Genomic DNA, 42646 nt, shown 5'->3' on the forward strand with positions numbered 1-42646 from the left:
TCCTCCCGGGCCGGTGCTGCGGCGGACGTTCGCCCGACTCCTTGCCGAACCCAGGCCGTGGGCCGGCGACGACCTCGGCGACCTGCTCGAGTCCGTCATCCGCCTGCACCGGGTCGCTACGGCTGATGTCTCAAGGCCGGAGCGTCGCCGCACCGCATCGGCTGGCGTCGCGCCGGCGCCCGTCGAGCTGCTCGTCAGCAGCGCCATCCAGGAGGCGTACCGGACGCTCACCGACCTGCTCCAGCACGTTGGTGGATCGGCGTTCGCAGCGACGGCGGTTCCTGCCTGAGGAGACGGCACACCGTCCACCATATGAGACTCACATAACGGATACCGCCGTCAATCGCGCCATCTCGTGCCGATACTCAGAGCACAGGAAGCTGGGCGGCGGGAGACAGGTATGACGGTCGGTGGCTCCGTGGAGCTGACACGAGTCCTTGTGGTGGACGACCACAGCACGTTCGCCGAGATGCTGGCCACGGTGCTGAACCGGGAGCCGGACCTCGTGAGCGTCGGCCATGCGACGTCGGGCCAGGCGGCGGTCGCCCTGTATGAGGACCTGCGGCCGGATCTGGTCACCATGGACCTCGAGCTCAGCGGTTCGGCCGGCGGTGGCCTCGAGGCCACCCGGGCCATTCTGGCCATCGACCCGTCAGCCAGGGTGGTGGTCCTGACCGCCCATGCCACGGCGACGTTCGTCGGGCGGGCCATGGACGCCGGCGCCTGTGGGTTCGTCGCCAAGGACGGCCACCTCGCCCAGATGCTCTGTGCCCTGCGGGCGGTGCGATCGGGCCAGGTGCAGGTCTATCCGGGCCTGATGTCCGAGCTCCTCGCGCTGCAGCGGGAGGAGTCCGTGATGCTCACGATCAGGGAGCGAGACGTGCTGCGCCTCATGGGCCACGGCATGGACGTCCACTCGATCGCCAAGGAGCTGGGGATCAGCGTCCACACGTGTCGTGACCACGTCAAGGAAGTGCTGGCCAAGCTCGGGGCGCACTCCCAGCTCGAGGCTGTCGTGATTGCTGTCCGCAGGGGGATTCTCGAGATGGAGCGGAGCTGACCGTGGGGGGCGGCCACGCCCTTCGTGTCCCTCGCGCCGGTGACCGACCGCCAGCGAATGAGCGACTGCCTGTCGGGGAGCACCTTCCAACGGGTGAGCACCTTCCGGCCGCTGAGGGGCGTTCGGTCGCTGACCGGTCTCGGCTGGGTCACCTGAGGCTCACCGGGCTGGCCGAGCGCTCCGAGGTGCGGGCGGCGGTGCTGAGGTTCCTCGTGATGGGGCTCCTCTCGGTGGGCGTTGTCGCGGTCCCGACCCTGTGGTACATGCAGGGTGTCGCCGAGCAACATGCCCTCGCCGTCGCCGTCACCGCGGCGGACCACATCGCCAGCCGGCTCATCGCCCCCGTCCTGAGCACCCGGGCCCTGTCCGGCGACCGGGAGGCTCTCGCGGCGATCGACGCGGTGGTGTGGCCTCGGCTGCGGGACGGGTCGGTCAAGCACATCAAGGTCTGGGACACGGCCGGCACCGTGCTCTACTCGGACGAGAGCCCGCTCATCGGGCGCCGCTTCCCCGTCCCCGACTGGTTCGCCGACGTGGTCTCCACTGGCCGCGCCCAGGCCTCCCTGAGTGAGCCCGACAAGGTGGAGAACCAGCTCGAGGCAACGGAGGGCACGGAGGTCGAGGTCTACACGGCCTTCCGGGCAGCGACGGGGGAGCAGCTGGTCTTCGAGTCCTACTTCCCCCCGGAGGCGGTCACGCGCGAGGAGCACGAACTGCTCGTGCAGCTCCTGCCCGCGGCGTTCGTCGCGCTCGTCGCCCTGCATGTCACGCAGCTGCCGGGGGCGGTGCGCCTGGCGCGCCGGGTGCAGCGGGGTCAGCGGGAGCGGGGGCACCTGCTGGCCCACGTCGCGGCGTCGACGGACATGGAGCGGCGCCGGCTGGCCCGAGGACTGCACGACGACGTCATCCAGGACCTGGCCGGCGTCACCTACCTGCTGGAGTCGGTGGCCGACGACGTCGGGACCGCCGTCCGCCCGGCGGTGCGGACCGCAGCGGAGACGGTCCGTCGGGATGTGGCCATCCTGCGGGGCATGCTCGTGAACCTCTATCCCGTCGATCTCGCGGCGATCGGTCTGCCGGCTGCGCTCGAGAGCCTCGCCGCCCCGTTGCGAGGCAGCGGGGTGCAGGTCGAGACCCGGATCGACCCCGACCTCAAGGTTGACCTGACGTTGGCCACCCTCGTGCACCGCGTCACCCGGGAGGCGTTGGCGAACATCCGCAGGCACGCCGGTGCGGCCCGCGTGACCATCGACGTGCACCGCACGCCGGAGGCGGTCACGCTGACGATCACCGATGACGGGTGCGGGTTCGAGGTGGGCTCACCCTCGGAGCCGGGCCATCTTGGCCTGCCCCTCGCCCGCGACGCGGTGGTCCAGGCCGGGGGCACGTTGGACCTCGGCTCCGCCCCGGGTCAGGGCTCGACGCTGACGGCGAGCCTTCCCACGGACTGGGGACCCTCTCCGGCTCGCCGGAAACCGCGACGACCTCAAGGTCACCCGTAGGTCTCCGCCCGACGATGGGCAGTGCGCCCACGCAAGTGTGTGCCGACCGTGCCCTTCCCCGAGCACGGTTTCGCGGGTGACTCCCACAGGTCACCCGGGAGGGCCCCCGTCCTGAGCCCCCGGGACGGGGGCCGTCCCACAGCGTGGTGGCCGCGGGCGAGGGTGCCGCACTCCGGCGCCGACCAAGGTATGCCGCACCGGCTCGCGGCACGCGCAGAGCGTGGCCTGTTGTGGTGGACGTCGTGGCCTGTTGCGGTGGATGCCGACGGCTCCGCCCGGCTCAGCGCCGGCGGGGGAGGCGTTCGACGTTGTCGTCGATCCAGCGCCCCGGAGCCCCGAGGACCCGGGTGACGAAGCCGCCCCACCACCGGACGCCGTCCCCGGGGAGCAGGAACGCGGTGACCCGCCGTCGGCGGGACCGGCCCACGGCGGCAGCGTGGGTGACCCGCCTGATCTCGTCGTGGAGGGTGACGGGGTGGGCGTCCGGCCGGGCGTAGCGGGTGCGTTCGAGGGTGGCCACGACGTGGCCCATCGCTGCCTCGGCGTCTTCGTCGAGGTAGGCCTCACGGACATAGTGCGAACGCCACTGCCGCAGGGTGCCGCCGGTCGGAGGGGACACCCCGAGGTCCCGCAGGCGGGAGACCAGCTCCTGCCACTGGGCCTCGGCCAGCTCTGCGCGGTTGGCGGCGCCCATCCGGCGACGCCGGTTGACGAGGTGGGCGGTGAGGGGCAGCACCAGAGTGGCGAGCAGGCCGAGGACCACGGCGAGCAGGGCCAGGTGTGAGCCGTCCTGCAGCCACAGCGCGGCCCGGTCCCAGAGCCCGAGCGTGCTCGCGGTGGTCGTCGTCGTGTCCTGGACGCCCCCGTTGTCCCGGGCGCCGGCGCTGGGTGCGTCGGTCGGGGTGGCCCCGGCGTCGGGGCTGCGGTCCTTGGGGAGGGTGCTCGCGCCCGCCGCCGCGGTGGTGTAGGCCGGCGCCGAGCCGGTGCGGGAGGCCGGGGTCGGCTCGAAGCGCAGCCACCCCGCACCGGGGAAGTAGAGCTCGGGCCACGCGTGTGCGTCGGCGGCCCGCACGGTGTAGACGCCGTTCGAGGAACTGCCCGGCAGGAACCCGATGGCCATCCGGGCGGAGATCCCCGCGGCTCGGGCCATCATCACCATGGCGGACGCGAACTGGACGCAGTAGCCCTGCTTGCTCACCAGGAACGCGGAGAGCGGGTTGGTGACCGCGGCGCCGTTGGCGTCGACGACGGGGCTGATCAGCTGCAGCGAGTAGGTGAAGCCACCGCTGCTGCGCAGCCATTCCTGGATGGCGGCGGCCCTGGCGTAGGCGGTGGTGGCCCTGGCCTCGGTTGCGACCTGGCTGATCAGCCGGGACACCAGCTCCGCGGAGCCGGGGTCGAGCGACTGGGAGGCGACCACCTCGGGGTCGCCCGCACCCGAGCTGCCGCCCGGTATGCCGTCCTGCAGCTGGGTGGGCGCCACGTTGACCTCGCGATAGGTCACGGTGTAGCGGTCCGGGCGCGAGGGGACGTAGAGGTCGCTCGTGCGCGGGTCGGCCCCCCACCCGGTGCCGCCGAAGTCGGCGGAGATGGCCGGTTGGGGGGCGGCGACGTGCGGGGGGTCGAGCAGGTTCTGCTCCACCGACATCGTCCGGTCGGTCGTCAGCACGTCGCTCGAGATGAGGGCGGTGGCCGGGAGGTCCTGCGTCCGGGGTGCGCCGCTCGGGCGGGTGCGCCATTCACCGCTGACGTAGTCGGAGGTCACGACGACCCGCAGCGGCGGGGGAGTGCCGGGCGCGGACGTGCGGTAGGTCAGGACCGGGTTGAGGGAGCCGTCCTGCAGGCTGCGGGTCAGGTCGAGGGTCGAGGTGAAGCCGACCCGGCCACCTCGGCCCTCGGCCGTGTCGCTGCGCCCGAGGCCGTCGAGGATGAAGCGGGTCGGCAGGTGCGGGACGAGCGCCGGGATGGCGAGGGCGCTGACGAGCGCCACGACGCCGAGCGCCCGGGCCGACGAGCCGTATCCGCCGAGGGCCTCGCCCTCGCTGTCGACGGCGTTCGTCGGCGTCCGGGGACTGGCGACCGTCGTCGACCACCGACGCACGGACCAGCGGCCCTGTCTGGAGATCAGCACGAGCCACGCGAACGCGGCGACGAGGAAGTAGCCGGGGGCGAGCGACGACCCGCTGTTGGCTGCCGCGGTGAGGAAGGCCACCAGCAGCGGCAGGCCCGCGGCGGCGGGCGCACCGAGGGTCACGGCGAGGTAGTCCACGAGCAGCGCCAGAGCGGTGACCGCCAGGACGATGACCAGCTCGACCCCGCGCGTGGTCGGGATCGGCGCGGCATACCGTTGCATGACGTCTGCGGACTCCCGCAGCAGCTCACCGAGCCGGCCCATGGCGTCCGGCCCGGGCAGACCCCACCAGAGCCGGTCGCCGGCGAACACGACGCAGACCAGCCAGCCGACGAGCAGGACCTGACCGGGCAGGACGAGAGCGCCCCGGGTCGTCAGCCGGCGCAGCCCGATCCCGGTCACGGCCACCGCAAGGCAGGTCCAGACGGCCGTGCCCACCCAGCCGGCGGTGACGGTCAGGGTCGTGATCCCGAGGACGGCCGCGAGCGTCGCCGCGAGGGCGACGAAGGCATCACTGGGACGGGACCTCATCGCGAGAGCACCCCTTTGCTCGTGAGGGCTGCCCAGACGTCGCCGACCCGGCTCCCGGAGGACACCGTCGTGGCGGACCAGCCGGCCAGACGCAGCACGTCGGCGTAGGCCGCGGCGGGCCCGGGCGGACCGGCCCGGCCGCCCTGGGTGAAGCTCGCCGTGTCGAGCACCATGGCGAGTCCGGTCCCTCCGGGCTGGCGCAACGAGGCGACCTGGCGCAGGACCTCCTCGTCCCGGTCCGCGAGGACGGCCACGACGAGGCCACCGGACGCCGTCACCTGGTGTGCGGCGTGGACGAGCTCCTCGAGCTCGTGCGGAGGACCGGTGACCGCCTCGGCGAGGATGTCGAGTGCCTCGTCCGTCCCGGTCTTCGTGGCCGCCTGCCCGTCGTGGACGGTGGCCGAGCTGATCAGGTGGACGGCATAGCCGGAGGCCGAGAGGTGGGCGACCGTCGACGCGACGGCGGTGACCGCCCACTCGAACGAGCTGGCGGTGCCGGTCCCTCGGTGGCCGTCGGCCCGGGGGTCGAGCAGGACGACGGCGCGCCGGCGGGCCGGGCGGTCCTCCTGACGCACCATGAGGTCGCCGGTCCGTGCCGAGGCGGGCCAATGGATGCGCCGCAGGTCGTCACCGTCGCGATACTCCCGGACCGACTGGTCGTCCTCCCCGTGCAGGGCGACGACGTGGGGGATCTCGCCCTCGGCGCCGACCCCGCTCCCGGGCGGTCGCCCCTCGGCGAGGGACTCGGTGCGGGGCAGGACGACGACGTCGCTGGTGTCCCCGACCTGGGCGAAGCGTGCCGTCAGACCGAAGGGGTCGCGCAGCTGCACGGTGAGCGGTCCGAGCGAGTGGCGGCCGCGCAGGTGGCTGCGCACGGCATACTCCACCTGCCGTTTCTCGCCGGGGGCCATCCGGCCGAGGAGGAACCGCGGCCGGTCGCCCAGGACGTAGTCGAGCCGCTCCTCGACGAGCAGCAAGGGGGTGCGCCGGGTCCCGGTGTTCTCCATGAGGACGACCACCGTTGCGGGCTGGTCGACGCTGACCCGGCGCGGGGCGAGGCGTCGATCGACCCGCACCGACGCCCGCTGTTGACGCGCCAGCACTCCGGTCACGACCGGCAGCGCGAGGAGCAGGACCCCGACCCGGCTGATGTCGGGGAAGCCGAGCGCCCACCCCGAGAGGCTGAGGGTGATCCCCGCAGCCACGAAGGCGCGACCGCGGGCGGTGAGGACGTCCGTGACCTGTCCCATCGTGGCGATCTCCCCAGTCCGTCGTCGGTCAGCGGGCCATGGGCGAGACCGGCACCCGGCGCAGGATCTCGCGCAGGACGTCCTCGGCGGTGCGCCGGGCCAGCTGGGACTCCCCCGAGAGGATGAGCCGGTGGGCGAGCACCGGGAGGGCGATCGTCTGGACGTCGTCGGGCAGGACGTGGTCGCGACCCTCGAGGGCAGCGACGGACCGGGCGGCGCGCAACATGTGGAGGGTGGCTCGCGGCGAGGCACCCAGACGCAGGGCCGAGCTCGCGCGGGTCGCGGTGCTGATGTCGACGACGTACTGGCGGATCGCCGGGCTGGCCCAGATGTCCCGGATGACCGTGATCAGCCGCGCCACGGTGGCCGCGTCGGTCATCGGCCGCAGGGCCGCGAGCGGCGACGCCCCACCATGGGTGTCGAGCATGGCGAACTCGGCGCTCGGCGACGGGTAGCCCATCGAGATCCGTGCCATGAACCGGTCGCGCTGCGCCTCGGGCAGGGGGTAGGTCCCCTCCATCTCGATGGGGTTCTGGGTGGCCATCACGATGAACGGCTTGTGCAGCTCGTAGGTCTGCCCGTCCACCGTGACCTGGCCCTCCTCCATGCTCTCGAGCAGGGCGGACTGGGTCTTGGGGGAGGCGCGGTTGATCTCGTCCCCGACGACGACGTTGGCGAAGATCGCCCCCGGCCGAAACTCGAAGTCGCGCACGTCCTGGTTGAAGACACTGACGCCGGTGATGTCGCTGGGCAGCAGGTCGGGGGTGAACTGGATCCGCCGGACCGTGCAGTCGATCGAGCGGGCGAGCGTCTTGGCGAGCATCGTCTTGCCCACCCCCGGCACGTCCTCGATCAGCAGGTGGCCCTCCGCGAGGAGGACCGTGATGGCCGTCCGCACGACGTCGTCCTTGCCCTCGATGATCGAGGTCATGGCGTCCGAGATCCGGCTAGCGACCTCGCGCACCTCATCCAGCGCCTCGGGGTTGCTCAGTGCCCCGCCCTCGCTGGCATGCTCCGCCACGTTCGTCACGCTTCCTCCCGCCCCTCGGCCCGCTGTCCGTAGATCTTCCCCCACTTCCCTCCACCGGGGGTAGGGGTTGCGTGAGGTCGGGGGGTCACCCAGCTCTCGGCACAACGCCCGCGCTCCCGTCATCGTGCCGCGACCGACCGTTCCGGTGTCACGAGGGGCCTCGCACAAGGTGGCCCGGTGACCTATGCCTCCACTTCCCTCCATCTCGGCTGACCTGCGCTGATGTCGCAAATGGGACACGACACGTCGCGATTCCGGGGTCGGTGTGGGGGAAAGTGGAGTACGGTGGGGCAACACGGAGCGCGGTGGACGCTGCCGGGTCGACCGACAGGAGGTGGCGCCAGATGTTCCTCGGGACGCACACCCCCCGTCTGGACGACAAGGGCCGCCTGTTCCTCCCCGCGAAGTTCCGGGACCGCCTTGCCGACGGGTTGGTCATGACCAAGGGCCAGGAGCACTGCCTCTACGTCTTCCCCGCCGACGGATTCGCGGCCCTCGCGGAGGACCTGCAGAAGGGGCCGACCTCCTCCAAGGCGGTGCGTGACTACGTCCGGGTCTTCCTCTCGGGAGCGTTCGACGAGGTCCCCGACAAACAGGGCCGGGTGACCATCCCCGCGACCTTGCGCGACTACGCCAACCTCTCGCGCGACTGCACGGTCATCGGCACCGGCAACCGCGTCGAGGTCTGGGACACCCCGGCGTGGGACGCCTACCTCGTGCGAAGCGAGCAGGCCTTCTCCGAGCAGTCCGAGGAGGTCATCCCCGGACTCTTCTGAGCGACCCGACGGGTCCTGGCATCCGGCCTCCAGCCGCTCGCCGTCCCGGGACGACTTCCCCCGTCCCGGGCCGAATGGGGAGAGACAACCCCGAGCGGATGGGGACCAGACCGCAGGACCCACCCGTCAGCACGACAGCACCCGCACCCGAAGCACCACCAGACGGTCCCCCCGGCCGGAGAGGCACTGCCCATGTCGACACGCGGGAACCCGCAGGACCGGCACCTGCCCGTCCTGCGCGACCGGGTCGTCGAGCTCCTCGGGCCGGCGCTGGCGCACCCCGGGGCCGTCTACGTCGACGGCACGCTCGGGATGGGCGGGCATGCCCTCGCGGTGCTTGAGGCTTTCCCGCAGGTGCGCCTCGTCGGCATCGACCGCGACACCGAGGCGCTCGACCTCGCGCGCGAGCGACTGGCGGCCCACGCCGACCGGCTGACCCTCGTGCACGCCGTCTACGACGAGCTCGCCTCCGTCCTGGACTCGCTCGGACTGCGCACCGTCGATGCCGCACTGTTCGACCTCGGTGTCTCCTCCCTCCAGCTCGACGAGGAGGACCGGGGCTTCGCCTACCGTGTCGACGCCCCGCTCGACATGCGGATGGACCAGGGCGACGGCGTCACGGCCGCTGAGGTGCTCAACACGTACGAGCCGGCCGACCTCGAGCGGATCCTGCGGGACTACGGCGAGGAGCGGTTCGCCAAGCGGATCGTGGGGGCGGTCGTGCGAGAGCGTGCCGCGCAGCCGTTCACCACGTCGGCGCGCCTCGTCGAGCTGCTCAAGGCGGTGGTCCCGGCCGCGTCGCAGAAGAGCGGGGGCCACCCCGGCAAGCGCACCTTCCAGGCGCTGCGCATCGAGGTCAACGCCGAGCTGTCGGCCTGGCAGTCCGCCCTGCCCGCGGCCATCGACGCCCTCCGCGTCGGCGGTCGGGTCGCCGTCCTCAGCTATCACTCCCTCGAGGACCGGATCACCAAGCGCACCCTCGCCGCCGGCGCGACCTCGAGCTCCCCGGCCGGCCTGCCGGTCGAGCTCCCCGAGCACGCGGCATACCTCACGCTGCTCACCCGCGGCGCCGAGGAGCCCGACCGGGCCGAGGTCGCCACCAACCCCCGCGCCGCCTCCGCCCGGTTGCGTGCTGCCGAACGCGTCCGACGCACGAAGGGATCCACTCCATGAGCCAGACCACGGGCCACGCCCGCCTCGCCCCTAGGCCGGCGGCGCGTAGAGCGCCGTCGGCTCCGCTGCGGGTTGTCCCGACGGCGATCCAGGAGACGGGCAACGGCGTCTTCGCCGTCCTGTGCATGGCGCTCCTGGGCGCCGGGCTCGTCGCCCTCCTCATGCTCAACACGGCGTTGGCCCAGGGGTCCTTCCAGGCCACCAGGCTCCAGGCGCAGTCGAGCGTGCTCACCGACACGCAGGAGCAGCTGAGCCAGACGCTGGACGACCTGCGCTCGCCCCGGACGCTCGCCGCCCGGGCGCAGGGGATGGGCATGGTGCCCGCCAAGAGCATGGCCTTCATCAAGCTCAGCGACGGGTCGGTCATCGGCGTGGCGGCCCCGGCCAAGGCGGAGCAGCGACTTAACGTGGTCACGACGCCAGCCGCACCCCCCCAGGCCCCGGCGGCGTCGACCGCACCGGCGGCGCCCGCCGCACCGGCTGGACCCGCCGCACCGGCTGCGCACCCCGCACCCCTTGCGCCGGCCCCGCCGGCAGCTCCCGCAACTGCATCGAGGTGAACGCGTGACGCCACCCCAGGGCCCCGGCGGTCGCGGCGGCGGCAGTGGCTCGGCGCATCCGCCACGCGCGCCCGAGGCCCGGCGCGCCGGGGAGGCGCACAGGACCCCGCCACCGCGCCGAACCGCGCCACCGCGCCGAACCCCGCCACCGCGCCGAACCCCGCCACCGCGGGGTGCCGCTCCCTCGCCCCGTGCCGCCGTCTCCCGGTCCGGGGGACCGCGCAGCCCCCGTGCTGCGCGCCGCCGCCGAGCCGTCGTCGGCGTGGCCAACCCCCGGCGCCGGATCCGGGCCATGCTCGTCGCCGCGATCTTCGTCTTCAGCATCTTCGGGGCCCAGCTGCTGCGGGTTCAGGCGTTCGACGCCGCCACGGTCCAGGCCGCCGCGCTCGGCAAGCGCCTCGAGACCAAGACCATCCCGGCACTGCGCGGGCGGGTGCTCGACACGGCCGGGGTCGTCCTCGCGTCGAGCATCGAGCGCAGGACGGTGACGGTGAACCAGACCGCCGTGCCCTCCTACCAGAAGACGATCGACAAGAAGCTGACAAGGGTGGGCGTCGCCGGTGCAGCCCAGGACCTCGCGCCGCTGCTCGGCACCACTGCGGAGGCCCTCGTCGCCCAGCTGAGCGGCACCGCCGGCTACCGGGTCATCGCCAAGGAGGTCACGCCGCTGGCCTGGCGCCAGATCGCCGCCCTCGGCATCCCCGGGATTCTCAGCGAGACGACGACGAGCCGCGTCTACCCCGCGAACCTGTCAGCGGCCCCCCTGGTCGGGTTCGTGCAGGCCGACGGCACCGCGGGCGGGGGTCTCGAGGTCATGCAGGACAAGGTCCTGCAGGGCTCACCTGGCAAGCAGGTCTACGAGCAGGCGCAGGACGGCACGATGATCCCGTGGGCCCAGCGCGAGGACGTGCCGGCCACCAACGGCAAGGACGTCAACCTCACCATCGACGCCGACCTGCAGTGGTATGCCCAGAACGCCATTGCCAACAAGGTCATCGAGAGCCAGGCGCTCTCGGGCTACGTCGTCGTCATGGAGGTCAGGACGGGCAAGCTGCGGGCCGTCGCGTCCTACCCGACCTTCGACCCGAACGCCCCCGGCAAGGCCGCCGCGGGGTCGCTGGAGAACCATGCGTTCCAGGACGTCTACGAGCCCGGGTCGACGGGCAAGGTCATGTCGATGGCCGCGGCGATCGAGGAGAAGGTCGTCCAGCCCACGACCTCGCTCATCGTGCCGAACCGGCTGCCCCGGGCCGGCACGTCCTTCAAGGACGACGTGGACCACCCGACGCTCAACCTCACCGTCGCCGGGGCCCTGGCGATGTCGAGCAACATCGGCACGATGCTCGCCACCGAGAAGGTCGCCCCGCCGACGATGGAGAGCTACTTCCGCAAGTTCGGGATCGGCCAGCCGACGGGGGTCGCCTTCCCCGGCGAGTCCCCGGGCCTCTTCGCCAAGTCCGGCGACTGGAGCGGGTCCCAGCGCTACACCACGCTCTTCGGGCAGGGCTACTCCCTGAATGCGGTCCAGGCGGCCGGTGTCTACCAGACGATCGCCAACGGCGGCGTGCGTGTGCCCCCCAGCCTGATCGAGAGCACCACGGGCGTGGACGGCATCGTGACCCCGTCTGCGCAGCCCCAGGGCCAGAAGGTCGTCTCCCCGGACACCGCGACCAAGGTCAGCACGATGCTCGAGGAGGTCGTCGGGCCGAAGGGCACCGCCCCCAAGGCGAAGATCGACGGCTACCGCGTCGCCGGCAAGACCGGCACGGCCAACCGGTACGACCCCGAGGTCGGCAGCTACAACGGCTACACCGCGTCGTTCATCGGCTACGCGCCGGCCGACGACCCGAAGTTCGTCGTCGCGGTCACGCTCCAGCGGCCGGTCAGCGGCCACTTCGGCGGTCAGCTGGGTGGCCCGGTCTTCAAGGACGTCATGACCTACGCCCTCCAGAAGTACGCGGTCGCGCCCACCGGCACCGTGGCCCCTGTCATCCCGCTCAGCTCCGACGGTGCGGCGTGGGACCCCAACGACCCCGCGGTCCTCAACGGCGAGAAGCGCTGACCGGTACCCTCGTCGCCGTGCCATCGCCGCGCCCCGCCTCCGTGCAGCCCGTCCTCCTCGCCGACCTGGCGGCCGGGGCGGCCCGGGCGTCGACCCCGCCGGCGGTGCCGCTCGGGGACGTGTCGGTGAGCGGCGTGACGCTCGACTCGCGGAGCGTGCGCCCGGGTGACCTGTATGCCGCGCTGGCGGGCTTCAACGTCCACGGCGCCGCCTTCGCCGCCGCCGCCGCCGCGTCTGGTGCCACGGCAGTCCTCACCGACGCGGCGGGGGAGGCGATCATCGCCGCCGCCGGTGACGTCACCGTGCCCGTCCTCGTCACCGAGGACCCCCGCGCGGTCCTCGGACCGGTGGCCGCCGCCATCTACGGCGCCCCCGCGGAGTCGCTGACGCTCTACGGGATCACCGGCACCAACGGGAAGACGACGGTGGCCTACCTGCTCGAGTCGGCCCTGCGCGCGCTGGGGACGAGCACCGGGCTGATCGGCACAGTCGAGACCCGGATCGGCTCGACCATGCTGCAGTCGGTGCGGACGACGCCCGAGGCGACCGACCTGCACGCGATCTTCGCGATGATGCGGGAGGCCGGCACCGAGGCCGTGGTCATGGAGGTCTCCAGCCATGCCCTCAGCCAGCACCGGGTGGACGGCGCCGTCTACGACGTGGCCCTCTTCACCAACCTCTCGCAGGACCACCTCGACTTCCACCCCACGATGGACGCCTACTTCGCCGCGAAGGCGCAGCTCTTCACCCCCGAACGCGCTCGCGCGGGGGTCGTCTGCATCGACGACGAGTGGGGGCGGCGCCTCGCCGCGACCGCCGGGATCCCCCTGACGACGGTGACGTCGTCACGGCGCCGCACGGCCGACTGGGTCGTCGAACCCGGCCCCTGGCCCGAGTTCAGGGTGAGCGGCGCGGCGGGCGTCCTCGACCTGCACTGTCACCTGCCCGGTGAGTTCAACATCGTCAACACGGCGATGGCGGCGGTCGCGCTCGTTGTCGCCGGCCACTCGCTGGCGGCCGTCCGGGCTGCGCTGGCCGAGGAGCCCGTGGTGCCCGGCCGGATGGAGCGGGTCACCCGCGACGACGACGACCCGCGTCCCGGGAGCGGGTCGGGCGACCCCCGGTGCATCGTCGACTACGCGCACACGCCCGACGCCGTCGAAGCCGCCCTGAAGGCCCTGCGGCCCACCACCGCCGGGCGGCTCGTCGTCGTCCTCGGCGCGGGCGGCGACCGCGACCGCGGCAAGCGGCGGGGCATGGGAGCCGCAGCGGCCCGGCACGCCGACGACGTCATCGTCACCGACGACAACCCCCGCTCGGAGGACCCCGCCACGATCCGGGCCGCAGTCCTCGAGGGGGCCCGTCAGGTCGTCGGCAGGGGAGGCGTGGGGCCGAGCGTCCACGGCGCACGCGAGGGGCGGGGAGCCGCCATCTGCGAGGCCGTCGAGCTCGCGAGGGCGGTCGGTGACCCGAGCGGCAACACCGTGCTCGTGCTCGGCAAGGGCCACGAGATCGGGCAGGACATCGGTGGCACCATCCACCCCTTCGACGACCGTGACGCCATCCGCGCCGCCCTGAACGGCACCACCTACCGACCGGAAGCACCCGAATGATCCCGTTGTCCCTGCGCGACGTCGCGACCCTCACCGGCGGATCGCTCCACCCCGACGAGCCCGGCACGGCCGGCATCGTCGTCACCGGCCCGGTGGTCACCGACTCCCGCGAGGTTCGGCCGGGCAGCCTCTACGTCGCCCGGGTCGGCGAGCACACCGACGGGCACCGTTTCGTCGGGGCGGCCGGTGACGGCGGCGCGGTCGCTGCCCTGACCTCCCACCCGGTGGACGAGCTCCCGTGCGTCGTCGTCGACGACGTGCAGGCGGCGTTCGGCCGCGTTGCCCGCGGCGTCCTCGACCGTCGTCAGGACCTGCGGGTCGTGGCCGTCACCGGCTCCTCCGGCAAGACCAGCACCAAGGACCTGCTCGCGCAGGTCCTCGGCGCGGCCGGGGAGACCATCGCCCCCGTCGACTCCCTCAACGGTGAGATCGGGGTGCCCCTGACCGTCTGTCGGGTGAGTGTCGCGACCCGCTTCCTCGTCGTCGAGATGGGCGCGCGGGGGATCGGCCACCTGACCTACCTCACCTCCATCGCCCCTCCGGACGTCTCGATCGTCCTCAACGTCGGCTCGGCCCACGTCGGGGAGTTCGGGTCGCGCGCCAACATCGCCACGGCCAAGGCCGAGCTCGTCGAGGCCCTCGGGGAGGACGGGGTCGCCATCCTCAACGCCGACGACCCGGCCGTCGCGGCGATGGCGAACCGCACCGCGGCGCGGGTCGTCACCGTCGGCGTGACCGAGCCGGCCGACGTGACGGCAGCCGACGTCGAGCTCGATGCCCTGGGCCGGGCATCGTTCACCCTCAACGGTTTCGGCCACTCGCTGCCCGTGCGACTGCGGGTCTCCGGCGCCCACCAGATCAGCAACGCCCTGGCCGTCGTGGCCGCGGCCGTCGAGTGCGGCATGAGCCCGCAGGACGCCGTGGCGGCTCTCGACGCCGCCGGCCCGACGAGCCGGTGGCGGATGGAGGTCACCGAGCGCGCGGACGGAGTCACCGTCGTCAACGACGCCTACAACGCCAACCCCGACTCGATGCGGGCGGCCCTGGCCGCCCTCCGGGCCATCGCCGACGCGGCCCCACCGCCTCGCCGCACCTGGGCCGTGCTCGGCGAGATGCTCGAGCTCGGCGGGGAATCCCGCGCCGAGCACGAGTCGCTCGGGCGGCTCACGGTCGCCCTCGGCATCGACCGCCTCGTCGCCGTGGGCGAGGGCGCCCGTCCCGTGGCCGACGCGGCTGCGGCAGCGGCGGCCGTGGCCACGAGGTCGACGCCGGCCGGGCAGTCGCCGGGACCGGACGACGGCGGGAGCGTCTGGGTGCCTGACGCCGACACGGCATACGCGCTCCTCACGGACACACTCTGCCGGGGCGACGTCGTGTTGCTCAAGTCGAGCCGCGACGCGGGTCTACGGTGGCTCGGGGATCGTCTCGTCGGGCTGGAGGTGCCGCAGTGAAGGGCATACTCGTGGGTGCGGCGCTCTCCCTGCTGTTCGCCCTGCTCGGCACCCCGATGTTCATCAGGTTCCTGGTCCGGCGCGGCTACGGGCAGTTCATCCGCGACGACGGCCCGACGTCGCACCACACCAAGCGCGGCACGCCGACCATGGGCGGCGCGGTCATCCTCGGCTCGGTCCTGCTGGCCTACGCCAGCGCCCACCTGTTCACCCTCACCATGCCCAGTGCCAGCGGTCTGCTCGTCCTGTTCCTCATGAGCGGGCTCGGGGTCGTGGGATTCCTCGACGACTTCATCAAGATCACCCGGCAGCGCAGCCTCGGCCTGCGCTCGAGCCAGAAGCTCGCCGGCCAGGGGCTCGTCGGCGTCCTCTTCGCGATCCTGGCGCTGCAGTTCCCCAACGACATGAACCGCACGCCGGCGGTCCCCTTCATCTCCTTCTTGCGCGACACGCATGTCAACCTGGCCTTCGCCGGCACGATCAGCGGAGTCATCCTCTTCATCATCTGGGCCAACATCATGATCGCCGGCACGTCCAACGGCGTGAACCTCACCGACGGCCTCGACGGGCTGGCGACCGGCGCCTCGACGATGGTCTTCGGGGCCTACGTGCTGATCTCGCTCTGGACCTACAACCAGAACTGCCAGCGCAACCCGGGCATCAAGTGCTACGAGGTGCGCGACAGCCAGGACCTCGCCATCGTCGCCGCAGCGTGCATGGGGGCGTGTTTCGGCTTCCTGTGGTGGAACGCCTCCCCCGCCAAGATCTTCATGGGTGACACGGGCTCGCTCGCGCTCGGCGGAGCCCTGGCCGGCCTGGCGATCTGCACCCGCACCGAGCTGCTCGTCATCATCCTCGCCGGGCTCTTCGTCCTCGAGGCGCTGTCGGTCATCGCGCAGGTGGCGTCGTTCAAGCTGACCGGGAAACGGGTCCTGCGGATGGCGCCGCTGCACCATCACTTCGAGTTGCTCGGGTGGGACGAGATCACCGTGACGATCCGCTTCTGGATCATCGCCGGGCTCTTCGCCGCGCTGGGACTCAGCATCTTCTACGCAGAGTGGGTGGTGGGTTCCGCATGAGCGTCTTCGACCCGAGCTACGAGCCGCGCCCCGGACTGACCCACCGCGACGCCGAGTGGTCGGGTCTGCGGGTGCTCGTCACGGGGCTCGGCGTCAGCGGGTTCGCCGCGGCCGACGCCCTCGCCGAGCGCGGCGCGCGCGTCACTGTCGTCGACGGGCGAGCCCGCGGTGGGTCCCCGGCCAACGACGAGCGCGCCCACATCCTCGACATCCTCGACATCGCGGTGCGCCAGGGCGAGGAGCACACCGTCGGTATGCCGCTCGAGCCGGTCGACCTCGTCGTCACCTCGCCGGGGTGGCGGCCCGACCAGCCCCTCCTGCTCGAGGCGGCAGCGCGCGGTATCCCCGTCTGGGGAGAGGTCGAGCTGGCGTGGCGGATGCGGGCCGCGACCGGCTCGGCCCCGTGGCTCACGGTCACCGGGACCAACGGCAAGACCACCACGGTCAACATGCTCGCGACGATCCTGCGCGCCGCCGGGCTGCGCGCCACGAGCGCGGGCAACGTCGGCACCCCGATCCTCGAGGCGGTGCTGCACCCCGAGCCGTTCGACGTCATCGCTGTCGAGCTGTCGAGCTTCCAGCTGCACTGGCAGCGCTCGGTCGCGCCCGTCGCCTCCGCCTGCCTCAACGTCGCCCCTGACCACCTCGACTGGCACGGCTCGTTCGAGGAGTACCTGCGGGCCAAAGGGCGCGTCTACGCCAACACCCACATCGCCTGCGTCTACAACGTCGCGGACCCGCTCACCGAGCAGCTCGTCATGGACGCTGAGGTCATCGAGGGGTGCCGCGCCATCGGCTTCACCCTCGGTGTGCCGGCTCCGTCGATGCTGGGCATGGTCGACGACGTGCTCGCCGACCGCGCCTTCGTCGAGCAGCGGCAGAACTCCGCCGCCGAGCTGGCCACCCTGGACGACCTGCAGGGTGATGCACCCAGCGTCGCACCGCACTACATCGCCAACGCCCTGGCCGCTGCGGCGCTGGCCCGGGCCTACGGCGTCGGCCCGCTCTCCGTGCGCGACGGGCTGCGCACCTTCCGACCCGACCCGCACCGGATCGCCGAGGTCGCCACCGTCGCCGGCGTGCGCTTCGTCAACGACTCCAAGGCGACGAACCCGCATGCCGCGGCGGCGTCGCTGCGCAGCTTCGAGTCTGTGGTGTGGGTCGCCGGAGGACTGCTCAAGGGGGCCGACGTCGAGGAGCTCGTCGAGCAGGTCCGCGGTCGGCTGCGCGGGGTCGTGCTCATCGGCGTCGACCGGGCCCGGATCGCGGAGGCACTGGCCCGACACGCCCCCGATGTCCCGGTCGTCGACCTGGATCCATCGGAGACTGGGGACATGGCTGGTGTGGACCTGATGGATGTCGTCGTCGCCAGGGCCGCCGAGCTGGCGCAGCCCGGCGACGTCGTGCTGCTCGCGCCCGCCGCGGCCTCGATGGACATGTTCGCCAACTACGGCGCGCGCGGCGACGCGTTCGCGGCCGCCGTCCGCCGCCTCGCCGACGACCAGGGTGGCCGGTGAGCAGCACCGCGACCCGTCCGACCGCAGGGGTGCGCACCCCCCGTGCCGACGACCAGCAGTCCGAGGGCCGGCTGACCCGCGCCCTGCCGTTCCTCGCGCGCCTCGAGTCCCCGGTGACGGCCTACTACGTCCTGCTCGGGACGACGGCCGTCCTCGTGGTCATCGGCCTCGTCATGGTGCTGTCCGCCTCGATGGTGACCTCCTACAAGGACGACGGCTCGTCCTTCGCGATCTTCCTCAACCAGCTCGTCTTCGCGCTCGTCGGGCTCGTGGGCGCGGTCGTCGCCTCGCGCATCCCGGTTCCGTGGTATCGCCGGCTCGCCTTCCCGGTCCTCATCGTGGCCGTTGTCCTCCAGATGCTCGTCTTCACCCCGCTCGGCGTGAGTGTGGGGGGCAACCGCAACTGGGTCAGGCTCCTGCCGAAGGTCCAGATCCAGCCCTCCGAGCTGACCAAGATCGGTCTCATCCTCGTCGGCGCCCTGGTCCTGTCCAACAAGCGCAAGCTCCTGGGGTCCCTGCGGCACGTCATCGTGCCGTTCCTCTTCCCGGTCGTGGCGGTGGCCATCGGGCTCGTCCTGCTCGGCCACGACCTCGGCACGGCCCTGATCCTGCTCGCCATCGTCGGGGCCCTGCTGTTCGTCGCCGGCGTGCCCACCCGCTTCTTCCTCCTCGCCGGGGCGAGCGCCTCGGTCCTGGCCGGCGGGCTCGTCATGACGAGCGCGAACCGGATGGGCCGGATCTCCGACTGGCTGAGCGGCAGCGGCTGCAGCGACCCCAACGGCACGTGCTACCAGTCGGTCCACGGCCTCTACGCCCTGGCGGACGGCGGCTGGTGGGGCGTCGGCCTCGGCGCGAGCAAGGAGAAGTGGAGCTGGCTGCCGGCGGCGCACAACGACTTCATCTTCGCCATCATCGGCGAGGAGCTCGGCCTGCCCGGCACCCTGATCATCCTGCTGCTCTTCTCGCTGATCGGCTGGGCCTGCTACCGCCTCGTGCTGCGCTCGAGCGACCAGTTCGTCCGGATTGCCACCGCCGGCGTGATGGCGTGGATCCTCCTCCAGGCGATGATCAACATCGGCTCGGTCATCGGGCTCCTCCCGGTCATCGGGGTGCCGCTGCCCCTGGTGTCGGCCGGCGGGTCGGCCCTCGTGACCACCATGCTCGCCCTCGGCATGCTGCTCTCGTTCGCCCGCAACGAACCCGGAGCCAGGGAGATCCTCTCGGCGCGCCCGAGCGTCGTGCGCCGCTCGCTGGCCGTGCTCCCGAGCCGCAGGAACCGCTGATGACCCCCGCCCCCCGCCCCTCCTCGGTCCTCCTGGCCGGGGGCGGGTCCGCCGGTCACGTCTCCCCACTGCTCGCCCTCGCCGACGCCCTGCGCCGACGCGACCCACAGGTGCGCATCACCGCGCTCGGCACGAGGACCGGCCTCGAGGCACGGCTGGTCCCCGCCCGGGGCTACGAGCTGACGTTCGTGCCGAAGGTGACGATGCCCCGCAAGCCCGGCGCCGCGCTCGCCCGGCTGCCGGGGGCGCTGCGCTCGGCCGTCGCCGCTGCCGGCCGCGCCATCGACGAGTCTGGGGCGCAGGTCGTGGTGGGCTTCGGCGGCTACGTCTCGGCCCCGGCATACCTCGCTGCACGCCGGCGCCGGGTGCCCATCGTCGTCCACGAGCAGAACGCCCGGGCCGGCCTGGCCAACCGGCTCGGCGCCCGCCTCACCACGTCGGTGGGCACGACCTTCCCCGGCACCGACCTCGCCCACGCCACGGTCGTCGGTATGCCGTTGCGCCGCGAGATCACCGGGCTCGAGCGGACCGTTCGCCGGGACGAGGCGATGGCGGCGTTCGGGCTCGACCCGCAGTGGCCCACCGTGCTGGTGACTGGTGGGTCGCTCGGCGCGCAGCGACTCAACACCTCCTTTGCCGAGCGGGCCGGTGACCTCAGCGCCGCAGGGGTGCAGGTCCTGCACGTCACCGGAGCAGGCAAGGGCTTCGCCCCCGAGGTGCCCCACGTCGGTGCGCCCTACGTCACGGTCCCCTACGCCGACCGGATGGAGCTGGCCTACGCCGCCGCCGACCTCGTCGTCTGCCGGTCCGGCGCCAACACCGTCTGCGAGCTGACGGCGGTCGGGCTCCCCGCGGTCTACGTGCCGCTGCCGATCGGCAACGGCGAGCAGACGTTCAACGCGACTGCCGTCGTCGCCGCGGGGGGCGGCCTGCTCGTCGCAGACGCCGACCTCACCCCGTCGTGGATCACCGAGGCGCTCATCCCGCTCGCCTCGGACGGCGCCCGGCTCGTGACGATGGGAGAGGCGGCCGCGTCCGTCGGTCAGCGCGACGCCGACGAGCAGCTGGCCGACCTCGTCGACCGGGCCTTCGCCGAGGGCGTCCCGAGGCGCGGCTCCGGCCGGTCCCCCCGATGACCCTGCCCACCACCCGGTTCGACTTCCGCGCCGGCGTGCCCGCCGCCGCGGACCTCGGCCACGTCCACTTCATCGCGATCGGCGGCGCCGGGATGTCAGGAGTCGCGCGGATCATGCTCGGCCTGGGACTGGTCGTCAGCGGGTCCGACGCCAAGGAGTCGCGGGTCCTCACGGCACTGGCCGCGGAGGGGGCGATCGTGCACGTCGGCCACGACCCCGCCTACCTCGCGGGCGCCGACACCGTCGTCATCTCCTCGGCGATCCGCGAGTCCAACCCCGAGCTGGCCGCGGCCCGCGCCGCCGGCCTTCGGGTGCTCCACCGGGCCCAGGCCCTCGCCGCGACGATGGCCGGCAGCCACCGGGTCGCGGTGGCCGGCGCCAACGGCAAGACGACGACCACCTCGCTGCTGACGGTGGCCCTGCAGGCCTGCGGCATGGACCCGTCCTTCGCCGTCGGAGGCGAGCTGGCCAAGCACGGCACCAATGCCCACCTCGGCACCGGCGGCGTCTTCGTCGTCGAGGCCGACGAGAGCGACAGCTCCTTCCTCGTCTACCGACCGCACATCGCGATCGTCACCAGCGTGCAGCCGGACCACCTCGACCACTACGGCGACCTCGAGACCGTCAAGGAGGCCTACCGAGCCTTCGTGACGACGATGGAAGAGGGTGGCCTGCTCGTCGTCTGCGTCGACGACCCCGGGGCCCGCGAGCTCGCCGACTGGGCGCGCGCCCGCCCCGTGCGGGTCCTGTCCTATGGCGAGTCCCCGGACGCCGACCTGCGCGTCGCTGCCGTGACCCACCGGGGCCTGACGTCGGGGGCGCAAATCCACACCGCCCAGGGCGTCCACCGGCTCATGCTGCACGTCCCGGGTCACCACAACGTGCTCAACGCGACGGCCGCCCTCGCGGTGTGCGTCGCGGGCCTCGGACAGCCCGTCGCGGCCGTCCTGTCCGGTTTGGCGTCCTTTACCGGGACCCGTCGACGCTTTGAGCCCAAGGGCCGCGTCGGTGGGGTCGTCGTCGTCGACGACTACGCCCACAACGCCGGCAAGCTCGCGGCCGTGGTGAGGACGGGTCGTCAGCTCGTCGCCGACTCCGGGACCGGGCGCCTCGTCGTCGTCTTCCAGCCCCACCTCTACTCGCGCACGCGCGACTTCGCCGCGGAGCTGGGTGCCAGCCTCGCCGCGGCCGACGTCGTCGTCGTCATGGATGTCTACGCCGCCCGCGAGGACCCGGTCCCCGGTGTGTCCGGACGACTGGTCGTCGACGCCGTCCTCGCTGCGCGCCCGGAGGCCGACGTCCACTACGAGCCGTCCTGGGCCAAGGTGGCCGCCGCCGTCGCCGCACTCGTCCGGCCGCACGACCTGCTGCTGACCGTGGGCGCGGGCGACGTGACGATGATCGGCCCCGAGGTGCTGCGCGCGCTCGAGGACCAGCGAGGTGACCCGGCATGAGCAGGACCGACCCGAGGCCCCGGCCGACCACCCTCGAGGCCCGGCGCCGGGCGGCCCGCAAGGGTCTGCGCTCGTCCCGCGCCCGGTTCGAGCGGCGGGCGGCCGAGGTCCGCCGCCGGCCCCTGCGGCTGGTCGCGATGCTGGCGGCGGTGGTTGCCACCGGGCTCCTCGTCGGCTGGCTGGTGGGTTTCAGCCCGGTGCTCGCCACCCGCACGGTGAGCGTGACCGGCCTGCCGGACCCCGGGGAGCGCGAGGCCGTCGTGGCGGCCGCAGCCATCCGCCTCGGCACCCCGTTGGCCCGGGTCGACACCGAGGGTGCGGCCGCTCGCGCCGCGACCATCGCCACCGTCACCGGGGTCAGGGTGAGCCGCAGCTGGCCCAACACGATCACCATCTCCGTCGAGCGCAAGACGCCGGTGATCGGCGTCCGAAACCCTGAAGGTCAACTACAGGTAGCGGGTTCCGACGGGGTGCCCTATCTGACCGTCCCCGCCCTCCCGGCCGGTGTCGCCATGGTGAACGCCACCACGACCGCCCCCGACCCCGAGGGGCTGCGCGCCGCGATCAGCGTCCTGCAGCTGCTCTCTCCCGGCCAACGGGCGACCGTCGGCGACGTCACCGTCTCCAGTGCCGACCTGGTGACCCTCAAGCTCGGCGCCACGACCGTCGTCTGGGGCGGGGCTGCGGACGGTCCGAAGAAGCTCGTCGTGCTCACGGCGCTGCTCCCGACGAAGCCGTCGGTGATTGACGTGAGCGCCCCTGACACCCCGGTGACCCGGTGATGACGGACGACGCGTGACCGGCGACGCGTGACGTCGATCCGGACGTCACATGCGTCACTCGGGTCACACGGGTCACAGCCTGACCGCAATCTGTTGGGAACGTTCGGGACACGCCGTCCGCTGGGTTGCTCGGGCGTGTCATTCGCAATACCGTCGGGCTTCAGCAGAAGTGGACACTCTCACTGTTGAGTATACCTCTAGACTTTTCCCGTTCACCGCACGTGAGTTCAGGAAGGCCCACTGACGTGGCAGCAGATCCGCACAACTACCTGGCCGTAATCAAGGTCGTCGGCATCGGCGGTGGCGGCGTCAACGCCATCAACCGGATGATCGAGGTGGGGCTCAAGGGCGTCGAGTTCATCGCGATCAACACCGACGCGCAGGCGCTGTTGATGAGCGACGCCGATGTCAAGCTCGATGTCGGCCGTGAGCTGACCCGTGGCCTCGGCGCCGGCGCGGACCCCGAGGTCGGACGCAAGGCCGCGGAGGACCACGCCGAAGAGATCGAGGAGGTCCTCAAGGGGGCTGACATGGTCTTCGTCACCGCGGGCGAGGGGGGCGGCACGGGCACCGGCGGCGCCCCGGTCGTCGCGGGGATCGCAAGGGGCCTGGGAGCCCTGACGATCGGTGTCGTGACCCGTCCGTTCACGTTCGAGGGACGCCGACGGGCCAACCAGGCCGAGGCCGGCATCGCGGGCCTTCGCGAGGAGGTCGACACCCTCATCGTCATCCCCAACGACCGGCTCCTGTCGATCAGCGACCGGACCGTCTCGATGATGGACGCCTTCCGCAGCGCCGACCAGGTCCTGCTCTCCGGCGTCCAGGGCATCACCGACCTCATCACCACCCCTGGACTGATCAACCTCGACTTCGCCGACGTCAAGTCCATCATGCAGGGCGCCGGCTCGGCTCTCATGGGGATCGGGTCGGCCCGCGGCGACGATCGAGCAGTGCAGGCGGCCGAGCTCGCGATCTCCTCGCCGTTGCTCGAGGCGAGCATCGACGGGGCCCACGGGGTCCTCCTGTCGATCTCGGGTGGGTCCGACCTCGGACTCTTCGAGATCAACGAGGCTGCCCGGCTCGTCCAGGAAGCGGCCCACCCGGAGGCCAACATCATCTTCGGAGCGGTCATCGACGACGCCCTCGGCGATGAGGTCCGCGTCACCGTCATCGCGGCCGGCTTCGACGGGGGCGGCCCCGTCAAGCGCAACGACGGCGCCCTCGGCACGATCCAGAGCGGTGGCCGTCCTGCACAGGGTTCGGACTCCTCGTCGACGCAGGGCAGCGACCGACCGGAGTCAGCGGGCGCAAGCGGCCGGGTCGGCGAGGACGTGCGCTCCGGGGGGAGCCGCCCGCCGGTCCAGCACCCCGGCCCGCAGTTCCAGCCCTCGCGGGGCGACGGTCAGCAGGGTCAGGGAGGCCAGCCGCTCCAGCATGGCCAGCCAGCCCAGCAGGGCCAGGATCAGGATCAGGTCCAGCCGGTGCAGTCCCCGCCGCGATCGGTGACCTTCGACGACGGCGACGACCTCGACGTCCCCGACTTCCTCAAGTAGGACGCATGGAGCAGGCGCCCGGCAGGTAGCCAGCACCCGGACGGCTCCGGCGGTCGCCGGAGGCTCCGAACCGCAGCTGCCCCGCTGGCCCGGTCCGATCTCGGACCGGGCCAGCGGCGTCCCGGGCCCAGCCCGGACCAGCCCTGCCCACGTGACGTACGGTTTCAGGCGTGTACTACTGGAGCGACGAGATCGCGCCCTCGAGCGGGCGCCGCGGTCTGCGGTGGGGTTTCACGTCCCGCCGCGGGGGAGTGAGTGCGCCGCCCCACGACGAGCTCAACCTCGGCGGCCGCACGGGCGACGACCCGGACGCCGTCGCCCGCAACCGGGAGGTGGTCGCATCGTCGGTCGGTGTCACCGTTGACCGGCTCCTCTTCATGGACCAGTGCCACGGCACGGACGTCGTCGTCGTCGACGGTCCGTGGGCCGGGTCGACGCCCCCGGCCGACGGGATGGTCACCACGCGCGACGACCTGGCGCTGGCCGTCCTCGTCGCCGACTGCGTGCCGGTCCTGCTCGCGGACCGGGTCGCGGGGGTCGTCGGCGTCGTCCACGCGGGACGACCGGGGATGACGGCGCGCATCGTCGACGAGGCGGTGGCGTCGATGCGGGCCCTTGGCGCGCTGCGGATCATCGCCGCGGTCGGACCGTCGGTCTGCGGCCGCTGCTATGAGGTGCCCGCGGCGATGCGCGACGCCGCGGCGGACGTCAGTCCGGTCAGCGCCACCGTCTCGTGGTCGGGCACGCCGGCCATCGACGTCGCTGCCGGGGTGGTGGATCAGCTGCGCGGACACGACGTCGCTGTGACGTGGGTGCCCGGCTGCAGTCGCGAGGACGAGCGGCTCTACTCCTACCGCCAGACCGGGCAGACCGGTCGGTTCGCCGGCGTGGTGCGCCTGGGGCCGCTCGCGGCGACAGCATGACCAAGGGCTGCGGCGACGACCTGTTCGAGCACGCTGCGCAGGCCGCCCGGCGCTCCGAGCTCGAGATCGCCCTCGAAGTCGTTCGGGAGCGGATCGAGCGCGCCTGCCGCGCCGCCGGACGCGAGCCGCGGGACGTCACCCTCATCGCGGTGACGAAGTTCTTCCCGGCGTCCGACCTGCGCCTCCTCGCCGGGCTCGGCGTGCGCGACGTCGGGGAGAACCGTGACCAGGAGGCCCGCGAGAAGCTGGCCGACCCGGCGGTCGTCGACCTCGGACTCACCGTCCACTTCATCGGCCAGCTCCAGACCAACAAGGCCGCGTCGGTGGTCGCCTACGCCGACGTCATCCACGCGGTGGACCGCACCAGGCTTGTCGCCGCGCTCGACCGCGCGGCAGGTGCCGCCAGCCGTCGGCCACGGGTCCTGGTGCAGGTGAGCCTCGACGACGGCCCGGGCCGCGGGGGAGTGGCGCCCGAGGACGCCGCCGAGCTCGCCGCCGCGATCGCGCAGACGTCGTCGCTCGACCTCGCGGGGGTGATGGCGGTCGCTCCACCCGGCGGGGACCCCGACGTCGCCTTCGGCCGGCTGCGCAAGGTGGCCGACGGCATACGGGCGGAGCACCCGGAGGCGACCTGGCTGTCGGCGGGGATGAGTGGTGACCTCGAGGCGGCCATCCACCACGGGGCGACACACCTGCGTGTCGGGAGCGCAATCCTGGGTTCCCGGCCGACCCTTCGCTAACGTCACTGAAGACCACCGGAACGACACGACAGCAGACGAAGAAGATCAAGGGAGTTCCACCATGGCTGGGGCGCTGCGCAAGACGATGGTGTACCTCGGGCTGGCTGAGGAAGATGATCGCTACCAGGGGTACGACGAGGACTACGACGACGACCGGAGCGACAAGGGCGCCAAGGACCGTCACGAGGAGCGCGGCGCAGCCGTGACGACGCTCCCGACCCGGCGCACCCCGGTGGCCCGGGTCGTGCGTGATACCGAGGTCGGCGGCCTCAACCGCATCACGACGATCCACCCACGCACCTACAACGAGGCCAAGACCATCGGCGAGGCCTTCAGGGACGGCACGCCGGTCATCATGAACCTCACCGACATGGACGACAGCGACGCCAAGCGGCTCGTCGACTTTGCCGCGGGACTGGTCTTCGGGTTGCACGGATCGATCGAGCGGGTCACCTCAAAGGTCTTCCTCCTGTCCCCGGCCCACGTCGAGGTCTCCGCCGAGGAGCCCGAGGCTCCCAAGCAGGCCAGGGGCTTCTTCAACCAGAGCTGAGAGGACCCCATTCGGTTTCCACAGGAGCATCAGCGAGACTGGTCGGCATGAGGCTCATCGGTTCGATCTTCTCGTTGGTGGTGTTCCTGTTCTTCCTCGCGTTGATCGGCCGTCTGGTCATCGACTGGGTGCAGGTGCTGTCGCGCGACTGGCGGCCCCGCGGGGTGGTCCTCGTCGCCGCGGAGGGGGTCTACACCGTGACCGACCCGCCGCTGCGCCTCCTGCGCAAGATCATCCCCGGCGTGACCATCGGGGGCATGCGGATCGACTTCGCGTTCCTGGCCCTCATGGTCATCACCTCGGTGCTGATGAACGTGCGGATCGGCTGACCGGACGTCGCCGGCCCGACCACCTCGGTAGGGCAAAACCCGCCTCACGGCTCGGTGTTGGACCTGTCGGCACGGTTCGCTAACGTTGCCCACGATCCGGTCCTTCTATCGAGGTGGAAATCATGGCGCTGACACCCGAACAGATCCTCAACAAGCACTTCCAGACCACCCAGTTCCGCAAGGGGTACGACGAGCGCGACGTCGACGACTTCCTCGACGTGATCGTGGCCGAGATGCGCTCCCTCGTGGCCCAGCGGGACGACTTCAAGCAGCAGCTCAACGACTGCCGTGCCGGCCGCGGCCTCGACCCGGTCTCGGACCTGCCGCAGGACGATGGGCGGGCCGACGCCGGGGTCGATGGCGCCCCGGTTGGCATGGCCGCCGAGGACGAGGCGAAGGGTCGGCTCGAGGAGCTCCACCGGCGGATCGAGGAGGCACAGGCGCAGGAGGCGCAGATCGGGGAGCGCGTGGCCAGGGCCCGGGCCGACGCCGATGGACACGATCAGCAGGTCGCCCTCGCCCAGCAGCAGAGTGGGAGCGGCGGTGAGGTCGAGGTGGAGAGCACGACCGGGACCATGCGGGCCGTCGCCGCAGGTGGTGCGGGCGGCGCCAGCGCTGCAGCGCTCATCGAGCTCGCCCAGCGCCTGCACGACGAGCACGTCGGCAAGGGGGAGGCCACGCGTGACGAGCTGATCTCCGAGGGGCAGCGTCAGCACGACGACCTCGTCGGCACGGCGCAGGCCCGGCACGACGAGCTGCTCAGCACCGCTCAGGCCCGGCACGACGAGCTGGTGGGCAGCGCCCAGTCGCAGCATGACGAGCTGCTCAGCACCGGGCAGAGCAGGCACGAGGAGCTGGTGACGACTGCGCAGACGCGGCACGACGAACTGCTGGCCGAGGCGACGAGCAAGCACCAGCAGCTCGTCACCGAGGGCCGCGAGCGGTCGACGGGCATGGTGGCCGAGGCGCAGCAGAAGAAGTCTGCGGTGCTCGCCGAGCTCGAGCAGGAGAAGGGCCGGCTCGAGCAGCAGATCGAGGAGCTGCGCGGGTTCGAGCGCAGCTATCGCTCCCAGCTCAAGGCCTACCTCCAGGGCCAGCTCCAGGAGCTCGACCACACCGGGGTCGACCCGGTCGAAGGCAGTGACCCCGGCGGGGCCGGGAGCAACGAGGGCGCCGGCACGGGGTCGACTGACCCCCACTGAGGCACAGCACGACCCGTGAGGGGCGCGGACCCACGCCGGTCAGCACCCTGCGTCGTCCCGCCGGTATGCCGGGTCGCCCGCCCTGCCCCTGCCCCCGGGTCCCGGTGGGTCGGGTTTGGTTGCCACTGGGCCAGGCCCTATCCTCAGCCCCACTTGTCAACGACGACTCCCACCCGAGAGGGGCGACACGCATGGCCGCGAAGAGGACGACCGCCCCCACCACGGCTGCGGCGAGGTCCGCCGCTACCCGCAAGGCGGTTCCCGCACCGGCCGCCACCCCGGCGAGGAAGGCTGCTCCCGTGACGAAGAGTCCTACCAGGAAGACTGCCACGACCAAGGCGGCTGCGACCAAGGCGGTCACCGCCAGGAAGGCCGCTGCAGCCAAGGCCGCTCCCGCCAAGGCCGCTCCCGCGAAGAAGGCTGCCACGACCAAGGCGGTCACCGCCACGAGGGCCGCTCCCGCGAAGGCGTCCCCCGCGAAGGCGTCCCCCGCAAAGAAGGCCGCTCCCGCCAAGCAGGCCGCAGCCGGGGCGTCACGCCCGGCAACGAAGACGACGTCCGCGGCCCCGGTGACCCGGATCCGCGCCCGCACGACGACGCCGGAGCTGCCGGCCCCACCGGTCGCGAGGACCGACACGCCATGGACCGCCAAGGAGCTGCGCGAGATCCGGGCCGAGCTCGACTCGGAGCGTGCCCGGGCGCTCGCGGACCTCGAGATCGCCCAGACCGACCTGCAGGGCCTGCTCCGGGACGCGGGGGAGGGTGCCGGTGACGACCAGGCGGACGCCGGCGCGAGCATCTTCGGCCGTGAGTACGAGATGGTGCTGGCCAACAACTCGCGCGAGAAGCTCGAACAGGTCGAGCACGCGCTCGAGCGCCTGACCGACGGCAGCTACGGTGTCTGCGAGTCCTGTGGCAAGCCGATTGGCAAGATCCGGCTCCAGGCCGCTCCACGCGCCACGTTGTGCCTGGCGTGCAAGACCAAGCAGGAGAGTCGCTGATCCCGAAGTCAACAGCCCACGACCGCGCCACCCCGCCCCTCTCCTCGCCCCGACGAGGACGCCTCTTCGGGCTCCTCACGGGGGTGGCTGTCGTGACCTACCTTGCCGACCAGGCGTCGAAGGCCTGGGCCGTCGCCACCCTCACGGACCAGGCGCCGCGGGACCTGCTGGGCTCGTTCCTGCGGCTGGAGCTCATCCGCAACCCGGGAGCCGCATTCTCCCTGGGCACTGGCAGCACGTGGGTGCTGACGCTCATCGCGGTGGTCGTCCTCCTCGTCGTCATCCGGACCAGCCGCCGCATCGGCAGTCGGCGCTGGGCGTGGGCGCTGGGCCTGCTTCTTGGGGGCGCCCTCGGCAACCTGACCGACCGGATGATCCGTGAGCCGGGTGTCGGCAGGGGCCACGTCGTCGACTTCCTGGACTACAACAACTGGTTCATCGGCAACGTCGCCGACATCGCCATCGTCGGTGCGGCTGCCCTTATCGGGCTGCTCGCCGTCCTCGGCATCGGCGTGGACGGCACCCGGGAGCGGGACAACGCAACGGCTGGATCGTCGACACGCGAGACCCGCCAGACCCACCAGACCCGTCGGGGCGAGGACGACGATGACTGACGCCAGGGCTCTCTTCGTCCCCAACGGCCTCGAGGGGGAGCGCGTCGACGCCGCCATCGCCCGGCTGTTCGGCCTCTCCCGCACCAAGGCCGCCGACCTCGCTGCGGCAGGCGACGTCAGCGTCAACCACCGCGTCGCCGGCAAGTCCGACCGCGTCAGCTCCGGGGACCTGCTCGAGGTGCTCATTCCCCGCGCCGGGGCCAGCGCAGGACTGACGGTCATCGCCGAGCCGGTGCCCGGGATGACCATCATCCACGACGACGCTGACATCGTCGTCGTGGACAAGCCCGTCGGGGTCGCGGCCCACCCGAGCGTCGGGTGGACCGGTCCTGACGTCGTCTCCGGTCTCGCCGCAGCCGGCTACCGCATCTCGACCTCGGGGGCGAGCGAGCGTCAGGGCATCGTCAGCCGTCTCGACGTCGGCACCTCGGGCCTGATGGTCGTCGCCAAGAGCGAGATCGCCTACACCCGGCTCAAGCAGGCATTCCGCTCGCGGACGGTCGACAAGACCTACCACGCGCTCGTCCAGGGCCTTCCGGACCCGGTCGTCGGCACGGTCGACGCACCGATCGGACGCCACCCCGGCCACGACTACAAGTTCGCCGTCATGGACAGTGGCAAGGCGGCGGTGACCCATTACGAGGTCATCGAGGCGTTCCGCTCCGCGTCGCTCGTCGAGGTCCACCTCGAGACCGGCCGGACCCACCAGATCCGGGTCCACTTCGCGGCGCTGCACCACCCCTGCTGCGGCGACCTCACCTACGGCGCGGACCCCCGGCTCGCCGCCCGTCTCGGGCTCGATCGCCAGTGGCTGCACGCCGTCGGCCTCGGGTTCGAGCACCCCGGCTCCGGAAAGTGGGTCCGGTTCACCAGCGAGTACCCCACCGACCTGCAGGCCGCCCTCGACCGCATCGCCGCCTGAGTGACCAGCGCCGGGTATGCCGGACGGTGCCGTCCGCCGTCACTGCCATCCGCAGGGGTGACCCTGGCGCCCCGCCCGTCACCCGGCATACCGGTGTGTTGCCCGAAGTCGACCGGCGTGTCGGCGACACTCCTCGCGACACGCCCGAGGCCGGTCGGTGGGCGGGCTTAGACTCGCCCGTGATGTCAGCCCAACCCGCCCCGAGCAGCCGATGAACCCCGACCAGAGCTTTGCGCACCTGCACGTGCACACCGAGTACTCCATGCTCGACGGTGCCGCGCGGATCGACGAGCTGCTCAAGGCGGCCGTCGAGATGGGGATGCCGGCGATCGCGACGACCGACCACGGCTACGTCTTCGGCGCCTACGAGTTCTGGTCCAAGGCCCGCAAGCACGGCATCAAGCCGATCATCGGCGTCGAGGCCTACCTCACGCCGGGCACCCACCGTACCGACAGGACCCGGGTCAAGTTCGGCGACAGCGCCTCGAAGGACGACGTCGGCGGCTCGGGTGCCTACACGCACATGACCCTGCTCGCGCGCACCACAGCGGGCATGCACAACCTCTTCCGGATGAGCTCGCTGGCATCGCTCGAGGGCCACTACTTCAAGCCGCGGATGGACCGGGAGCTGCTCTTGCAGTACGGCGACGGCCTCATCGCGACGACCGGCTGCGTCGGCGGGGAGATCCAGACCCGGCTGCGCCAGGGGCAGTACGCGCAGGCGCGCGCGGCCGCTGCCGAGTTCCAGGACATCTTCGGCCGGGAGAACTACTTCGCCGAGGTCATGGACCACGGCCTGCCCATCGAGCGCCAGACCCAGAAGGAGCTGCTGCGGCTGGCCGCCGACCTCCAGCTGCCGCTGCTCGCGACCAATGACCTGCACTACACGAAGGCCGTCGACGCCAAGGCGCACGCGGCCCTGCTCTGCGTCCAGTCCGGCTCGACGATGATGGACCCGGGCCGCTTCAAGTTCGACGCCGACGAGTTCTACCTCAAGAGCCCGGAGCAGATGCGCCACCTGTGGCGCGAGCTGCCGCAGGCCTGCGACAACACGCTGCTGGTGGCGGAGCGCTGCGACGTGACGTTCGTCGAGGGCGAGGGGCGCTACATGCCCCAGTTCCCGTGCCCCGAGGGCGAGACCGAGACCTCGTGGTTCGTCAAGGAGGTCGAGCGCGGCCTGCACGAGCGCTACCCGGAGGGGATCTCCGACGCCGTGCGCACCCAGGCGGACTACGAGACGGAGGTCATCGTCTCGAAGGGGTATGCCGGGTACTTCCTCGTCGTCGCCGACTTCATCGGGTGGGCCAAGGAGCACGGCATCCGGGTCGGTCCGGGCCGAGGTTCGGGCGCCGGCTCCATGTGCGCCTACGTCATGAAGATCACCGACCTCGACCCCCTCCAGCACGGGCTGATCTTTGAGCGCTTCCTCAACCCCGAACGCGCCTCGATGCCCGACTTCGACATCGACTTCGACGAGCGTCGCCGCGGCGAGGTGATCCGCTACGTCACCCAGAAGTACGGCGAGGAGCGGGTCGCGCAGATCGTCACCTACGGCACGATCAAGGCCAAGCAGGCCGTCAAGGACGCGGCGCGCGTGCTGGGCCACCCCTTCGCCATGGGCGAGAAGCTCACCAAGGCCATGCCGCCCGCGATCATGGGCAAGGACATCCCCCTGACGGGCATCTTCGACGAGGCGCACCCGCGCTACGGCGAGGCGAGCGACTTCCGTGCCGTCCACGACGAGGACCCGCAGGCGCAGGAGGTCGTCGCCACCGCGCTCGGCCTCGAGGGTCTCAAGCGCCAGTGGGGGGTCCACGCCGCCGGCGTCATCATGTCGAGCGAGCCGCTGGCCGACCTCATCCCGATCATGCGCCGCGAGCAGGACGGCCAGATCATCACCCAGTTCGACTACCCGAGCTGCGAGACGCTCGGCCTGGTCAAGATGGACTTCCTCGGCCTGCGCAACCTCACCATCCTCGACGACGCCCTCGTCAACGTGCAGACGAACCGGTCCGAGGAGGTCGACCTCGACGCGCTGAGCAAGACCCTCGACGACCCGCTGACCTTCGAGCTGCTCGGGCGCGGCGACACCCTCGGCGTCTTCCAGTTCGACGGCGGTCCGATGCGGGCCCTGCTGCGGCTGATGAAGCCCGACACCTTCGAGGACATCTCCGCCGTCGGCGCGCTCTACCGCCCCGGCCCGATGGGCGCCAACAGCCACACGAACTACGCCCTGCGCAAGAACGGCCAGCAGGAGGTGAGCTACCTCCACCCCGAGCTCGCCGCGGCCCTCGAGCCGATCCTCGGGACGACCCACGGCCTGATCGTCTACCAGGAGCAGGTCATCCTGATCGCCCAACAGCTGGCGGGCTACTCCCTCGGCAAGGCCGACCTGCTGCGCAAGGCGATGGGCAAGAAGAAGCGCGAGGTGCTCGACGCGGAGTTCGTCGGCTTCGAGGCCGGCATGCTGGAGCGCGGCTTCTCACCGGCGTCGATCACGGCCCTCTGGGACGTCCTCGTCCCGTTCTCGGACTACGCGTTCAACAAGGCCCACAGCGCGGCATACGGGCTGGTGTCCTACTGGACGGCCTACCTCAAGGCGCACTACCCGGCCGAGTACATGGCCGCCCTGCTGACGTCGACGCAGTCCGACAAGGACAAGTCGGCGATCTACCTCAACGAGTGCCGCCGGATGAAGATCCAGGTGCTGCCCCCGGACGTCAACGAGTCCGCCCACGACTTCACCCCCGTGGGCACCGACGTGCGCTTCGGCCTGACGGCCGTGCGCAACGTCGGCGCCCACGTCGTCGACGGCATCGTGGCCGGCCGGGAGGAGAAGGGCCGCTATGCGGACTTCGCCGACTTCCTCGACAAGGTCCCGCTGCACGTCTGCAACAAACGCGTCATCGAGTCTCTGGTCAAGGCGGGTGCCTTCGACGAGATGAAGCACAAGCGGCGGGCCCTGGTCGCGGTCCACGAGGGCGCCGTCGACCAGTACGTCGACATCAAGCGCAACGAGGCGATCGGCCAGGACTCCCTCTTCGGGGGGCTCGACGACGCGGACGGCGGCTTCGGCGTCAGCGTGTCCCTGCCCGACATCGACGAGTGGGACAAGATGACGCTGCTCGGCCACGAGCGCGACATGCTCGGCCTCTACGTCTCGGACCACCCCCTGCTCGGCCTCGAGCACGTGCTCCAGCGCGGGGCGGACCTGTCGATCGGCCAGCTGATGCTCGACGAGGAGCGGGCCGACGGCTCGACGGTCACCGTCAGCGGGCTGGTCACCGCGGTCCAGCGCAAGATCACCAAGAAGGGCGACGCCTGGGCGATGATCACGCTGGAGGACCTCGATGGCGCGATCGAGGTGCTGCTGTTCCCCAGCTCCTACCAGCTGGCCAGCCCGCACCTGGTGCAGGACGCGATCCTCACGGTGCGCGGCCGGCTGTCGCGCAGCAAGGACCAGCCCGAGCTGCACGGCCAGGAGGTCAGCGTCCCCGACCTGGACGACGGCCCGGCCGGTCCGGTGGTCATCTCGATGCCCTCGACGCGCTGCACCGGCCCGGTGGTCGAGCAGCTGCGTGACGTCCTGGGCACGCACCCCGGGATGACCGAGGTACGCCTGCGCCTGCTGACCCGCGACGCCACGACCGTGATGCGCCTCGACGACCGGCTCCGCGTGACGCCGAGCTCCGCGCTCTTCGCCGACCTCAAGGCGCTGCTCGGTCCGGGGTGCCTGACCGGATGAGTGGCACCGTGCGGCGCCCGCTGGCGGTGCTGGTGGGCCTCGTGCTCGCCGGGGCCCTGCTCGGGGTCCTCTGGTCCGAGCTGGTCTGGACCCCTCCGCCAGGCACGGTGCAGGGCGGGCAGTGGTTCCCCCTGGACGAGCGCGCGCTGTCCCAGCAGACGGGGGGCACGAGCTCGTACGTCCTGGTGGCCGCGGCCGGTGGCCTGGTGCTGGGCGTGCTCGCAGCCATGGCCGGCACCCGGCGCGAGCTGGTGACCCTGGCTGCGGTGCTGGTCGGCGGCGCCCTGGCGGCCTACGTCATGTGGCAGGTCGGCACCTGGCTCGGCCCCGCGGACCCGGCGGCCGTGGCGGCGGGAGAGCCCGACGGGACCAGCGTCCCGGGCGCGCTGGTCGTCGAGGGCGCCACCCCGTTCCTGGCCCTGCCCACCGCGGCGCTGGCCGGGCTGGCCGCGGTGTTCTTCCTCTCGCCCGCGGCCGGTCGCAGCGAGAGCGCTCCGCGGACGCCCGCGGCTTAGTAGCCTGTCGAGCACCTGCACGCCGGGCCCGCACGGGCACGCGCGTGCCACCCGCCACCTCACCGCCCGGGAGCACCTCGTGTCCAGCACCACGCCGTCAGACAACCCCACCCCGTCGCACGGCGGCGAGACGCTCGAGCAGGGCGCGGGCAGCCCGGTGGGACCGACGCGGCGCACGGGCGGAGGCCGCAAGAAGCTGGCCGTCCTCGGCGTCGGAGGCATCGCCGTGCTGGCCCTCGCCGGTGGCGGCACCTGGGCCGCGATGAGCTTCTTCGGCACCGGTGACCAGGCCGCCCAGGCACTGCCCGCGAGCACGGTCGGCTACCTGTCGGTCGACCTGGACCCCAGCGGGGAGCAGAAGCTCGAGGCGCTGCGCACGCTGGAGAAGTTCCCCGCGTTCACCGAGCAGGTCGACATCGACTCCGAGGACGACCTGCGGCGCGTGATCGGCGAGGAGCTCCTCTCCGAGAGCGACTGCGACCTCGACTACGGCGACGACGTCGCCCCCTGGATCGGCGAGCGGTTCGCGGTCGCGGCCGTCGACCTCGGCGAGGACACCCCGTCACCGGTCGTGGTCATGCAGGTCACCGACGCCGGCGCGGCCGAGGAGGCCCTCGGGTCCGCGGTCGAGGACTGCGCCGCGGGCGAGGGCGGCTTCACCGTCGCCGGCGACTGGGTGCTGCTGGCCGAGAGCGACGACGTCGCCGAGGAGGTCGCCGCTCAGGCCGGCGAGTCCTCCCTGGCCGACGACGAGGACTTCGTGCGGTGGACCGACGAGGCCGGTGACCCGGGCATCATCTCGGGCTACGTCGCCCCCGAGGCCGGCGCCCTGCTGGCGAAGCTGGCCGAGGAGGGCGGCGCCGGGGCCTTCCCGACCGACCCGCTGGCCGACCCCGGTGTCGCCGAGGGCGCGGTGGACGAGGCCACCGCCTCCACCACGGTCCCCGGTGTGCCGCCCCAGGTCACCGAGGCGCTCGCCGACTTCGAGGGCGCCGCGATGACCGTCCGCTTCGCCGACGGCGCGGTCGAGGTCGAGACCGCGCTCGACAGCGGCGCCTCCGCCGCGGCCGAGGTGTTCGTCAGCGACCAGGGCGCGGCCGCCATGGGTTCGCTGCCCGAGGACACGGTCGCCGCCTTCGGGCTGGGCTTCGAGGACGGCTGGGTCGAGCAGGCGATCACCTATGCCGACGAGGTGCTCTCCGACGGAGGCAGCACCGTCAGCGACCAGCTCGACGAGGTGGAGGCGGCCACCGGCCTGACCCTGCCCCAGGACGTGGAGACCCTCTTCGGCGACTCCGCCACCGTCGCGCTCGGCAGCGGGGCCGACCTCGCCTCCGTCTTCGCCAGCGAGGACCTCTCCGCGCTGCCGGTGGCGGTCAAGGTGCAGGGCGAGCCCGAGGAGATCGAGAAGGTCCTCGAGAAGCTGCGCACCGCCGTGGGCGGTGACCCGGCGGCCGAGGCCTTCCTGGCCAGCGACGCCGAGGGCGACGCCCTGGTGGTCGGCCCCAACGAGGACTTCCGCGCCGCGGTGGTCGGGGACGGTGGCCTGGGTGGCTCGGAGGTCTTCGAGGACGTCGTCGCCGAGGCCGACCGGGCCGGGGTCGTGCTCTTCGTGAACTTCGACGGCCTCGAGGACGTCGCCGACGAGCTCGCCGGGGGCGACCCGGCGGTGGTCGAGAACATCGCGCCGCTCGGTGGCCTGGGCATCTCCGGCTGGGCCGACGACCAGGTCTCCCACTCCGTGCTGCGGGTGACCACCGACTGACCGCCCGCCGAGGTGACGCTCGCGACGCGCCGAGGTGACGCTCGCGACGCGCCGAGGTGACGGTTGCGACGCGCCGAGGTGACGGTTGCGGACGTGTTGCGGGGGAGTGGGGTCTCGAGACGCTCGCGGGGGCTCGCTCCTCGACCACCGGCGGTTTGGTTGCGGGGGAGTGGGTCTCGAGACGCTCGCGGGGGCTCGCTCCTCGACCACCGGGCCGGGCTCGCTCCTCGACCACCGGGCCGTGCTCGTTCCTTGACCACCGGGCGCCGCGCGGCGCCTCAGCGCCCGACGGGCGCGACGACCGCGTCGGTGAGCCGGACCAGGTCGGCCGGGGCGAGGCCGACGTCGAGCCCGCGGCGGCCGGCCGAGATGTAGACGTGGTCGTGGTCGAGGGCGGAGGCGTCGACCACGGTGGGCAGCCGGCGTCGCTGGCCCAGCGGGGAGATCCCGCCGCGGACGTACCCGCTGCTGCGCTCCGCGGCGACGGGGTCGGCCATCCGGGCGCGTCCCGCGCCCACCGCCCGGGCGAGCGCCTTCAGGTCCAGCTCACCGGTGACCGGCACCACCGCGACCACGAGCCGGTCGTCGGCCTCGGCCAGCAGGGTCTTGAACACCCGTGCCGGGTCCAGGCCCAGGGCCTGCGCGGCCTCGAGGCCGTAGGACACGGCGCGCGGGTCGTGCTCGTAGGGGTGCAGCGAGTGGTCGACCCCGGCGTCGGTGAGCAGCACCGTCGCCGGGGTTCCCCCGCCCCTACGGCCGGCTCGCGTGCGTGCCACGGGCCTAGTTGGGCGACCAGCGGGTGCGGGCCACGTCGGTGGCCGGCAGCGACGGGATGACGTTCATCGCCTTCAGCTCCGAGCGCAGGAGGTCGGTGACCAGGACGAGACGCTCCGCGGCGTCCTCGGCCTCGAGCAGCGCCTGGCGCTCCGAGAGCGGTAGCGGTGCACAGGCGGCCAGGGTCCACGACAGGTAGGTCGCGTCGCGGGGGAGGGTGCCCTGGTACGGGTCGCTGCGGATCCGCGAGAGCGCCTCGCGGTAGGCGGTGAAGACGGCCCGGGCGCGCACCAGCAGCTCCTCGGCCACCGGGACGGTGCTCTCGGGGCGGTCCTCGACGTGACCCACCGGGAACTCGCCGGTCGTGTCGAGGTGGTGCAGCTCGAAGCGGTCGAGCCCGACCGCCACGACGTCGAAGGTGCCGTCGGGGTGCGGCTCGACGTCGGTGAGCCGGACGCGGCAGCCGACCCGGAACAGCGACTGGGCTCCGTGGTCCCCGACCTCGTAGCCCTCGCGGATGGCCACCGAGCCGAAGACCCGCTCGGCGGGGTCCTCCACGCGCAGCAGGTGGTGGACCAGTGCCCGGTAGCGGTCCTCGAACACGGTCAGGGGCACCTGCAGGCCCGGGAAGACGACCGAGCCCAGCGGGAACATCGGCAGCGTCGGGGGCACGCGGCGAACCTACCGCTGCCGCCCACCCCCGTGGTGCGGCAGGAGCAGCACGCTGTCGCCGAACTCGTGCCAGAGGTAGCCGGCGGCGGTGGCGGCGTCGTAGGCCCGCTGGGCCAGCGCCGCACCGGCGACCGCCTCTACCAGGAGGAGGTGGGAGGCCTGGGGGTCGTGCCAACCGGTGACGAGGCCGTCGACCACGCGGGGCGGCTCGGCCGGGGTGACGACGCGGTGGGTCCATCCCTGCGCCGCGACGACCCGCCCGTCCGGGTCGACCGCCGACTCCAGGGCGCGCGTGACCGTGGTGCCGACCGCCACGACGCGTCCGCCACCGGACCGGGTGGCCCCGACCAGCCGCGCGGTCGGGGCGGGCACGGAGAACCACTCGGGGGCGGGGGCCTCCCCGACCTCCTGCGAGGACAGGCCCGTGTGCAGGGTGATCGGGGCGACGGCGACGCCGCGCAGGACCAGCCGGGTGACCAGCTCGGGGGTGAACGGTCGGCCCGCCGAGGGCATCTCCGCGCTGCCGGGACGCCGGGCGAACACGGTCTGGTAGTCCGGGAGGGCGTAGCGGCGGTCGAGCTGGCCGTAGGCCACCGGCCGGCCGTGCTCGTGCAGGTGGGCGGCGAGGTCGCCGTCGACCTCGGCCCGCCAGAGCCGGGTCGCCTGCTCCCCGGACCCGTCGGCGTACGGCCCGAGGAGCACCAGGCGTGCGCCGCCGGTGCGCACGACGTCGCCCGGGGCCGCGTCCAGGACGGGGCGGGCGGCGTCCGGGGCCGTGCGCAGCTCGACCACGGGCCCGTGGGGTGCCGGACCGGACGCGACGTGCAGGACGACCGGGCCGCGCCCGGCGAGCACGGCGTCGATCTCGGCCGCGATCGTCGCGGAGTCGTTGACCACCAGCAGGTCGCCCGGCGCGAGGTGGTCGGCGAGGTCGCGGAACCGTGCGTGGGTGACGGCCTCCGGCTGCGCCACGAGGAGCCGTACGAGGTCCCGCTCGCCCCCGCGGTGCTCCGCGGGCGCCGGCGCGGTCGCGGCGGCGGACACCGGGAAGCGGGTCGTCGGACGCTCGTCGAGGCGGGTCACCGGGTCGCCCCCGCCCCGGCCGGTGCCGCGAGGTCGTCGGCGCGGTAGCGCCCGCTGGGCGGTCGCTGCTCCAACAGCGCCAGCAACACCGGTACGACGGTGGCGGGGTCCGGCCGGTCGGTGACGTCCTCCCCGGGGAACGCGTCCTGGTGCATCCGGGTCCGCATGTCCCCGGGGTCGACGGCGTAGGCCGCGACCGACTCCTCGATGCCCCAGGTGAGCGTGAGGTGGTCCAGGGCCGCCTTGGTCGCGGCATACCCGCCCCAGCCGGCGTGGTGGTCGGTCACCACGTCCGAGGACAGCGAGAGCAGCACGCCGTCACTGGCGCGCAGGAGGTCCACCAGCAGGCGCGTCAGCGCGTGGGGCGCCGCGGCGTTGACCGCCCAGACCCCGTCGAGGTCGCGGGGGTCGAGGTCGCGCAGGCGCCGCCGCGGCAACGGGCCCAGCGTGCTGGCGTTGTGCACGAGCAGGTCGAGGCGCCCGGCCTCGGTCGCCGCCGCGGCCAGCCGGTCGCGGTGCCCGGCGTCGGCGAGGTCGCCCGGCAGCGCGCGGACCCCGGGGAGGTCGGCGACCGCGGCCAGGGCCGCGGGGTCGCGGCCGTCGGTGACCACCGTCCAGCGGCGCGCGGCCAGGGCGCCCAGGAGGGCCCGGCCGAGGCCGGCGCTGCCGCCGGTGATGAGGGCGACGGGCGGCGGAGCGGGCACGGGGGCGGGTGTGGGCACGGGGACTCCTGGGTCGACGGGGACGGTCCGCCCATCGTGTAAGTTGAAGTCGGCTTGAGGTCAAGGCCGACGACGTGAGGAGGTTCCGTGGACGGTCGCGACGAGCTCACGGTGGGCGAGGTCTGCCGGCGCAGCGGCTTCGCCGCCTCCGCCCTGCGCTACTACGAGGCCCAGGGCCTGGTCGAGGCGGCCAGGACACCGGGCGGCCAGCGCCGCTACCGCCGCAGCGTCCTGCGGCGGCTCGCGTTCGTCCGGGCCGCCACCCACGTGGGGCTGTCGCTGGAGGAAGTGCGCGCCGAGCTCGAGCGGCTGCCCCGGGGGCGTACGCCCACGGCGGCGGACTGGGGCAGGATCAGCGCGTCGTGGCGCGGGCGGCTCGAGGAGCAGATCGAGGCCCTCCGCCGTCTGCGCGACGACCTCGACTCCTGCATCGGCTGCGGGTGCCTGTCGCTGGCGCGGTGCGGCGTGGCCAACCCCGGGGACCGGGCCGCCGGGGCCGACCCGCCGGGTGCGGCGTACCTGCCCGCGCTGCTGCGCCGTCCGGCCCCGACCGCCGGTGCAGCGGGTGGGGCCGGTCGACCGTAGACTCGGGCCCATGATCCGCCGCATCGACCTGCGCAGCGCCACCACGGGCCGCGGGGCCGGCGAGCCGTTCGACTACCGGACCGCCGTGCCGCGCGCCGACTTCGACGTCGAGGCAGCCGTGCCCGCGGTGCACGCCATCTGCGAGGGCGTGCGGACCGGTGGGCTCGAGGCCCTGCTCGACTACTGCGAGCGCTTCGACGGCGTACGCCCCGACGACGTCCGGGTGCCCGCCGGAGCGGCGCAGGCCGCGCTCGACGAGCTCGACCCGGCGATCCGCGCCGGGCTCGAGGAGTCGGTCCGACGGCTGCGGCTGACCTGCGAGGCCGAGCTCGAGCACGACGCCGTGACCGACCTCGGTCCGGGGGCCCGGGTGACCCACCGCATGGTCCCGATGAACCGGGTCGGCCTCTACGTGCCCGGCGGCGTCGCCCCGCTGGTCTCGAGCGTGCTGATGAACGTCGTGCCCGCGCAGGTCGCCGGGGTGCGCTCGATCGCCCTGGCCTCCCCGCCGCAGAAGCAGTTCGGCGGCGGTGTGCACCCCACGATCCTGGCCGCCTGCGCGCTGCTCGGCGTCGACGAGGTCTACACCGTGGGCGGCGCCCAGGCGATCGCGATGTTCGCCTACGGCACCGGGCCCTGCGCCCGGGTCGACTTCGTCACTGGGCCGGGCAACATCTACACCGTCACCGCCAAGCGTCTCCTCAAGGGCGTGGTGGGCATCGACTCCGAGGCCGGCCCCACCGAGATCGGGATCCTGGCCGACGACACCGCGGACGCCGCCTTCGTGGCCGCCGACCTCGTCAGCCAGGCCGAGCACGACCCGCTGGCCTCCGCCGTCCTGGTCACGCCCTCGGTCCGCCTGGCCGACGAGGTCGAGGTCGAGCTGGACAAGCAGGTCTTCGCCACCCGGCACGTCGAGCGCGTCCGCACGGCGCTGTCCGGCGTCCAGTCGGCGATCGTCCTGGTGGACGACCTCGAGCAGGGCCTGGCCGTCGTCGACGCCCACGCCGCGGAGCACCTCGAGATCCAGACCGAGGACGCCTCCGCCTGGGCCGCCCGGGTGACCAACGCCGGCGCGATCTTCGTCGGCCCCCACGCGCCGGTCTCCCTCGGCGACTACTGCGCCGGGTCCAACCACGTCCTGCCCACCGGCGGGTGCGCGTGCCACTCCTCCGGGCTCTCGGTGCGGGCGTTCACCCGCTCCGTCCACGTCGTCGACTACTCCCGCGACGCCCTCGCCGAGGTGGCCGACCACGTGGTCACCCTCGCCGAGGCCGAGGACCTGCCCGGCCACGGGGCCGCCGTGCGCGTCCGCTTCGACCGGTAGGCGGCACCGTGACCTTCCCCCCGATCCGCGAGGAGCTCCGCGGGATCGAGCCCTACGGCGCTCCCCAGCTCGACGTGCCGGTCGCGCTCAACACGAACGAGAACCCGTACGGCCCCTCGGACGCCTGCGCCGACGACGTCGCCGCCGCGGTCCGCGAGGTCACCACCTCGCTCAACCGCTACCCCGACCGTGAGCACGTCGCGCTGCGCACGGCGCTGGCGGCGTACCTCTCGCGCGACACCCTGCCCACGCGGGGCTTCGAGATCGGTGTCGAGCAGGTGTGGGCGGCCAACGGCTCCAACGAGGTCATGCTCCAGCTGCTGCAGGCCTTCGGCGGCCCGGGTCGCCGGGCGCTCAGCTTCGCCCCGACGTACTCGATGTACCCCGAGTACGCCCGCGACACCTCGACCGAGTGGGTCCAGGGGCACCGGGCCGCGGACTTCACCCTCGACCTCGACCGCGCCCGGGCGACCGTCGAGCGCGAGCGGCCCTCGGTGGTGCTGCTGCCGAGCCCGAACAACCCCACCGGCACGGCCCTGCCGCCGCAGGCCGTCGGCATGCTCTGCGAGGCAGCCGGCGACGGCCTGGTCGTGGTCGACGAGGCCTACACGGAGTTCCGGCGTGCCGGGACCCCCAGCGCCCTCGAGCTGCTCCCCGAGCACCGCAACCTCGTGGTCACCCGGACCATGAGCAAGGCCTTCGCGCTGGCCGGCGGCCGGGTGGGCTACCTCGCCGCCGACCCGGCCATCGGCGACGCGATCCGGGTGGTGCGGCTGCCGTACCACCTCTCCGCGGTCACCCAGGCCGTCGCGCTGGCCGCGCTGCGCCACGCCCCGGAGCTGCTCGGCCGGGTCGACGACCTGCGCCGCGAGCGCGACGAGTGCGTCGCGTGGTTGCGCGGGAACGGCCTCGCCGTGGCCGACAGCGACGCCAACTTCGTCCTGTTCGGCACCTTCGCCGACCGTCACGCCGTCTGGCAGGACCTCGTCGACCAGGGCGTGCTGATCCGCGAGACCGGCCCCGACGGCTGGCTGCGCGTGTCCATCGGCACCCCCGACGAGATGGCGGTCTTCCGCACCGCGCTGATCGCCGCGCTGGGCCGCCACCCGACCACCAGCAGCACCCACCGCAGCACGACCAGCACCGACCAGGGAGTCCCGGCATGAGCAGGACCGCGCGCCTCGAGCGCCAGACCAGCGAGTCGAAGGTGCTCGTCGAGGTCGACCTCGACGGC

37 protein-coding genes are annotated in these 42646 nt (G+C 72.6%); 30 read left to right on the forward strand and 7 right to left on the reverse strand.

Annotated elements, in window-relative coordinates; all coding sequences use genetic code 11:
- From ACLL9L_RS02030 to ACLL9L_RS02040, 3 genes are all read left to right on the forward strand, one after another.
- The coding region (locus ACLL9L_RS02030; RefSeq protein WP_411282975.1) for a hypothetical protein at positions 1-289 on the forward strand (289 nt) is incomplete at its 5' end.
- 129 nt (positions 290-418) lie between these two features.
- The gene (locus tag ACLL9L_RS02035; protein ID WP_411282976.1) at positions 419-1060 is read left to right on the forward strand and encodes a response regulator; all 642 of its coding nucleotides are present in this window, start codon (positions 419-421) and stop codon (positions 1058-1060) included.
- A gap of 197 nt (positions 1061-1257) precedes the next feature.
- The gene (locus tag ACLL9L_RS02040; RefSeq protein WP_411282977.1) at positions 1258-2562 is read left to right on the forward strand and encodes a sensor histidine kinase; all 1305 of its coding nucleotides are present in this window, start codon (positions 1258-1260) and stop codon (positions 2560-2562) included.
- Between the two features lie 280 nt (positions 2563-2842).
- Here ACLL9L_RS02040 and ACLL9L_RS02045 read toward each other — a convergent pair whose 3' ends face one another.
- The 3 genes from ACLL9L_RS02045 to ACLL9L_RS02055 are packed head-to-tail and all read right to left on the reverse strand — an operon-like array spanning position 2843 to position 7495.
- Complete coding sequence (locus ACLL9L_RS02045) at positions 2843-5224, reverse strand: DUF3488 and transglutaminase-like domain-containing protein (RefSeq protein ID WP_411282978.1); 2382 nt, start codon at positions 5222-5224, stop codon at positions 2843-2845.
- The gene (locus tag ACLL9L_RS02050; RefSeq protein WP_411282979.1) at positions 5221-6474 is read right to left on the reverse strand and encodes a DUF58 domain-containing protein; all 1254 of its coding nucleotides are present in this window, start codon (positions 6472-6474) and stop codon (positions 5221-5223) included. The genes ACLL9L_RS02045 and ACLL9L_RS02050 overlap by 4 nt, the downstream gene beginning before the upstream one ends.
- 28 nt (positions 6475-6502) lie before the next feature.
- Positions 6503-7495 carry an AAA family ATPase gene (locus tag ACLL9L_RS02055; RefSeq protein WP_411283011.1) on the reverse strand — a complete coding sequence of 331 codons (993 nt, stop codon included), beginning with the start codon at positions 7493-7495 and terminating at the stop codon, positions 6503-6505.
- 353 nt (positions 7496-7848) lie between these two features.
- Between ACLL9L_RS02055 and mraZ the strand changes: the two genes are divergently transcribed.
- From mraZ to ACLL9L_RS02175, 24 genes are all read left to right on the forward strand, one after another.
- Complete coding sequence (gene mraZ, locus ACLL9L_RS02060) at positions 7849-8280, forward strand: division/cell wall cluster transcriptional repressor MraZ (RefSeq protein WP_411282980.1); 432 nt, start codon at positions 7849-7851, stop codon at positions 8278-8280.
- A gap of 192 nt (positions 8281-8472) precedes the next feature.
- Entirely contained in the window at positions 8473-9453 is a 981-nt protein-coding gene (gene rsmH, locus ACLL9L_RS02065; RefSeq protein WP_411282981.1) for a 16S rRNA (cytosine(1402)-N(4))-methyltransferase RsmH, read from the forward strand.
- Positions 9450-10013: a hypothetical protein gene (locus tag ACLL9L_RS02070; protein ID WP_411282982.1), complete on the forward strand. Its 564-nt coding sequence runs from the start codon at positions 9450-9452 to the stop codon at positions 10011-10013. Before rsmH ends, ACLL9L_RS02070 begins: the two co-directional genes overlap by 4 nt.
- Positions 10014-10275: 262 nt before the next feature.
- Positions 10276-12075 carry a peptidoglycan D,D-transpeptidase FtsI family protein gene (locus ACLL9L_RS02075; protein WP_411282983.1) on the forward strand — a complete coding sequence of 600 codons (1800 nt, stop codon included), beginning with the start codon at positions 10276-10278 and terminating at the stop codon, positions 12073-12075.
- Positions 12076-12092: 17 nt separating this feature from the next.
- A complete protein-coding gene (locus ACLL9L_RS02080; protein WP_411282984.1) occupies positions 12093-13688 on the forward strand; it encodes a UDP-N-acetylmuramoyl-L-alanyl-D-glutamate--2,6-diaminopimelate ligase in 1596 nt (531 codons plus the stop codon).
- Entirely contained in the window at positions 13685-15139 is a 1455-nt protein-coding gene (locus tag ACLL9L_RS02085) for a UDP-N-acetylmuramoyl-tripeptide--D-alanyl-D-alanine ligase (protein WP_411282985.1), read from the forward strand. The genes ACLL9L_RS02080 and ACLL9L_RS02085 overlap by 4 nt, the downstream gene beginning before the upstream one ends.
- Positions 15136-16218, forward strand: a complete 1083-nt coding sequence (gene mraY / locus ACLL9L_RS02090; protein ID WP_411282986.1) for a phospho-N-acetylmuramoyl-pentapeptide-transferase — start codon at positions 15136-15138, stop codon at positions 16216-16218. Before ACLL9L_RS02085 ends, mraY begins: the two co-directional genes overlap by 4 nt.
- A complete protein-coding gene (murD, locus tag ACLL9L_RS02095; RefSeq protein WP_411282987.1) occupies positions 16215-17735 on the forward strand; it encodes a UDP-N-acetylmuramoyl-L-alanine--D-glutamate ligase in 1521 nt (506 codons plus the stop codon). Before mraY ends, murD begins: the two co-directional genes overlap by 4 nt.
- The gene (gene ftsW, locus ACLL9L_RS02100) at positions 17732-19018 is read left to right on the forward strand and encodes a putative lipid II flippase FtsW (protein WP_411282988.1); all 1287 of its coding nucleotides are present in this window, start codon (positions 17732-17734) and stop codon (positions 19016-19018) included. Before murD ends, ftsW begins: the two co-directional genes overlap by 4 nt.
- Complete coding sequence (murG, locus tag ACLL9L_RS02105; RefSeq protein WP_411282989.1) at positions 19018-20154, forward strand: undecaprenyldiphospho-muramoylpentapeptide beta-N-acetylglucosaminyltransferase; 1137 nt, start codon at positions 19018-19020, stop codon at positions 20152-20154. Before ftsW ends, murG begins: the two co-directional genes overlap by 1 nt.
- Complete coding sequence (gene murC / locus ACLL9L_RS02110; RefSeq protein WP_411282990.1) at positions 20151-21608, forward strand: UDP-N-acetylmuramate--L-alanine ligase; 1458 nt, start codon at positions 20151-20153, stop codon at positions 21606-21608. The genes murG and murC overlap by 4 nt, the downstream gene beginning before the upstream one ends.
- Positions 21605-22390, forward strand: a complete 786-nt coding sequence (locus ACLL9L_RS02115) for a cell division protein FtsQ/DivIB (RefSeq protein WP_411282991.1) — start codon at positions 21605-21607, stop codon at positions 22388-22390. Before murC ends, ACLL9L_RS02115 begins: the two co-directional genes overlap by 4 nt.
- Positions 22391-22635: 245 nt before the next feature.
- Positions 22636-23943: a cell division protein FtsZ gene (gene ftsZ, locus ACLL9L_RS02120; protein ID WP_411282992.1), complete on the forward strand. Its 1308-nt coding sequence runs from the start codon at positions 22636-22638 to the stop codon at positions 23941-23943.
- A gap of 170 nt (positions 23944-24113) precedes the next feature.
- Complete coding sequence (gene pgeF / locus ACLL9L_RS02125) at positions 24114-24866, forward strand: peptidoglycan editing factor PgeF (protein WP_411282993.1); 753 nt, start codon at positions 24114-24116, stop codon at positions 24864-24866.
- Positions 24863-25606, forward strand: coding sequence for a YggS family pyridoxal phosphate-dependent enzyme (locus ACLL9L_RS02130; protein WP_411282994.1), 744 nt, complete (start codon positions 24863-24865; stop codon positions 25604-25606). Before pgeF ends, ACLL9L_RS02130 begins: the two co-directional genes overlap by 4 nt.
- A gap of 61 nt (positions 25607-25667) precedes the next feature.
- The gene (locus ACLL9L_RS02135; protein WP_411282995.1) at positions 25668-26156 is read left to right on the forward strand and encodes a cell division protein SepF; all 489 of its coding nucleotides are present in this window, start codon (positions 25668-25670) and stop codon (positions 26154-26156) included.
- A gap of 47 nt (positions 26157-26203) precedes the next feature.
- Entirely contained in the window at positions 26204-26485 is a 282-nt protein-coding gene (locus ACLL9L_RS02140; protein WP_411282996.1) for a YggT family protein, read from the forward strand.
- 122 nt (positions 26486-26607) lie between these two features.
- Positions 26608-27687: a DivIVA domain-containing protein gene (locus ACLL9L_RS02145; protein ID WP_411282997.1), complete on the forward strand. Its 1080-nt coding sequence runs from the start codon at positions 26608-26610 to the stop codon at positions 27685-27687.
- Between the two features lie 299 nt (positions 27688-27986).
- Positions 27987-28688: a TraR/DksA family transcriptional regulator gene (locus ACLL9L_RS02150; protein ID WP_411282998.1), complete on the forward strand. Its 702-nt coding sequence runs from the start codon at positions 27987-27989 to the stop codon at positions 28686-28688.
- Positions 28689-28780: 92 nt separating this feature from the next.
- Positions 28781-29302: a signal peptidase II gene (locus ACLL9L_RS02155; protein WP_411282999.1), complete on the forward strand. Its 522-nt coding sequence runs from the start codon at positions 28781-28783 to the stop codon at positions 29300-29302.
- On the forward strand, positions 29295-30224 hold the full coding sequence (locus ACLL9L_RS02160) for an RluA family pseudouridine synthase (protein ID WP_411283000.1): 930 nt from the start codon (positions 29295-29297) through the stop codon (positions 30222-30224). Before ACLL9L_RS02155 ends, ACLL9L_RS02160 begins: the two co-directional genes overlap by 8 nt.
- A 211-nt stretch (positions 30225-30435) precedes the next feature.
- On the forward strand, positions 30436-33969 hold the full coding sequence (gene dnaE / locus ACLL9L_RS02165; protein WP_411283001.1) for a DNA polymerase III subunit alpha: 3534 nt from the start codon (positions 30436-30438) through the stop codon (positions 33967-33969).
- On the forward strand, positions 33966-34484 hold the full coding sequence (locus tag ACLL9L_RS02170) for a hypothetical protein (RefSeq protein WP_411283002.1): 519 nt from the start codon (positions 33966-33968) through the stop codon (positions 34482-34484). The genes dnaE and ACLL9L_RS02170 overlap by 4 nt, the downstream gene beginning before the upstream one ends.
- Positions 34485-34563: 79 nt before the next feature.
- Positions 34564-36249 carry a DUF3352 domain-containing protein gene (locus ACLL9L_RS02175; RefSeq protein WP_411283003.1) on the forward strand — a complete coding sequence of 562 codons (1686 nt, stop codon included), beginning with the start codon at positions 34564-34566 and terminating at the stop codon, positions 36247-36249.
- A gap of 278 nt (positions 36250-36527) precedes the next feature.
- On the opposite strand, the gene ybaK is transcribed toward ACLL9L_RS02175, so the two are convergent.
- Genes ybaK through ACLL9L_RS02195 form a run of 4 tightly spaced genes read right to left on the reverse strand, consistent with a single transcriptional unit; the run spans position 36528 to position 39500 of the window.
- Positions 36528-37025, reverse strand: coding sequence for a Cys-tRNA(Pro) deacylase (ybaK, locus tag ACLL9L_RS02180; protein ID WP_411283004.1), 498 nt, complete (start codon positions 37023-37025; stop codon positions 36528-36530).
- Positions 37026-37029: 4 nt separating this feature from the next.
- A complete protein-coding gene (locus ACLL9L_RS02185; protein ID WP_411283005.1) occupies positions 37030-37695 on the reverse strand; it encodes an LON peptidase substrate-binding domain-containing protein in 666 nt (221 codons plus the stop codon).
- 9 nt (positions 37696-37704) lie between these two features.
- Positions 37705-38778, reverse strand: a complete 1074-nt coding sequence (locus ACLL9L_RS02190) for an S-adenosylmethionine:tRNA ribosyltransferase-isomerase (RefSeq protein ID WP_411283006.1) — start codon at positions 38776-38778, stop codon at positions 37705-37707.
- On the reverse strand, positions 38775-39500 hold the full coding sequence (locus tag ACLL9L_RS02195; RefSeq protein WP_411283007.1) for an SDR family NAD(P)-dependent oxidoreductase: 726 nt from the start codon (positions 39498-39500) through the stop codon (positions 38775-38777). The genes ACLL9L_RS02190 and ACLL9L_RS02195 overlap by 4 nt, the downstream gene beginning before the upstream one ends.
- An 87-nt stretch (positions 39501-39587) precedes the next feature.
- On the opposite strand from ACLL9L_RS02195, the gene soxR reads away from it, so the two are divergent.
- Genes soxR through ACLL9L_RS02210 form a run of 3 tightly spaced genes read left to right on the forward strand, consistent with a single transcriptional unit; the run spans position 39588 to position 42578 of the window.
- Positions 39588-40085 (forward strand): redox-sensitive transcriptional activator SoxR, encoded by a 498-nt coding sequence (soxR, locus tag ACLL9L_RS02200; protein WP_411283008.1) that lies wholly within the window; start codon positions 39588-39590, stop codon positions 40083-40085.
- 10 nt (positions 40086-40095) lie between these two features.
- Positions 40096-41412 (forward strand): histidinol dehydrogenase, encoded by a 1317-nt coding sequence (gene hisD / locus ACLL9L_RS02205; protein ID WP_411283009.1) that lies wholly within the window; start codon positions 40096-40098, stop codon positions 41410-41412.
- An 8-nt stretch (positions 41413-41420) separates the two neighbouring features.
- Complete coding sequence (locus ACLL9L_RS02210) at positions 41421-42578, forward strand: histidinol-phosphate transaminase (protein WP_411283010.1); 1158 nt, start codon at positions 41421-41423, stop codon at positions 42576-42578.
- The last annotated feature ends 68 nt before the right edge of the window (positions 42579-42646 follow it).

This window comes from Lapillicoccus sp. (genome assembly GCF_046595215.1).
Classification (GTDB): Bacteria; Actinomycetota; Actinomycetes; order Actinomycetales; family Dermatophilaceae; genus Lapillicoccus.

What these genes read in the sequence shown, in the direction of transcription:
- ACLL9L_RS02045 (WP_411282978.1), bottom strand. Translation starts at nt 5,224, where the DNA reads ATGAGGTCCCGTCCCAGTGATGCCTTCGTCGCCCTCGCGGCGACGCTC.
- ACLL9L_RS02050 (WP_411282979.1), bottom strand. Translation starts at nt 6,474, where the DNA reads ATGGGACAGGTCACGGACGTCCTCACCGCCCGCGGTCGCGCCTTCGTG.
- mraZ (WP_411282980.1), top strand. Translation starts at nt 7,849, where the DNA reads ATGTTCCTCGGGACGCACACCCCCCGTCTGGACGACAAGGGCCGCCTG.
- rsmH (WP_411282981.1), top strand. Translation starts at nt 8,473, where the DNA reads ATGTCGACACGCGGGAACCCGCAGGACCGGCACCTGCCCGTCCTGCGC.
- ACLL9L_RS02070 (WP_411282982.1), top strand. Translation starts at nt 9,450, where the DNA reads ATGAGCCAGACCACGGGCCACGCCCGCCTCGCCCCTAGGCCGGCGGCG.
- ACLL9L_RS02085 (WP_411282985.1), top strand. Translation starts at nt 13,685, where the DNA reads ATGATCCCGTTGTCCCTGCGCGACGTCGCGACCCTCACCGGCGGATCG.
- murD (WP_411282987.1), top strand. Translation starts at nt 16,215, where the DNA reads ATGAGCGTCTTCGACCCGAGCTACGAGCCGCGCCCCGGACTGACCCAC.
- murG (WP_411282989.1), top strand. Translation starts at nt 19,018, where the DNA reads ATGACCCCCGCCCCCCGCCCCTCCTCGGTCCTCCTGGCCGGGGGCGGG.
- murC (WP_411282990.1), top strand. Translation starts at nt 20,151, where the DNA reads ATGACCCTGCCCACCACCCGGTTCGACTTCCGCGCCGGCGTGCCCGCC.
- ACLL9L_RS02115 (WP_411282991.1), top strand. Translation starts at nt 21,605, where the DNA reads ATGAGCAGGACCGACCCGAGGCCCCGGCCGACCACCCTCGAGGCCCGG.
- ACLL9L_RS02130 (WP_411282994.1), top strand. Translation starts at nt 24,863, where the DNA reads ATGACCAAGGGCTGCGGCGACGACCTGTTCGAGCACGCTGCGCAGGCC.
- ACLL9L_RS02135 (WP_411282995.1), top strand. Translation starts at nt 25,668, where the DNA reads ATGGCTGGGGCGCTGCGCAAGACGATGGTGTACCTCGGGCTGGCTGAG.
- ACLL9L_RS02140 (WP_411282996.1), top strand. Translation starts at nt 26,204, where the DNA reads ATGAGGCTCATCGGTTCGATCTTCTCGTTGGTGGTGTTCCTGTTCTTC.
- ACLL9L_RS02145 (WP_411282997.1), top strand. Translation starts at nt 26,608, where the DNA reads ATGGCGCTGACACCCGAACAGATCCTCAACAAGCACTTCCAGACCACC.
- ACLL9L_RS02160 (WP_411283000.1), top strand. Translation starts at nt 29,295, where the DNA reads ATGACTGACGCCAGGGCTCTCTTCGTCCCCAACGGCCTCGAGGGGGAG.
- dnaE (WP_411283001.1), top strand. Translation starts at nt 30,436, where the DNA reads ATGAACCCCGACCAGAGCTTTGCGCACCTGCACGTGCACACCGAGTAC.
- ACLL9L_RS02170 (WP_411283002.1), top strand. Translation starts at nt 33,966, where the DNA reads ATGAGTGGCACCGTGCGGCGCCCGCTGGCGGTGCTGGTGGGCCTCGTG.
- hisD (WP_411283009.1), top strand. Translation starts at nt 40,096, where the DNA reads ATGATCCGCCGCATCGACCTGCGCAGCGCCACCACGGGCCGCGGGGCC.